50 protein-coding genes and 3 tRNA genes (2 of these 53 only partly in view) are annotated in these 56,708 nt (G+C 70.9%); 26 read left to right on the forward strand and 27 right to left on the reverse strand.

The features are described from left to right. On the reverse strand, positions 1–32 hold the beginning of the coding sequence (locus tag AB0L89_RS17775) for an SDR family oxidoreductase (RefSeq protein WP_365141642.1). Its footprint begins 1,750 nt before the window's first position; only the first 32 of its 1,782 coding nucleotides appear in the window; it begins with the start codon at positions 30–32; its stop codon lies beyond the left edge, outside the window. Further along, the gene (locus AB0L89_RS17780; RefSeq protein ID WP_365141646.1) at positions 29–880 is read right to left on the reverse strand and encodes a M24 family metallopeptidase; all 852 of its coding nucleotides are present in this window, start codon (positions 878–880) and stop codon (positions 29–31) included. The genes AB0L89_RS17775 and AB0L89_RS17780 overlap by 4 nt, the downstream gene beginning before the upstream one ends. A 260-nt stretch (positions 881–1,140) precedes the next feature. Between AB0L89_RS17780 and AB0L89_RS17785 the strand changes: the two genes are divergently transcribed. The 6 genes from AB0L89_RS17785 to AB0L89_RS17810 all read left to right on the forward strand — a co-directional run bounded on the left by AB0L89_RS17785 (position 1,141) and on the right by AB0L89_RS17810 (position 5,321). After that, positions 1,141–2,121, forward strand: coding sequence for an ABC transporter ATP-binding protein (locus tag AB0L89_RS17785; RefSeq protein WP_365142020.1), 981 nt, complete (start codon positions 1,141–1,143; stop codon positions 2,119–2,121). Then, positions 2,118–2,999 carry an ABC transporter permease gene (locus tag AB0L89_RS17790; RefSeq protein ID WP_365141649.1) on the forward strand — a complete coding sequence of 294 codons (882 nt, stop codon included), beginning with the start codon at positions 2,118–2,120 and terminating at the stop codon, positions 2,997–2,999. Before AB0L89_RS17785 ends, AB0L89_RS17790 begins: the two co-directional genes overlap by 4 nt. After that, complete coding sequence (locus AB0L89_RS17795) at positions 2,996–3,907, forward strand: ABC transporter ATP-binding protein (protein ID WP_365141652.1); 912 nt, start codon at positions 2,996–2,998, stop codon at positions 3,905–3,907. Before AB0L89_RS17790 ends, AB0L89_RS17795 begins: the two co-directional genes overlap by 4 nt. Positions 3,908–3,918: 11 nt before the next feature. Next, positions 3,919–4,638 (forward strand): ABC transporter permease subunit, encoded by a 720-nt coding sequence (locus AB0L89_RS17800; RefSeq protein WP_365141655.1) that lies wholly within the window; start codon positions 3,919–3,921, stop codon positions 4,636–4,638. 101 nt (positions 4,639–4,739) lie between these two features. Next, positions 4,740–4,949: a hypothetical protein gene (locus tag AB0L89_RS17805; protein WP_365141658.1), complete on the forward strand. Its 210-nt coding sequence runs from the start codon at positions 4,740–4,742 to the stop codon at positions 4,947–4,949. A gap of 285 nt (positions 4,950–5,234) precedes the next feature. After that, positions 5,235–5,321: transfer RNA gene (locus tag AB0L89_RS17810), tRNA-Ser, on the forward strand. 104 nt (positions 5,322–5,425) lie between these two features. On the opposite strand, the gene AB0L89_RS17815 is transcribed toward AB0L89_RS17810, so the two are convergent. The 9 genes from AB0L89_RS17815 to AB0L89_RS17855 form a co-directional block, all read right to left on the reverse strand. Further along, a complete protein-coding gene (locus AB0L89_RS17815; protein ID WP_365141660.1) occupies positions 5,426–6,256 on the reverse strand; it encodes an HAD family hydrolase in 831 nt (276 codons plus the stop codon). After that, positions 6,253–7,530 carry a serine--tRNA ligase gene (gene serS, locus AB0L89_RS17820; RefSeq protein WP_365141663.1) on the reverse strand — a complete coding sequence of 426 codons (1,278 nt, stop codon included), beginning with the start codon at positions 7,528–7,530 and terminating at the stop codon, positions 6,253–6,255. Before serS ends, AB0L89_RS17815 begins: the two co-directional genes overlap by 4 nt. Positions 7,531–8,158: 628 nt before the next feature. Then, positions 8,159–9,094, reverse strand: a complete 936-nt coding sequence (gene pheA / locus AB0L89_RS17825; RefSeq protein ID WP_365141666.1) for a prephenate dehydratase — start codon at positions 9,092–9,094, stop codon at positions 8,159–8,161. A 128-nt stretch (positions 9,095–9,222) separates the two neighbouring features. Then, positions 9,223–10,461, reverse strand: coding sequence for an iron uptake transporter deferrochelatase/peroxidase subunit (gene efeB, locus AB0L89_RS17830; protein ID WP_365141669.1), 1,239 nt, complete (start codon positions 10,459–10,461; stop codon positions 9,223–9,225). A gap of 11 nt (positions 10,462–10,472) precedes the next feature. Further along, a complete protein-coding gene (locus AB0L89_RS17835; protein ID WP_365141672.1) occupies positions 10,473–12,530 on the reverse strand; it encodes a copper resistance protein CopC in 2,058 nt (685 codons plus the stop codon). A 14-nt stretch (positions 12,531–12,544) separates the two neighbouring features. Next, positions 12,545–13,057, reverse strand: a complete 513-nt coding sequence (locus tag AB0L89_RS17840; protein WP_365141675.1) for a copper chaperone PCu(A)C — start codon at positions 13,055–13,057, stop codon at positions 12,545–12,547. Continuing rightward, positions 13,054–13,716 (reverse strand): SCO family protein, encoded by a 663-nt coding sequence (locus tag AB0L89_RS17845; RefSeq protein ID WP_365141678.1) that lies wholly within the window; start codon positions 13,714–13,716, stop codon positions 13,054–13,056. The genes AB0L89_RS17840 and AB0L89_RS17845 overlap by 4 nt, the downstream gene beginning before the upstream one ends. A gap of 92 nt (positions 13,717–13,808) precedes the next feature. After that, entirely contained in the window at positions 13,809–14,540 is a 732-nt protein-coding gene (locus tag AB0L89_RS17850) for a YcnI family protein (RefSeq protein WP_365141682.1), read from the reverse strand. Positions 14,541–14,657: 117 nt separating this feature from the next. After that, positions 14,658–15,557, reverse strand: a complete 900-nt coding sequence (locus tag AB0L89_RS17855; protein ID WP_365141685.1) for a hypothetical protein — start codon at positions 15,555–15,557, stop codon at positions 14,658–14,660. Between the two features lie 239 nt (positions 15,558–15,796). Here AB0L89_RS17855 and AB0L89_RS17860 point away from each other — a divergent pair, with 239 nt between their 5' ends. After that, a complete protein-coding gene (locus AB0L89_RS17860) occupies positions 15,797–16,255 on the forward strand; it encodes an ATP-binding protein (protein ID WP_365141688.1) in 459 nt (152 codons plus the stop codon). 56 nt (positions 16,256–16,311) lie between these two features. Here the strand turns inward: AB0L89_RS17860 and AB0L89_RS17865 are convergent, their stop codons facing one another. The 3 genes from AB0L89_RS17865 to AB0L89_RS17875 all read right to left on the reverse strand — a co-directional run bounded on the left by AB0L89_RS17865 (position 16,312) and on the right by AB0L89_RS17875 (position 19,351). Further along, positions 16,312–16,812 (reverse strand): nitroreductase family deazaflavin-dependent oxidoreductase, encoded by a 501-nt coding sequence (locus AB0L89_RS17865; protein ID WP_365141690.1) that lies wholly within the window; start codon positions 16,810–16,812, stop codon positions 16,312–16,314. Continuing rightward, complete coding sequence (locus tag AB0L89_RS17870; RefSeq protein WP_365141692.1) at positions 16,809–17,771, reverse strand: aldo/keto reductase; 963 nt, start codon at positions 17,769–17,771, stop codon at positions 16,809–16,811. Before AB0L89_RS17870 ends, AB0L89_RS17865 begins: the two co-directional genes overlap by 4 nt. A gap of 107 nt (positions 17,772–17,878) precedes the next feature. Then, entirely contained in the window at positions 17,879–19,351 is a 1,473-nt protein-coding gene (locus AB0L89_RS17875) for a PLP-dependent aminotransferase family protein (RefSeq protein ID WP_365141695.1), read from the reverse strand. A gap of 47 nt (positions 19,352–19,398) precedes the next feature. Between AB0L89_RS17875 and AB0L89_RS17880 the strand changes: the two genes are divergently transcribed. Continuing rightward, positions 19,399–19,953, forward strand: a complete 555-nt coding sequence (locus AB0L89_RS17880) for a carboxymuconolactone decarboxylase family protein (protein WP_365141697.1) — start codon at positions 19,399–19,401, stop codon at positions 19,951–19,953. Between the two features lie 68 nt (positions 19,954–20,021). On the opposite strand, the gene AB0L89_RS17885 is transcribed toward AB0L89_RS17880, so the two are convergent. Further along, complete coding sequence (locus tag AB0L89_RS17885) at positions 20,022–21,485, reverse strand: aminopeptidase P family protein (RefSeq protein WP_365141700.1); 1,464 nt, start codon at positions 21,483–21,485, stop codon at positions 20,022–20,024. A gap of 267 nt (positions 21,486–21,752) precedes the next feature. Continuing rightward, positions 21,753–23,288, reverse strand: coding sequence for a PP2C family protein-serine/threonine phosphatase (locus tag AB0L89_RS17890; protein WP_365141703.1), 1,536 nt, complete (start codon positions 23,286–23,288; stop codon positions 21,753–21,755). Between the two features lie 453 nt (positions 23,289–23,741). On the opposite strand from AB0L89_RS17890, the gene AB0L89_RS17895 reads away from it, so the two are divergent. Next, complete coding sequence (locus AB0L89_RS17895; RefSeq protein ID WP_365141706.1) at positions 23,742–24,419, forward strand: bifunctional DNA primase/polymerase; 678 nt, start codon at positions 23,742–23,744, stop codon at positions 24,417–24,419. Positions 24,420–24,474: 55 nt separating this feature from the next. Continuing rightward, positions 24,475–25,053, forward strand: a complete 579-nt coding sequence (locus AB0L89_RS17900; RefSeq protein WP_365141708.1) for a hypothetical protein — start codon at positions 24,475–24,477, stop codon at positions 25,051–25,053. 251 nt (positions 25,054–25,304) lie between these two features. Here the strand turns inward: AB0L89_RS17900 and AB0L89_RS17905 are convergent, their stop codons facing one another. The 3 genes from AB0L89_RS17905 to AB0L89_RS17915 all read right to left on the reverse strand — a co-directional run bounded on the left by AB0L89_RS17905 (position 25,305) and on the right by AB0L89_RS17915 (position 27,853). Further along, the gene (locus AB0L89_RS17905; protein ID WP_365141710.1) at positions 25,305–26,270 is read right to left on the reverse strand and encodes a DUF5926 family protein; all 966 of its coding nucleotides are present in this window, start codon (positions 26,268–26,270) and stop codon (positions 25,305–25,307) included. Positions 26,271–26,339: 69 nt separating this feature from the next. Next, entirely contained in the window at positions 26,340–26,957 is a 618-nt protein-coding gene (locus AB0L89_RS17910) for an ATP-binding protein (RefSeq protein ID WP_365141713.1), read from the reverse strand. A gap of 53 nt (positions 26,958–27,010) precedes the next feature. Then, a complete protein-coding gene (locus AB0L89_RS17915; protein ID WP_365141715.1) occupies positions 27,011–27,853 on the reverse strand; it encodes a glycerophosphodiester phosphodiesterase in 843 nt (280 codons plus the stop codon). Positions 27,854–28,086: 233 nt separating this feature from the next. Here AB0L89_RS17915 and AB0L89_RS17920 point away from each other — a divergent pair, with 233 nt between their 5' ends. Beyond that, the gene (locus AB0L89_RS17920) at positions 28,087–29,628 is read left to right on the forward strand and encodes a trypsin-like peptidase domain-containing protein (protein ID WP_365141718.1); all 1,542 of its coding nucleotides are present in this window, start codon (positions 28,087–28,089) and stop codon (positions 29,626–29,628) included. Between the two features lie 69 nt (positions 29,629–29,697). Further along, a tRNA-Ser gene (locus AB0L89_RS17925) sits at positions 29,698–29,782 on the forward strand. 263 nt (positions 29,783–30,045) lie between these two features. Here AB0L89_RS17925 and AB0L89_RS17930 read toward each other — a convergent pair. The 3 genes from AB0L89_RS17930 to AB0L89_RS17940 form a co-directional block, all read right to left on the reverse strand. Next, a complete protein-coding gene (locus AB0L89_RS17930; protein ID WP_365141721.1) occupies positions 30,046–31,170 on the reverse strand; it encodes a hypothetical protein in 1,125 nt (374 codons plus the stop codon). A gap of 127 nt (positions 31,171–31,297) precedes the next feature. Then, positions 31,298–32,704 (reverse strand): site-specific integrase, encoded by a 1,407-nt coding sequence (locus tag AB0L89_RS17935; RefSeq protein WP_365141724.1) that lies wholly within the window; start codon positions 32,702–32,704, stop codon positions 31,298–31,300. Between the two features lie 65 nt (positions 32,705–32,769). Next, positions 32,770–32,958, reverse strand: a complete 189-nt coding sequence (locus AB0L89_RS17940; RefSeq protein WP_365141727.1) for a helix-turn-helix domain-containing protein — start codon at positions 32,956–32,958, stop codon at positions 32,770–32,772. Between the two features lie 226 nt (positions 32,959–33,184). On the opposite strand from AB0L89_RS17940, the gene AB0L89_RS17945 reads away from it, so the two are divergent. Both AB0L89_RS17945 and AB0L89_RS17950 read left to right on the forward strand, forming a co-directional pair. Then, a complete protein-coding gene (locus AB0L89_RS17945) occupies positions 33,185–33,445 on the forward strand; it encodes a hypothetical protein (RefSeq protein ID WP_365141730.1) in 261 nt (86 codons plus the stop codon). Continuing rightward, on the forward strand, positions 33,423–34,154 hold the full coding sequence (locus tag AB0L89_RS17950) for a hypothetical protein (RefSeq protein WP_365141733.1): 732 nt from the start codon (positions 33,423–33,425) through the stop codon (positions 34,152–34,154). The genes AB0L89_RS17945 and AB0L89_RS17950 overlap by 23 nt, the downstream gene beginning before the upstream one ends. A 1,353-nt stretch (positions 34,155–35,507) precedes the next feature. Here the strand turns inward: AB0L89_RS17950 and AB0L89_RS17955 are convergent. Then, positions 35,508–35,774: a hypothetical protein gene (locus AB0L89_RS17955; RefSeq protein WP_365141736.1), complete on the reverse strand. Its 267-nt coding sequence runs from the start codon at positions 35,772–35,774 to the stop codon at positions 35,508–35,510. A gap of 1,125 nt (positions 35,775–36,899) precedes the next feature. Here AB0L89_RS17955 and AB0L89_RS17960 point away from each other — a divergent pair. Continuing rightward, positions 36,900–36,982 (forward strand) — tRNA-Ser (locus tag AB0L89_RS17960). Between the two features lie 134 nt (positions 36,983–37,116). Here AB0L89_RS17960 and AB0L89_RS17965 read toward each other — a convergent pair. Next, entirely contained in the window at positions 37,117–38,553 is a 1,437-nt protein-coding gene (locus tag AB0L89_RS17965) for a helix-turn-helix domain-containing protein (protein WP_365141738.1), read from the reverse strand. Positions 38,554–38,786: 233 nt separating this feature from the next. Here AB0L89_RS17965 and AB0L89_RS17970 point away from each other — a divergent pair, with 233 nt between their 5' ends. Then, positions 38,787–39,410 carry a hypothetical protein gene (locus tag AB0L89_RS17970; protein ID WP_365141741.1) on the forward strand — a complete coding sequence of 208 codons (624 nt, stop codon included), beginning with the start codon at positions 38,787–38,789 and terminating at the stop codon, positions 39,408–39,410. Positions 39,411–39,882: 472 nt separating this feature from the next. Here AB0L89_RS17970 and AB0L89_RS17975 read toward each other — a convergent pair whose 3' ends face one another. Then, on the reverse strand, positions 39,883–40,788 hold the full coding sequence (locus AB0L89_RS17975) for a bifunctional DNA primase/polymerase (protein WP_365141744.1): 906 nt from the start codon (positions 40,786–40,788) through the stop codon (positions 39,883–39,885). Between the two features lie 415 nt (positions 40,789–41,203). Between AB0L89_RS17975 and AB0L89_RS17980 the strand changes: the two genes are divergently transcribed. The 9 genes from AB0L89_RS17980 to AB0L89_RS18020 all read left to right on the forward strand — a co-directional run bounded on the left by AB0L89_RS17980 (position 41,204) and on the right by AB0L89_RS18020 (position 50,115). After that, positions 41,204–41,515: a hypothetical protein gene (locus AB0L89_RS17980; RefSeq protein WP_069886797.1), complete on the forward strand. Its 312-nt coding sequence runs from the start codon at positions 41,204–41,206 to the stop codon at positions 41,513–41,515. A 257-nt stretch (positions 41,516–41,772) separates the two neighbouring features. Then, positions 41,773–42,936 (forward strand): acyl-CoA dehydrogenase family protein, encoded by a 1,164-nt coding sequence (locus AB0L89_RS17985; RefSeq protein ID WP_365142022.1) that lies wholly within the window; start codon positions 41,773–41,775, stop codon positions 42,934–42,936. Continuing rightward, positions 42,933–43,877 carry a bifunctional MaoC family dehydratase N-terminal/OB-fold nucleic acid binding domain-containing protein gene (locus tag AB0L89_RS17990; RefSeq protein ID WP_365141747.1) on the forward strand — a complete coding sequence of 315 codons (945 nt, stop codon included), beginning with the start codon at positions 42,933–42,935 and terminating at the stop codon, positions 43,875–43,877. Before AB0L89_RS17985 ends, AB0L89_RS17990 begins: the two co-directional genes overlap by 4 nt. Before the next feature lies 1 nt (position 43,878). Then, on the forward strand, positions 43,879–45,033 hold the full coding sequence (locus AB0L89_RS17995; RefSeq protein WP_365141749.1) for an acyl-CoA dehydrogenase family protein: 1,155 nt from the start codon (positions 43,879–43,881) through the stop codon (positions 45,031–45,033). Positions 45,034–45,053: 20 nt separating this feature from the next. Continuing rightward, a complete protein-coding gene (locus AB0L89_RS18000) occupies positions 45,054–45,461 on the forward strand; it encodes a MaoC family dehydratase (protein ID WP_365142024.1) in 408 nt (135 codons plus the stop codon). Beyond that, positions 45,458–46,624, forward strand: a complete 1,167-nt coding sequence (locus AB0L89_RS18005; protein ID WP_365141752.1) for a lipid-transfer protein — start codon at positions 45,458–45,460, stop codon at positions 46,622–46,624. The genes AB0L89_RS18000 and AB0L89_RS18005 overlap by 4 nt, the downstream gene beginning before the upstream one ends. A gap of 67 nt (positions 46,625–46,691) precedes the next feature. Then, complete coding sequence (locus tag AB0L89_RS18010; protein ID WP_365141755.1) at positions 46,692–47,543, forward strand: DUF1906 domain-containing protein; 852 nt, start codon at positions 46,692–46,694, stop codon at positions 47,541–47,543. A gap of 179 nt (positions 47,544–47,722) precedes the next feature. Further along, positions 47,723–48,304, forward strand: a complete 582-nt coding sequence (locus tag AB0L89_RS18015; protein WP_365141758.1) for a SigE family RNA polymerase sigma factor — start codon at positions 47,723–47,725, stop codon at positions 48,302–48,304. A gap of 161 nt (positions 48,305–48,465) precedes the next feature. Then, entirely contained in the window at positions 48,466–50,115 is a 1,650-nt protein-coding gene (locus AB0L89_RS18020; protein WP_365141761.1) for a long-chain fatty acid--CoA ligase, read from the forward strand. A gap of 35 nt (positions 50,116–50,150) precedes the next feature. Here the strand turns inward: AB0L89_RS18020 and AB0L89_RS18025 are convergent, their stop codons facing one another. Continuing rightward, on the reverse strand, positions 50,151–51,428 hold the full coding sequence (locus AB0L89_RS18025) for an MFS transporter (protein WP_365141764.1): 1,278 nt from the start codon (positions 51,426–51,428) through the stop codon (positions 50,151–50,153). Positions 51,429–51,627: 199 nt separating this feature from the next. Here AB0L89_RS18025 and AB0L89_RS18030 point away from each other — a divergent pair, with 199 nt between their 5' ends. Continuing rightward, complete coding sequence (locus tag AB0L89_RS18030) at positions 51,628–52,203, forward strand: TetR family transcriptional regulator (RefSeq protein ID WP_365141767.1); 576 nt, start codon at positions 51,628–51,630, stop codon at positions 52,201–52,203. 58 nt (positions 52,204–52,261) lie between these two features. Here the strand turns inward: AB0L89_RS18030 and AB0L89_RS18035 are convergent, their stop codons facing one another. After that, a protein-coding gene (locus AB0L89_RS18035; protein ID WP_365141770.1) for a PAS domain-containing protein crosses the window boundary here: on the reverse strand, positions 52,262–56,708 show its 3' portion. Its footprint extends 242 nt past the window's final position; only the last 4,447 of its 4,689 coding nucleotides appear in the window; its start codon lies off the right edge, out of view; its stop codon occupies positions 52,262–52,264.

The following is a 56,708-nucleotide window of genomic DNA, read 5'->3' on the forward strand; positions in this document are numbered from 1 at the left end:
TTCATCTTCTCGGCGACTGCACCGGTCGTCATGCGGCGGCCCTCTCCTCAGCCCAGCGCCGCACATGCGGCAGATCGTCGTCCAGCCAGAACGCGCTCTGTTCGGGGTCCTTGGAGTCGGTGACGACCAGGATCTCCTCGAACTTCGCGCCCGTACCCCGGAATCCGAGGTGCGGCTCGACCGCCCAGAGCCCCGGCCGGGGCGGGTGGTCGGAGAACTTGTAGGGGGACCACAGCGGGGACCAGCCGTCCCGGTGGCCGTGGATCGCGTCGCTCGCCAGGCCCTTCAGCGACTGGGTGCCGAACCCGAAGAGGTGCGGCGTCAGTCGGCGCTCCTTGACCCGGTCGACCTTGTGCGCGATGACGCCGAACGGATAGGCGCGGTGGCGGTTGGCATAGCCCTGGCGGACCATGAGCCGGTCCACGTCCTCGTATATCTCGCGCAGCGGGCGGCGCTCGCGGACCTCGCGCAGGATCAGCTCGCGGTGCGCCTCCAGGTCAGCGAGGAGCTTGTCGTGCACGGGGTTGAGGCCGAGGCAGCCGGAGTACCCGATGTCGGCCGTGAAGCCCTTGTACACCGGCGCCATGTCGAGGATGAACGGCATCCCCGGCTCCAGCCTGCGGTTGGTCGGGAAGAACTGCAGGGGTATCCGGAAGTTCACGAACGCCGTGCGGTCCCCGAACCAGGCGAAGGGCAGGTGGAACCAGTCCCGCACGCCCCGCTCGCGCAGCCACTCGCGCTGCATCCGCGCGGCCTCGCGCTCCGTCACACCCGGCTTGAGCTGAGCCGCGACCGCCTCCGCGCATGCGTACGCGAGGGTCTGCACTTCTCTGAACCCCCGCAGCTCCGCGGAGAGTTCGCCTGCACCTGCTGCGGTCATGCCACCGTCCGTCCCGAGTCCGGTCCTCGCCGTGTCCGGCTCATCGCCGTACGCGTCCGTAACTTGACACTGATGAATGTGACAATGCTCGGCGGCTGCGTCAAGGGTTCTGCGCAACACCGCGGGACAGGTCAGGAAGAACCCCCAGGGGTCGACTTCGGAACGACCCCTACGGGCCCGTAATACTCCAGAGTGAGGGCAGGGCAAGCCCGTGGTCTGACGACCGGTGTGGCCTGCGCCACTACCGTCGAATCGTGACTGTGATCGCGACCGAAAGCCTGAGCAAGCGGTTCCCGAGGGTGACCGCGCTTGACCGGCTCTCCATGGATATCGGGCCCGGTGTGACCGGACTCGTCGGGGCCAATGGAGCCGGCAAGTCCACACTGATCAAGATCCTGCTGGGTCTGTCCCCCGCCACGGAGGGCCGCGCCGCCGTGCTCGGCCTCGACGTCGCCACCAGCGGCGGCCAGATCCGCGAGCGCGTCGGGTACATGCCCGAGCACGACTGTCTGCCGCCCGACGTCTCGGCCACCGAGTTCGTCGTCCACATGGCGCGCATGTCCGGCCTGCCGCCCACCGCGGCCCGCGAGCGCACCGCGGACACCCTGCGCCACGTCGGGCTCTACGAGGAGCGGTACCGCCCCATCGGCGGCTACTCGACCGGCATGAAGCAGCGGGTCAAGCTCGCGCAGGCCCTCGTCCACGACCCCCAGCTGGTCTTCCTGGACGAGCCGACGAACGGCCTCGACCCGGTCGGGCGCGACGAGATGCTCGGCCTGATCCGCCGCGTCCACACCGACTTCGGCATCTCGGTCCTGGTCACCTCGCACCTCCTGGGCGAGCTGGAGCGCACCTGCGACCACGTCGTCGTCATCGACGGCGGCAAGCTCCTGCGGTCCAGCTCCACCACCGACTTCACCCAGACCACCACGACGCTGGCCGTCGAGGTCACCGACACCGACGAACACCCCGACGGCACCCGCGCGCTGCGGGACGCCCTGCGGCTCCGCGGCATCGGCACCGAGACCGGCGGCGAACTGCCCGGCGCCGGACACACCATCCTGCTCACCGCCGACGGCGAGGAGACGTACGACCTCGTGCGCGACCTCGTCGCCGACCTCGGCCTCGGCCTGGTCCGGATGGAACAGCGCAGGCACCACATCGCCGAGGTCTTCAAGGACCAGGACGCGGCACGCCAGGAGCCCGTCCCCGCCGCACAGAAGGGAGGCGGGACGCGATGAGCACCGAATCCACCCGGATCCACAACATCGGGTACCGCGACTACGACGGCCCCCGCCTCGGCCGTGCCTACGCCCGCCGCTCGCTCTTCTCCCAGAGCCTGCGCGGCGCCTACGGCCTCGGACGCTCGGCCAAGTCCAAGGTCCTGCCCATGATCCTCTTCGCGGTGATGTGCGTGCCCGCGGCGATCATGGTGGCGGTCGCCGTGGCCACCAAGGCCAACGACCTCCCTCTCGACTACACGCGCTACGCCATCGTGCTGCAGGCCGTCATCAGCCTCTTCCTGGCCTCCCAGGCACCGCAGACCGTCTCGCGCGACCTGCGCTTCAAGACCGTGCCGCTCTACTTCTCGCGCCCCATCGAGCGCGGTGACTACGTCCTGGCCAAGTTCGCCGCCCTGACCTCGGCCCTCTTCGTGCTGACCGCCGCGCCGCTCCTCGTCCTCTACGTGGGGGCGCTGCTCGCCAAGCTCGACTTCGCCGACCAGACCAAGGGACTGGGACAGGGCCTGGTCTCCGTGGCGCTCCTCTCGCTCCTCTTCTCCGGCATCGCGCTCGTCATCTCGGCGATCACACCCCGGCGCGGCTTCGGCATCGCCGCCGTCATCGCCGTCCTGACCATCACCTACGGAGCGGTGTCCACGGTCCAGGCGATCGCCTACGAACAGGGCAGCACCGGCGCCATCGCCTGGCTCGGACTCTTCTCGCCGATCACGCTCATCGACGGCGTGCAGACCGCCTTCCTCGGCGCGACCTCCGCCTTCCCCGGAGGGGAAGGCCCCTCGGCCGGCGTCGGCGTCGTCTACGTACTCGTCGTCCTCGGCCTCATCGCCGGCTGCTACGGAGCCATGATGCGCCGCTACCGGAAGGTCGGGCTGTGACCACCATCAACATCGACCACACCTCCCGCTGGTTCGGGAACGTGGTGGCCGTCAACGACATCACCATGAACATCGCCCCGGGAGTCACCGGACTCCTCGGTCCGAACGGCGCGGGCAAGTCCACGCTCATCAACATGATGGGCGGCTTCCTCGCCCCCTCCACGGGCAGCGTCACGCTCGACGGCAGGCCGATCTGGCGCAACGAGAAGATCTACAAGGACATCGGCATCGTCCCCGAGCGCGAGGCGATGTACGACTTCCTCACCGGCCGCGAATTCGTCGTCGCCAACGCCGAGTTGCACGGCCTGGACAAACGCGCCGCCCAGCAGGCGCTCGCCACGGTCGAGATGGAGTACGCGCAGGACCGCAAGATCTCCACGTACTCCAAGGGCATGCGCCAGCGCGTGAAGATGGCCTCCGCCCTGGTCCACGACCCCTCGGTGCTGCTGCTCGACGAGCCGTTCAACGGCATGGACCCGCGCCAGCGCATGCAGCTGATGGACCTCCTGCGGAGCATGGGCGACCAGGGCCGCACGGTCCTGTTCTCCTCGCACATCCTCGAAGAGGTCGAGCAACTGGCCTCGCACATCGAGGTGATCGTCGCCGGACGGCACGCGGCCAGCGGCGACTTCCGCAAGATCCGCCGGCTGATGACCGACCGGCCCCACCGCTATCTGATCCGCTCCAGCGACGACCGCGCCCTGGCCGCCGCGCTCATCGCCGACCCGTCCACCGCCGGCATCGAGGTCGACCTCAAGGAGGGCGCGCTGCGCATCCAGGCCGTCGACTTCGGCCGGTTCACCGCGCTGCTGCCCAGGGTCGCCCGTGACCACGGCATCCGGCTGCTGACGGTCTCGCCCTCGGACGAGTCCCTCGAGTCGGTCTTCTCCTACCTCGTCGCGGCCTGAAGGGAGCCACCGTGTACGACCCCACTGTCGCCCGGCTCACCTACCGGGCCCTGCTCGGCCGCCGCCGGGCACTGATCCTCTTCGCCCTGCCCGTCCTGCTGATCGTCATCGCCGCGGCGGTCCGCGCGTTCAGCGGCGCCGACGACCAGGTCGCCGTCGACGTCCTGGGCGGCTTCGCCCTCGCCACCATGGTGCCGATCATCGGCGTCATCGCGGGCACCGGCGCCATCGGCCCGGAGATCGACGACGGCTCCGTCGTCTACCTCCTGTCCAAGCCGGTCAAGCGGCCCACGATCATCATCACCAAGCTGACCGTCGCCATCGCCGTGACCATGGCGTTCTCCGCGATCCCCACCTTCATCGCGGGGATGATCCTGAACGGCAACGGCCAGCAGATCGCCATCGCCTACACCATCGCGGCACTGGTCGCCTCCATCACCTACGCCGCGATCTTCCTGCTCCTGGGCACGGTCACCCGGCACGCCGTGGTCTTCGGCCTCGTCTACGCCCTGGTCTGGGAGGCCCTCTTCGGCTCCCTGGTCGCCGGGGCGCGCACGCTCAGCGTGCAGCAGTGGTCCCTCGCCGTGGCCCAGAAGGTCGGCGACGGCGACCTGATCACCTCGGACGTGGGCCTGCCGTTCGCGACGGTCCTGCTGGTCGCCGTCACGGTGCTCGCCACCTGGTACGCGGGACAGAAGCTGCGGTCGCTGACGCTGGCCGGGGAGGAGTAGCCGATGACCCCGCGTCCGTCTTGACGGTGTCTTGACCCTCCCATCAGCACACTGGTGGGAGGGTGCGCCAGTGGGCGCGCTGATTCCGAGGAGGTGCCGCGATGGCATCAAAGGAGGACTGGGACGACGTCGTCCTGGACGAGGACTTCGTACGGTCCGCGCAGACGGAGGAGCCGTCCGCGCGGGCGCGCATGCTGACCGAGCGGTGGCGGCGGAGCGGAGCGCCGGAGCCGCAGCCCTGGCGCTCGGACGATCCGCCGGCGGGATGGTTCTTCAGCCGCTCGCGTCGTCGCAGGTGGCGGCGTAAGTAGGGCCGCGGAACGCACCGGCGCCCCGCGCCGCGGATTAATTCGGTGGCGGTGAACTGCCGCGCCGGGCAGAGTGGTTGATGTCAGCGCGACGGCCGAATCAGCGGCCGCGCCCACCTACCGGGAGAGGAGCCGGCGTGTCCATCAGTAGTCCGTCGAGCTCCCGGCGGGGCAGCCCGCGGCAGGCTCCGGAGTAGTTACTCACTCCGTCGAGCCCCGCCGCGGGGGAGTTGCCCGGGGCGGCCGCTTCGAGCGCGCAGAACCCACATCTGCGCGGGCCGCCCACCCGGAGGATTGGCCGAGTGGTAAGGCAGCGGCTTGCTAAGCCGTCGTCAGGGTTGACGCCCTGCGCGCGTTCGATCCGCGCATCCTCCGCGAGACGTTGCACGGGGCCGGAGCGGTTTCCCGGCGCCCGGCACCTGGTGCACCGTCGATCACCGGCTTCGCCGAGTCCGTCCTCGGCCGCCGGACGGGCTCCGTCAGCCCGCGCCCAGCAACCGCTCCAGCACCACCGCGATGCCGTCGTCCTCGTTGGACGTCGTCACCTCGTTCGCCACCGCCTTCAGTTCCTCGTGGGCGTTGGCCATGGCGACGCCGTGGGCCGACCAGCCGAACATCGGGATGTCGTTGGGCATGTCGCCGAACGCGATCGTGTCCGCGGCCTTCGCACCGAGGCGGCGGGCCGCCAGGGAGAGGCCCGTGGCCTTGGAGAGGCCCAGCGGCAGCAGCTCGACGATGCCCTCGCCGGCCATGGTCACGCCGACCAGATCGCCGGCCACCCGCCGCGCCACGTCCGCCAGGGCGTCGTCGCCGAGGCCGGGGTGCTGGACGTAGACCTTGTTCAGCGGGGCCGCCCACAGGTCGGAGATGTCGGTGAACGGGATGACCGGGAGGGGGCCCTCCTGGACCGCGTACCCGGGGCCGACCAGGACCTCGCCGTCGATGCCGTCACGGCTCGCGGCCAGCGCCAGCGGGCCGATCTCGGCCTCTATCTTCGCGAGCGCCAGGCCCGCCAGCTGACGGTCGAGCGTCACCGACGTCAGCAGCCGGTGCTCCCCCGCGTGGTAGACCTGCGCGCCCTGCCCGCACACCGCGATGCCCTCGTAGCCGAGGTCGTCGAGGATGTGGCGGGTCCAGGGCACCGCACGGCCGGTGACGATGATGTGCGCCGCGCCCGCCGCGGTGGCCGCGGTGAGCGCTTCGCGCGTGCGTTCCGAAACCGTGTCGTCGGGGCGCAGCAGCGTCCCGTCGAGGTCGGTCGCGACCAGCTTGTACGGGAAGGAGGGCGTGACCGGAGCAGGGTGGCTCACTTGGCGATGGGCTCCAAAATCTCTCGTCCCCCGAGGTACGGACGCAGCACCTCGGGCACCACCACGGAGCCGTCGGCCTGCTGGTGATTCTCCAGGATGGCCACGATCGTGCGCGGGACGGCGCACAGCGTGCCGTTCAGCGTCGCGAGCGGCTGCACCTTCTTGCCCTCGCGCATGCGCACGGAGAGGCGGCGGGCCTGGAAACCGTCGCAGTTCGAGGCCGAGGTGAGCTCGCGGTACTTGCCCTGGGTGGGGATCCACGCCTCGCAGTCGTACTTGCGCGAGGCCGAGGAGCCGAGGTCACCGGTGGCGACGTCGATCACCTGGAAGGGCAGTCCGAGGCCGGTCAGCCACTGCTTCTCCCACTCCAGGAGGCGCTTGTGCTCGTTCTCCGCGTCGACCGGGTCGACGTACGAGAACATCTCGACCTTGTCGAACTGGTGGACGCGGAAGATGCCGCGGGTGTCCTTGCCGTACGTGCCCGCCTCGCGGCGGTAGCAGGGCGAGAAGCCGGCGTACCGCAGGGGCAGCTTGTCGGCGTCGATGATCTCGTCCATGTGGTACGCGGCGAGGGGGACCTCGGAGGTGCCGACGAGGTAGTAGTCGTCCTTCTCCAGGTGGTACACGTTCTCCGCGGCCTGGCCGAGGAAGCCCGTGCCCTCCATGGCGCGCGGGCGGACCAGCGACGGCGTGAGCATCGGGATGAACCCGGCCTCCGTCGCCTGCGCGATCGCCGCGTTCACCAGGGCCAGCTCCAGGAGGGCGCCGACGCCGGTGAGGTAGTAGAAGCGCGAGCCGGAGACCTTCGCGCCGCGCTCGACGTCGATGGCGCCGAGCGCCTCGCCGAGCTCCAGGTGGTCCTTCGGCTCGAAGCCCTCGGCCGCGAAGTCGCGCGGGGTGCCGACGCGGTCGAGGACGACGAAGTCCTCCTCGCCGCCGACCGGGACGTCCTCGTGGACGATGTTGCCCAGCTGGAGCAGGAGACGCTTGGTCTCCTCGTCGGCCTCGTCCTGCGCGGCGTCGGCGGCCTTGACCGCGGCGGAGAGCTCGCCCGCCTTCTTCAGGAGCTCCTGCTTCTCCTCCGGCGAGGCCTTGGGGATCAGCTTGCCGAGCGCCTTCTGCTCGGAGCGCAGCTCGTCGAAGCGGAGGCCGGACGACCTGCGCCGCTCGTCGGCGGAGAGCAGGGCGTCGACGAGCGCGACGTCCTCTCCACGGGCGCGCTGGGAGGCGCGAACACGGTCGGGGTCCTCACGGAGCAGGCGAAGGTCAATCACCCCTCAAGGCTACCGTCGTGCGGTTCCGGCCCACGACTCGATATTCCATTGTGTACGTTATGCCCGGTTTGCCGGAATGGGAATTCCCGGATTCGATCACGCCGAATCAAGATCGACGCGGCCGGAAAACTCCTGCCGCACCGACTCCGGCGTCGGGTCAATAAAGCGGACACCATTCCCCGAAATGGGGCAGAGTGTGCCCGGCCTCTTGACCCGAACTCCTTGTGGGGGACGGGACTTGAGACAGTTGTCCACTGCGGTTGTCCACAGGAATGGAAGCCTCCGGTGAGTTATCCACAGGGTGTGCGAAAGATCTGTGGACTTCGGAAGGAGGTGTTCCGAAAGCCGCATGCGTGACGAAGCTTTCCCTTCCCAAACCATCCCCACCCCCACTTTCGAGTGGAAATGGTTCGCTCCAACGAGTTGATCAATGGAAAAGAGTGGACGAGGGGTGACGTGCGAGGCTGTGGACGGACTTGGGCTCTGTAGGCCGATTTGTCGACCATGTAGCGCTTCGTTGTCGACTTGTCCCCAGGTCGAGATCCACCCCTGTGGATAACTTCTGTGGACAACGTAAATCTGCAGGTAGGACAGGAAGCGTCCGGTGGGGCGGTGCGGGACGTGCTGGCTAGAAACGGCCGTCCTGGCAGCGCGTCAGCCAGTCCGACGCGGCCATGAACTCCTCGTCCGTCGTGCCCGGCCGGAGCGGACCGACGTCCTCCGGCGTCATCCCGGCCCGCGGGTACGACCCGAGGAAGCGCACCTGCGGGCAGATCCGCTTGAGCCCCATCAGGGCCTCGCCGACCCGGCGGTCGGTGATGTGGCCCTCGGCGTCCACCGAGAAGCAGTAATTGCCGATGCCCTTGCCCGTCGGGCGCGACTCGATCCGCATGAGGTTGACGCCGCGCGCGGCGAACTCCTGGAGCAGTTCGAGCAGGGCACCGGGGTGGTCGTCGCCCAGCCAGATGACGACGGACGTCTTGTCCGCGCCCGTCGGCGCGGCGGGCCGGGCCGGGCGGCCGACCAGCACGAAGCGGGTCTCGGCGTTCGCCGCGTCGTGGATGTCGCGGACCAGCGACTCCAGGCCGTACGTCGCCGCGGCGAACTCGCCCGCGAAGGCCGCGTCGAACCGGCCCTCCTGGACCAGGCGGGCGCCGTCCGCGTTCGAGGCCGCCGACTCCCACACGGCGTCCGGCAGATGCTCGGCCAGCCAGTTGCGGACCTGCGGCTGGGCCACGGGGTGGCCCGTCACCGTCTTGACGTCCTTGAGCTTCGTGCCGGGGCGCACGAGCAGCGCGAAGGTGATCGGCAGGACGACCTCGCGGTAGATCATCAGCGGGTCGCCCTTGGCCAGCTCGTCGACCGTGGTGGTGACACCGCCCTCGACCGAGTTCTCGATCGGCACGAGCGCGGCCGCCGCCTCGCCGCTGCGGACCGCGTCCAGCGCGGCCGGTACGGAGACCATGGGCACGAGCTCCCGCGTGGCCGCCTCGGGCAGCGTGCGGAGAGCGGCCTCGGTGAAGGTGCCTACGGGGCCCAGGTACGTATAGCGCGTCGCCGACATACCGTCACCCTAATGGGCCGGACGTGGCACGGCTCACGTGTCTCAACAAGCGACCCCCGCCCCACGGGCCCGCCCCGCACGGGGCCAGGCCCGCCCCACGTCGGACCGGGCCCGCCCTCCCGGAAGGCCTACGCCTCCAGCAGCCGCTGCCCCACGTACTCGCCCTTCGCCGTGCCGCCCGGCACCGCGAACAGGCCGCTCGCCTCGTGCCGGATGAACTCCGAGAGGGCGTCGCCCCGGTCGAGCTTGCGCTGCACGGGGACGAAGCCGCGCAGCGGATCGGCCTGCCAGCAGACGAAGAGCAGCCCCGCGTCGGGCTCGCCGTGCCCGTCGAAGCCGTCGTGGTACGAGAACGGCCGGCGCAGCATCGCGGCGCCGCCGTTCTGGTCGGGCCGGGTGATGCGGGCGTGTGCGTTGAGGGCGATGACGACCTTGCCGTCCGGGCCCGTCTTGTCGAGCTTCGGCTCGGTCGTCTCCGTGCCGCCGGTCAGCGGTGAGCCGTCCGACTTGTGCCGCCCGATCACCGCCTCCTGCGCCTTCAGACCGAGCTTCTCCCAGTCGTCCAGGAGCATCCGGATGCGGCGCACGACGGCGTAGGAACCGCCCGCCATCCAGGCCGGATCGCCGTCGGCGGGCACGAAGATCCGCTTCTGGAAGTCCTTCTCCGACGGCTTCGGGTTGTTCGTGCCGTCGACCTGGCCCATGAGGTTGCGGGTCGTCATCGGCCGCTCGGTGGCGCCCGGCGACCGGTTGAAGCCGTTCATCTGCCAGCGGACCTTCGCCGTGCCCGCCGCCTCCTTCTGGATCGCGCGCAGCGCGTGGAAGGCGACGAGTGCGTCGTTCGCGCCGATCTGCACCCACAGATCGCCGTTGCTGCGTGCCTTGTCGAGGTGGTCCGAGGAGAAGTCCGGCAGCGGTTCGAGGGCGGCGGGGCGCTGCTTCTCCAGACCCGTGCGGGAGAAGAAGGAGGCGCCGAAGCCGAAGGTGACCGACAGGGAGGACGGGCCCGCGTCCCGCGCGACCGCGGTGTCGTCGCCGTCCACCGGCTCGCCCGCCATCAGCCGCTCGGCCGCCGCCGACCAGCGGCGCAGCAGGGCGGTGGCCTCCTTGCGGCCCGCGCCCCCGGCCAGGTCGAAGGCGATCAGATGGCCGTGGGCCTGGCCGGGCGTGGTGATGCCGGACTGATGTTTCCCGTGAAACATCACCGCGTCCGCGCCGATGGTCGTCAGGACCGTCGCGTCGCCGGCCGAGCCGCCCGACGAGGGAGCCGCGGCGTACCCGACCGCGCCGCCGGCCGCGCCGAGCGCGAGGCCGGTCGCGCCGGCGGTGCCGAGCAGCCGCCGCCTGGAAATGCCGTTGTCCGCCATGGTGGTTCCGTTCAGCCGATCTGCGCGTTCTTGTTCACGGTGACCTGGTCGATGTCCGAGGTGCGCACGGTCACCGCGATCTTCCAGTTGCCCGCCATCGGGATCTGGACGCCGCTCGCGCTCCAGTGTCCGGTGGAGATGTGGTCGGGGGCGACGGGCAGCGGGCCGACGTCCTTCGACTTGAGGGTGAACGACACCTTCACCTCGGGGACGTCGAAGGCGCTGCCGTTGGGCCGCTTCACATAGAGGTGCAGGTCGTTGCTGCCGGTGCGGCCCGGGTCGAGGTCCAGCTGCACGGTGCCCTTGCCGTCCTGGGCGCCCGTGTCGAAGGGCACCTTGAGGGTGAGCGGGCCCGAGCGCTGCGCGGCCGCGGCGGCGGAGGTGGCCTTGGCGGCCTCCTCCTCGGTGCGGCCCGGCTCGGTGGTGGTCAGGACCGTCGTGACGGCGAGGAGGACGACGGCGACGCCGGCCTCGGTGAGCACCGAGCGGCGCAGGCCCGAGCGGTGCGGGTCGGCGTCACGGATGCGCTTCTCGCGGGCGGTGGCCATGGCGGCCTGCTGGCGGGCGAGCTGGGCGGAGCGCTTGGGGTCGTCGTCCGCGTCCCCGGTGCCGGTCGGGACCGTGACCGTCTTCTTCTGCGCCTTCTTGGCGGCCTGCACGGACGACGGCTTCGCGGTCTGAACGGATGACTGTTCGGCGGCCTGCACGGACGACTGCTTCGCGGACTGTTTGGCGGAGACGCCCGACGCCCGCTTCTCCGCGCGCTGTTCGACGACCTGGGCGGCCGCCGCCTCCGGCGCGAGACCGCCCGCCTCGGCGGTGATCCGTCCGGTCCAGCGGCGCGAGACGGAGGCGACGCCCACCATGACGACGACCAGGCCGATCTTGACGAGGAGCAGCTGCCCGTACGACGTGCCGGTGAGCGCCGACCACGAACCGACCTGTCGCCACGACTGGTAGATCCCGGTCGCGACGAGCACGACGACGCTGATGAACGCGGTGCGCGAGAAGCGCCGCACGGCCGTCGCGTCCACCGACGGCGTGCGGAACAGCGCGACGAGCAGCGCCGCGAGCCCGCCGAGCCAGGCGGCGACGGCCAGCAGGTGCAGCACGTCGACGGGCATGGCGATGCCCGCCTGGAGGCCGGCCGACGCGTGCTCGGCCATGGCCCAGGTCGCCGCGATGCCGGTGGCGACGACGGTGCCGCCGATGGCGAGCCCGAAGGTGAGGTCCTTCTTCTCCTTGGGGTCCTCGCGCTTCTCGTACGCGCCGAAGAGCACCGCGATGAACAGCGCGGCGGCGGCGAGCAGCAGCAGCCGGGAGACCAGCGCCGCGCCCGTCTTGGTGTTGAGCACATCGCCGAGCGCGCCCATGTCGAAGACGTCGGCGAGCTTTCCGGAGCCGGTGTAGGGGGCGCGCAGGAGCAGCAGGGCGAGCGTGGCGGCGGTGAGCGTGACCCAGCCGTAGCTGACGAGCCGCTGCACGGGCCGGGCGCCCGCGCCGCGCGGCCAGCAGCCGAGCACGAACGCGGCGCCACCGACGACGACGACGAATCCGGCGTAGGACAGATAGCGCGCGATGTCGTAGAGCACGCCGACCAGACCGCCGCCGGCCTCCTGGTCGGGCAGTGCGACCTTGGTGTCCGAGGGCGCGCCGATGGAGAAGGTGAAGGCGCCGGCGACCGGATGGCTGTCGGCGGAGACGACCTGGTAGGCGACGGTGAAGGTGCCGTCGGGCAGGCCGGGGCGGAGTTTCACGCCGTACGTGTTGGCGCCCAGGTCGGTGGTCTTGTTGCTGTCGGCGCGCTTGCCGGACGGGTCGAGCACCCGCACGGAGCCGTCCGCCATGGCGACCTTCTCCGAGAAGGTGAGCTTCACCTGGGCGGGGGCCTTGCCGACCACCGCTCCCTGCTTCGGGTCGCTGCCGGTCAGCGCGGCGTGCGCGGACGTCGGCGCGGCACCGGCGAGGAAGGCACCGGTCGCGGCGAGGAGCACCAGGAGCAGCCGCCAGACGCGGGGAGCGACGCCGGTCCGGGGAACGGCTCTGGAGCGGGAAGCGGTGGTCTGCATCAACGGTCCGTCCCTCAGTGCGAGTTGTGTGACGTGTCGTGCTGCGCGGGCTTGTACGTCGCTTCCTTCACCGGAACCTCGACCGTGATCGGGTCCGACTTCTGGAAGCGGAGCGTCAGGGAGACCTTCTCGCCCTGCTTCGGCTTGCGCTTGAGCTTCTCCAGCATCAGGTGGTTGCCGCCGCTGGCGAAGTCGAGGTGGCCGTTCGCGGGCACGTCGAAGGACTTCTCCTCCTTCATCACGCCGCCCTTGGTGCTGTGCAGCGTGACGGAGCCCGCTATGTCGCTGGTGGCGGAGGTCAGCTTGTCGGCGGCGCCCTTGTTCGTGAGCGTGAAGAAGCCGGCCGCCATGTCGTCCATGGTGGGTTCGGGGACGTAGGCCCCGCTGACCTTCAGCTCGGGCTTGGCGTCCTTGTCGCCGGAGCCGGAGCCGGAATCGTCGCCGCAGCCCGCGAGGGTGAGCGCGGCGGTCAGGGCCAGGGCGCCGCCGGTGAGAGCCCGGCGGCGGGTGGTGGTGCGGTGGTTCACGGAGTCTGTCCCTTGAGGAGCTTGGGGAGGTCCTTGGTGTAGTCGTCGGCGGTGGCGCTCTCGCCGTACAGGACGTATCCCGCGTCGTTCTTCGGTGAAAAGGCGATGACCTGCGTGCCGTGCATCGAGACGATCTTGCCGTTCTTGTCCTTCTTGGACGGCTCGATGCTGATGCCGAGCTGGCGGGCGCCGGCCTGGATCGTGGAGAAGTCGCCGGTGAGACCGGTGAAGTCCGCGTCCACGCCCTTGAGCCACTTGCCGAGCTCGGCCGAGGTGTCGCGCTTGGGGTCGGTCGTCACGAAGACGACCTTGAGCTTGTCCTGGTCCGCCTTGGGCAGGGCCTTCTTGGCGACCGCGATGTTGTTCATCGTCAGCGGGCAGACGTCCGGGCAGTGCGTGTAGCCGAAGTAGATCAGCGTCGGCTTGCCCTTGGTCTCCTCGCGCAGGTCGTACTTCTTGCCGTGCGTGTCGGTCAGGACGAGGTTCGGCTTCTCGAACGGCTTGTCCAGGACCGTGGCGGCCTTGCCCGAGTCGGCCTCGGTGGAGACGTCGGCGACGGGCTTCTTGTTGTCGTCACCGCTTCCGCAGGCGGTCAGGGTGAGGGCGGCCGCGGCCAGCAGAGCGGCGGCGGCGAGCTTCTTGGTGGTCTTCGTGCGCATACGAAAATGTCCCAGATGTGAGGGTGCCGGGGTGCACCGGGGGCGTGCGTACGCCGTGTCGGCGCACCCCGTGAACGGCCTGCGCCGACGGTTCAGCCGGCGGTGCGACGGCGGCCCGCGAGCACGCCGAACGCGACGCCCGCGGCACCGACGACGATGCCGACGATCCCGAGGACGCGAGCTGTGGTGTCACTGCTGTCCGAGTCGGCGGACGCGCTCTCGGACGAGGAGCCCTTGGCGTCCGCCTTCGCGGCGTCGGCCGAGCCACCGCCGTGGTGGTCGTCGGACGCGGCGCTCAGCTCAAGGGCGGGCGCGGGGTGCTCCGGCTCCTCCTGGCCCTTCTGCTGCGGCTCGATCCAGCGGACGACTTCCTTGTTGTCGTACGTCTGGACGGCCTTGAAGACCAGCTGGTCGGCGTCCTCGGGCAGCTGGCCCATGGAGACCGGGAACTTCTGGAAGGTGCCGGGCTCGATGCCCTTGCCGTCGGCGGTCCAGGTGACCTTGGAGACCGCCTCGTCGATCTTCTTGCCGTGCATGTCCAGCGGCTTGTCGAGCTTGGTCTTGGTGACCTTCGCCTTCCAGCCGGGGACGGGCTCCGTCATCACGGAGGCGAGGGGGTGGTCGGTCGGGAAGGAGACCTCGAGCTTGGTGGTCGAGGCGTCGTCCATCTCGTTCGGCACCTTGAAGTTGACGACCGCGTACCCGCCCTTGGCGGCCTCGCCCTCCGGCGAGACGCTGACGTGCGCGAAGGCGGGCGCGGACAGGACGAGGACGGCGGAGGCGGCGACGGTGCCGACGGCGGCGACGCGGGTCTTGGCGTTCATGGAGGCACTCCACTTTCAGTGGTGGTGATCAGTACGAAGAGGGTGTGCGCGGCCGAGCGGGCACGCGCGCGTGCGTGCCGACGCCACCCCTCCGTGCTGAGTGCGGAGTGCGGTGCGTCAGGCAGCGAGTTCTACGTCGTGGGCGGCGGCCGGCGGGCCGCGCCTGATCACCGAGTCCTCCAGCGCGACGGTGCGCGGCTTCGGAGGGTCGAGCGGAGTGGTGCGCGGGCCGCGCGGTCCGGCGGTCTCGGGCGCGCCGGGCAGGCCCGCCCGCAGGGCGCGTACGAGGGTCAGGGCCGAGCGCAGGGAACGGACGAGCGCGCCTTCGGCCACGCCGTGCGCCCCCTGGGCGAGCCGGACGAGCCGCAGCAGCGCGAGGTCGCCGCGGCGCAGCAGCCAGCCGGCCGCGAGGGCCGCGAGGACGTGCGCGATCAGCATGGGCAGCGAGGGCACCAGCGACATGACGCCCGTGCCGCCCATGGACCCCATCGACCCCATCGAGCCCATGGATCCCGAGGCCATCGAGTCCACCGCGGTGTCCGCGGCAGCGGCGGCGGACTGGCCGTGGTGGTGCGCGGCGGCCTGGCCCGCGCCGCCCGTGCCGTCCGGGGAGAGCCCCGCGGTGCTGAGGATGCGCCGGGCCTGCGCCGGGCTGATCGTGGCGGTGCCCGCCCCGCAGACCAGGCGCGCGGCCCGCTCGACGAGGGAGGGCTGACCGCTCGGCACGGCGGCCGCCCCGCCGTGCTGGCCGAGGCTGAACAGGGCGTGCAGACCGAGCTGGCCCGCGGCGAGCAGGCCGGCGATGCCGGGCAGCGAACGCACCCGTCCGGCGAGCGGCACCGCGACCGCGAGGACGGCCAGGAAGCCCACGCCGAGCGTCCACAGCGGGACGGCGACGCAGGAGGCGAGCACATGGCCCCCGGCGGACAGCACGACACAGACCGCGGCGAACATCGCGGCCCTGAACAGCCGGAGATCGACTCCGACGCGCGTCGAGTGCTGGTGGGGGGCAGTCATGGCGGGGCCATCATCGCACTGGACTTACCCGGCGCATACGGCAGGTCCGGAAGGTCCTGTTCCGGCCGATGGGTGCCGCTGTGGGCCGTCGCGGGCGGTCCGTGCGCGCCCGCGTTCTACACCGGGTGGCGGGTGCCGCGCTTCCGCCGTATGGGCGGCATCACGTCAACCACGCGATTGTGGACGGCCGCTCGCGGCAATACGTATCGGTATGTCGAGCCGCAGCCAGGAGGCTGAGCATGAGCATCTGGTGGTCTCTCCATTTGCGGCGCGAGGCTGCGAGTGTGCCGCTCGCCCGCCGCTTGCTGATCGGCACGATGGAGACCGCGGGCGTTGACCCGGACGTCTCCTACGACCTGTCGGTCGCCCTCAGCGAGGCCTGCGCCAACGCCGTGGAGCACGGCGGGCGCGCCCACGGCGGCGCGCCGGGCGGGTACCGGGTCACGGCGTATCTGGACGGCGAGAAGTGCCGCATCGAGGTGGCCGACTCCGGCCCCGGTTTCCCCGTGGCATCGCGCGAATGTACGACGCCCCGGCCGCCCGCCGCCGAGACGGACGAGCACGGCCGGGGCCTGTGGCTGATCAGGGAACTCGCCGACCACGTCCACCTCGGCGACAAGCCGGACCGGGGCGGCGCGGTGATCAGTTTCGACAAGATCCTCAAGTGGCGTGAGGACGCTCCGCTGATGACGGCGTGAGGCCCCGCGGGGCCTCCGCGCCCTGCTCGGCCCCGGTCAGTCCTGCTCAGTCCTGATCAACCCTGGTCCGCGCGGGTCAGCGCGATCACCGGGATCGTGCGCGGTGCCTTGGCGCGGAACTCCGCGAAGTTCGGGTCCCGTTCGATCTGGCGGCGCCACAGCTCGTCGTGCTCGGCCGGGTCGACGGGCGCGGCGTGGGCCGCGTACCGCTCCGCGCCGACCTCGACGACGACCGAGGGATCCCGGGCGAGGTTGTGGTACCAGCCGGGAGCCTTCGGCGAGCCGCCGTTCGAGGCGAACACGATCAGGCGGTCCCCGTCGGGCCGGGGGTCCGGCAGATAGACCGCGGGAGTCGTCCGCGGCAGTCCGCTCCTGGCGCCGCGCGTGGTCAGCAGGAGCAGGGTCACGCCCTCGAAGGGCCCGCCGACCCGCCCGCCGTTCGAACGGAACTCCTCGATGACACGGCGGTTGAAGGGGTTGGCGTTGTTGATCCCGTCGCCGGTGGTCCTGCCGTCGGTCATCCGGTCGTCGATGGTCCCGCCGTCGGCGGAGGTCATGACGCCCCGCCCGCGGTGTCCGCGCCGATCGCCGAAAGGCGGGCGAACTGCTCGTCCGAGAGGGCCACCGCGCGCGCCCCCACGTTCTCCTCCAGGTGCGCGACCGACGACGTGCCCGGGATGGGCAGCACCGTCGGCGAGCGGCGCAGGAGCCAGGCGAGGGCCGTCTGGGCCGGGGTCGCGCCGACCTCGGCGGCCACCTCGGCGACCGCCCCGCCCGGAGCGGCGTGCGCCCCCATCGCCACCGGGAAGAACGGCAGGAAGGCGATGCCCTGCTCGGCGGCGAAGTCGACGACGGCCTCGTGCTGCCGGTCGGCGAGGTTGTAGAGGTTCTGCACGCTCGCGATCGGCACGATCTCCCGGGCCGCGCGCAGCTGCTCCACCGACACCTCCGACAGACCGATGTGCCGCACCTTGCCCTCGTCGCGCAGCTGCTTGAGCGCGCCGATCTGGTCGGCGAGCGGGAAGTCCGGGTCGATGCGGTGCAGTTGCAGCAGATCGATCCGCTCCACGCGCAGCCGGCGCAGGCTCAGCTCGGCCTGCTGGCGCAGATAGGCGGGGTGCCCCAGCGGCACCCACTCCAGCGGCGAGGGCCGCGCGACGCCCACCTTCGTGGCGACGACGACCTGGTCGGCGTACGGATGGAGGGCCTCGGCGAGCAGCTCCTCGCCGCCGCCCAGCGCGTACGAGTCCGCGGTGCCGATCAGGTCGACGCCGAGTTCGACGGCGCGGCGCAGCAGGGTGACGGCCGCGGCGCGGTCGGTCGGCGGTCTCCAGATGTGCCCCGGGCCCGGATCGATGCCCGGCTCGGGTGGCGCGGCCAGCCGCATGGCGCCGTAGCCGATCCTGCCGACCGGCAGGTCACCGCCGAGCGCGAAGGTCTCCGTGACTCGCGACTCCGTGGCCCGAGACTCCGTGCCCTGCGTCCGCGTGCGGTCCTGTGTGCTGGTGCTGCTCATGGTCGGGCCCTCCCCGTGCTGACTGGTACCCGCCCCCAACGATCACTTGGTCGGCCTTATTTCCCCTGTCCACGGCATTTCCCCTGCTCACGGCAGGTTCTGCCCCTTCAAGAAGTGGAATCGGTCCTTCCCCGGGGAAGGTCGGGGCCGGGCGGCAGCGCCCGCAGCAGCGCCTCGACCGCCGCTCCGTACGCGTGTTCCGCCGGCGTCGAATACCCGACGACCAGGCCGTCCGTCGCCGGCATCGTCGCCCGCGGGTGGCGGAACCCGGCGAGGCCGTCGAGCGCGATCCCCTGCCAGGCCGCGGCCTTGACCGCGGACGCCTCCGTGCCCGGCGGCAGCCGCAGCACCGCGTGCAGCCCGGCCGCGATGCCGGTGGCCGTGATGTGCGGGGCGCGTTCGGCGAGGGCGGCGACGAGCTGGTCGCGGCGGTGGCGGTAGCGCTGCCGCATCCGGCGGATGTGCCGGTCGTACTGCCCGGAGGCGATGAACTCGGCGAGCGTGAGCTGGTCCAGGACGCTCGCCCACGCCTCGCGCTCCCCCTTGGCGGCGAGCACGCCGTCGACGAGCTGTTCGGGCAGCACCATCCAGCCGAGCCGCACCGCGGGGGACAGGCTCTTGCTGACCGAGCCGAGGTAGACGACCCGCTCGGGATCCAGGCCCTGCACCGCGCCGACGGGCTCGCGGTCGTAGCGGAACTCGCCGTCGTAGTCGTCCTCCAGGACCAGGCCGTCGTGCGAGCGGGCCCAGTCGACGACGGCCGCGCGCCGGGCCGGGTGCAGCGGGCCGCCGGTGGGGAACTGGTGTGCGGGCGTGAGCAGCACTCCGCGCACCCGCTGACTCTCGGTCAACTCCTCGACGTGCGCCCCCTGTTCGTCCAGGCCCAGCGGCACGGTCCGCACCCCCGCGCTCTCCAGGATCCGGTGGTGGAAGCCGAGCCCGTACGACTCCACGGCGAACCGGCCGCGCAGCACCGCGCCGCCCGCCCCGTCCGAGCCCCCGAACAGCAGCCGCAGCCCGTGCGCGAAGCCGGAGCACACCACGATCCGCTCGGGGTCCACGCGCACCCCGCGGGCCCGCGTCAGATAGTCGGTGAGCGCCCGGCGCAGTTCGACGCGCCCGCGCGGATCGCCCGGTCCGAAGGCCTCGTTGGGCGCGGCGGCCAGCGCGCGCCGGGCGGCGGCGAGCCAGGCGGTACGGGGGAAGGAGGCGGCCTCCGGGGCACCCTGGCGCAGGTCGTACGCGGGGGCGGCGGGGCGGCCCGGCGCGGGCTTGGGCCTGCGGGGGCGCTTGGGCGGCGCGGCCCGCTCGGCGACCCGCGTCCCCGAGCCCTGGCGTGCGGTGAGCCAGCCCTCGGCGACCAGTTCGGCGTAGGCGTCGGCGACCGTGTTGCGGGCCAGGCCCAGGTCGGCGGCGAGCGAGCGGTAGGGCGGCAGCCTGGTGCCCGGCGCGAGCCGTCCCTCGCGTACGGCGTCCCGCAGCGCGCGGATCAGGACGGCGCGGCGGCTGCCGGGACCGGAGAGGTCCACATGCAGGTCACTGCCGATCCGCTCCGCCAAATTGACCCATGATTCCGGCATGGAAATGCACCCTACCCGAGGTCTTTCCGCGCCCTAGATTCATGGTCATGACGAACAACGCGACCACCACGCAGACCGCCACCGCCGCCGCCACTACGGCTCCCACCGCCTCCGTCACGGCTGCCACCGCCACCACGGCCGCCCCCCTCGCCCGGGTGAACTTCGCCAAGGCCGCCCCCAAGGCCTTCAAGGCCCTCATCGGCTTCGACGCCGCCGCCCGCGACGGCCTCGACCCGGCGCTGGTCGAGCTGGTCCAGATCCGCGCCTCGCTCCTCAACGGCTGTGCCTACTGCCTCCACATGCACACCTCCGACGCCCGCAAGGCCGGCGAGGACGAGGCCCGGCTGCACATGGTCGGCGTGTGGCGCGAGGCCCGGAACTTCTTCACCGAGAAGGAGCAGGCGGCCCTCGCCCTGACCGAGGCGGTCACCCTCGTCTCCCGGGGTGGCGTCCCCGACGACGTCTACGCCGAGGCGGCCCGCCACTTCGACGAGTCCGAACTCGCCCGTGTCCTGGCCCTGATCTTCGCCATCAACACCTGGAACCGCATCGCCCTGAGCACCGCCAAGGTCGCGGGCGAGGACGAGCGGGTGGCCCACTGAGGCGTCGGGCGACGCCGAAGGGCCGGTCCCCCAGGGGAGCCGGCCCTTCGGCGTGAGCGATACGCGGCTCAGCCCTTGAGCTCCGCCATCCACGCCTCGACGTCCTCGGACGTACGCGGCAGCGCGGCCGACAGGTTCTTGTTGCCGTCCTCGGTCACGAGGATGTCGTCCTCGATCCGGACGCCGATGCCGCGGTACTCCTCCGGCACGGTCAGGTCGTCCGCCTGGAAGTACAGGCCGGGCTCGACGGTCAGGCACATGCCGGGCTCCAGCGTGCCGTTCACGTACGAGTCGGTGCGCGCGGCGGCGCAGTCGTGGACGTCCATGCCGAGCATGTGACCGGTGCCGTGCAGCGTCCAGCGGCGCTGGAGACCCAGCTCCAGGACCTTGTCCACGTCGAGGTCGCCGAGCAGGCCCCACTCGACGAGCCGCGTGGCGAGCACGCGCTGCGCGGCGTCGTGGAAGTCGCGGAACTGACCGCCCGGCTTCACCGCGGCGATGCCGGCCTCCTGGGCCTCGTACACCGCGTCGTAGATCTTCTTCTGGAGCGGGCTGAAGCGGCCGTTGATCGGCAGCGTGCGCGTGATGTCCGCCGTGTAGTACGTGTGCGTCTCCACGCCGGCGTCGAGCAGGAGCAGCTCGCCGGAGCGGACCGCGCCGTCGTTGCGCACCCAGTGCAGGGTGGTGGCGTGGGGGCCCGCGGCGCAGATCGAGCCGTAGCCGATGTCGTTGCCCTCGACGCGGGCGCGCAGGAAGAACGTGCCCTCGATGTAGCGCTCGCTGGTGGCCTCGGCCTTGTCGAGGACCTTCACGACGTCCTCGAAGCCGCGCGCCGTGGAGTCCACGGCCTTCTGCAGCTCGCCGATCTCGAAGGCGTCCTTGACCAGGCGGGCCTCGGACAGGAAGACGCGCAGCTCCTCGTCGCGCTCGGCGGTGACCTTGTCGGTCAGAGCCGCCTCGACGCCGGCGTCGTAGCCGCGCACGACACGGACGGGGCCGGTGGCCTCGCGCAGGGCGCCGGTCAGCTCGCGCACGTCGGAGGCGGGGATGCCGTACAGCTTCTCGGCCTCGGTGAGGGAGTTGCGGCGGCCGACCCAGAGCTCGCCCTGGCCGTCCAGCCAGAACTCGCCGTTCTCCCGGTCGGAGCGCGGCAGCAGGTAGATCGTCGCGTCGTGGCCGCCGTCCTTCGGCTCCAGGACCAGGACGCCGTCCTCGGTCTGGTTGCCGGTGAGGTACGCGTACTCGACGGAGGAGCGGAAGGCGTACTCGGTGTCGTTCGAGCGGGTCTTCAGGTTGCCCGCGGGGATCACGAGGCGCTCGCCCGGGAAGCGGGCGGAGAGCGCGGCACGGCGGGCCGCGGTGTGCTCGGCCTGGGCGATCGGCTGCAGGTCGTGCAGTTCGGTGTCGGCCCAACCGGACTTCATGTTCTCGGCGAGCTCGTCGGAAACGCCCGGGTACAGCCCGTTCTTGCGCTGCTTGATCGGCTCTTCTTCCGTCTCTTCCGGGGTCTCCGGGTTGAGAGCGTCCGACACGATCTGCCTCCTATGTACGACACTGGGCCACCCTCCATCGTACGGGCGTGCGGAAGGGGTCCCAGGGCCGGAAGACCACTTACAGCGCGTGCCCGGAACCTCACGCGAAGGCAGCTCTCGCGGCACGTGGAGGCAGCCCTCCCGGCGCGCGGAGGCAGTCCTGACGGCGCGCGGAGGCAGTCCTCGAAGCACGCGCAGGCAGCCCTCGGGCGCCCGTGAAGCACCTGAGAAGGCCCCCGTGAAGGCCCCCGTGAAGGCACCCGCGCCTCACTCGAAGCGGGCCGCCAGCAGCACCACGTCCTCCTCGCTGTCCACCGCGTCGAGCCCGTCGGGCAGGACCGTGCGCAGCACGTGGTCGGCGATCGCGCCGGGGTCGTCGCGGATGCCCTTGGGCACGCTCGCCGCCGCCGCGTGCAGCCGCGCGAAGGCCCGGTCCATCGGGTCGCCGGTGCGGTGCAGCAGCCCGTCGGTGTAGAGAAGCACCGTTTCTCCGGGCTCCGGGGAGATCTCCACGCTCGGCGCCTCCCAGCAGGCGAGCATCCCGAGCGGCGCCGACAGGGTCGTCTCGACGAACTCCGTGCGCCGCTCCCCGACGATCAGCGGCGGGCTGTGCCCGGCCCCGGCCAGCACGATCTTGCGCAGGGCGGGCTCGCAGTACGCGAACAGCGCCGTCGCCGACCGCGCGGGCTCGGTCAGCCGCAGCAGCAGCTCCAGATCGGAGAGGACGGCGACGGGGTCCTCGCCCTCCATCACCGCGTACGCCCGCAGGGAGGCCCGCAGGCGGCCCATCGCCGCGACCGCGCTCGGCCCGGAACCGGTCACCGAGCCGACCGCGAGGCCCAGCGCCGCGTCCGGCAGCGGCAGCGCGTCGTGCCAGTCGCCGCCGCCGCGCGGCCCGGTGCGGTGCCGGGCGGCGAGCTGCACCCCGGCGACCCGGGGCAGCCGCGAGGGCATGAGCTCCTCGCGGAGGGTCGCGTCGGCGGTGCGGGTGCGGTCCAGTTCGATCAGGCGTGCGAGGTGCTCGGTGGCGTAGCGCGCGTAGAGCCCGACGAGGTGGCGTTGGCGCTCGACCGGCTCGGCGGGCTCGTCGTAGAGCCAGACCGCCGCGCCGATCCGGCCCGCCGCCTCGGTGGCCAGCGGCAGGGCATAGCTCGCCGCGTAGCCCAGCCGGGCGGCGACCTCGCGGTGGCGGGGGTCCAGGGCGTCGTCGGCGAGCAGGTCGGGCTGGACGATCTCGCTCTCGGGCCCGGGGGGCGAGGCCGTCGCGGAGTCCAGGATCCTGCCGTACGAGGTGGCGCCGCGCGGCACCGTCTCGATGTGCCCCAGATCGGCGCGGGCCAGGCCGAGGCCGACCGTGGTGTCGGGGCCGCGGCCGTCGGCGGGCTCGACGACGACGAGGCCGCGCCGGGCGCCCACCAGGGCGGCACCGGCGCGCAGGAGCTCGCGCAGGGCCTCGTCGAGGGTGGCCGTGCGGGCGAGCCGCTCGGTGAGTTCGTGCAGGGTGGTGAGGTCGGAGACCCAGCGCGCGAGGCGGTCCTGGATCACGGCGCCGGGCGCGCTCGGTACGGGAGTGTCCTCCGGGGCCGCTGGGGCGGGAGGGGTCTGCGCGGTGGGCGCGACAGTGTGTGCCGGTGGCGGAACAGTGGAGTCGATTCCGGCCACTTTCGGAAGGTGCGGGGCGTTCATGGCTGACGGCTTTCCGGCCGGTGCGTAATGCTCGATAGCATCGCAAACCCCCATGTTGTTCTGCGCCGCTAGCAATGTCTCCAGATGTACACGCACTGATGAGGGGATGTCCAGCATTGTCCTGCTGGGATTCCTGGTGTCCGAGGGAATTCGGGGAGCGCTGAGAGATCTTGGGAACTTGGCTGAAAACAGCGCCAGGTTAGGGCATATTAGGGTCGACTGAGGTTGTTCGGTAGAGCGTTGCGACGGTCGCGCTGGGTACCTACTCAGTGATGGCCAGGGGCAGTTGGGATCCGTCCGGAACCTGGCGAAGGACCCGGGCGTCCTAACTCACGACGACCGTGCCCCATCCTCCCGTGGGGGAGGCGGCAAGAAGTACCGCGGGACGGCAAACGCCAGGCGCCGCCACCCCACGCCACGTCAACGCTCGGTTCAGAGTGGTTCCCCATGCCCCAGGCTGGGGTCAGATGTGCCAGCTCATACGTACAGCGAAGAGATCCACACATGGTGTGATGTGGCCCGCAGTCTCCCCGGCGCAAGCCGGCGTGCAACGGAAAGGAACGAGCGCTCATGCGCGAGATCCTCGGAAGGCGACGCAGGCTCCTGTCCTGGCGAACGGGAAGGAAGCCCGGCCGGAGCGCCGGACAGCTCGGCGCGGCACTGACCTTCGCGACCGCATGGCGGTGGCCCGTCCTGCCGGGCGTCGGTCTCGACCGGCGCGACGGCACCCGGTGCGCCTGCCCCGACCCCGACTGCGCGGTGCCGGGCGCGCATCCCCTCGACCCCGGCCTCCTCGCCGCGACCACCGATGAACGGATGGTCCGCTGGTGGTGGACCAACCGGCCGGGCGCCCCCGTCGTGCTCGCCACCGGAGGCCGCGCGCCGTGCGCCGTGAGCCTGCCCGCGGAAGCGGGCGCGCGCGCCCTCGCCGCGCTCGACGAGACGGGTGTCCGGCTCGGCCCGGTGGTCGCCACGCCGAGCCGCCTCTATCTCCTCGTCGCGCCCTACTCCATGGCCCAGTTGGGCGAACTGCTCTACGCCAAGGACTGGGTGCCCGGCTCCCTGCGCTTCCACGGCGAGGGCGGCTACATCGCGCTGCCTCCCTCCGTGACGGGCCAGGGCGAGGTCGGCTGGGAGCGCGCGCCGCTGCCCGGCTCCGCCGCGCCCTGGGTGCCGGACGTCGAGGCGGTGGTGGACGCCGTCGTGGACGCCCTCACTCGTACGGGTGTGAGCGCGCCCGAGTTGTAGGGGAAATGGGCGCGCGGCGGACGGGCCGCGCGCCGACTGTCGTTATCTTCGGGCCATGCAACCCCGCCTGATCGTGCTCCTGGGCGTCGTGGCCGTCACGGTTCTCCTGCCGCTCGCCGGCGCGTTCGCGGGGCCCGTGGGCGACGGTGACGCGAAGTCGACCCTCCCCTCCCCCTCGAACGCCCCTTCGGACCCGGCGGACGCCCCCGCGAAGCCGGGCGACGCCCCCGCGCCGGCGGACCGGCACCCGGACCGCTCGCTGCTCGCGGACGGCGCCCTCGGCGGGCCGGCCACCGCCGCCCACTGCGGCCCCGAACTCTCCTCGCCCGACGGCATCGAGGCCCAGACCTGCGTCCTCACCCAGGGCCGCGACACCTGGGCGCGCACCTACTACCGCAACGCCACCGGCGAGGAGCTGACCGCCGTCCTGAGCGTGCTGGGACCGGGGGCGCGCACCGTACAGATGCACTGCGCCGTGGGCGCGGAGGACGAGCCGGGGGCGTGCGAGACCCCGCGCGAGCGGTCGACGGGCGCGGCCGGGGCGTACACGGCGGTGGCGGAGTTCGCGGCGGGGGAGTCCGGCGGGCTGCTGCTGCGGTCGGGCAGCAACTCGGCGCACCCGCAGGGAAGTTGAGAGCCGCCCCGACGGGACGGCGGGAACCGGGACCGGTCCCGGACATGGAAGGGCCCGGTTGCTGGCGACGGGGGATGCACCAGCAACCGGGCTACCTGAACGGTAACAAGAGATCGGCTCCTGGCAAATTCGATCTCAGTTATCCGGACAGGGATTTACCTGCGGTCACGGGGAGTTGTGACAGGAGTCACGCGCTCCGGTCCGCCGCGCGGCAGCACGGACGGGGCCGTCGTGCCGCGCGGCCCCACCGGTCAGCTCAGGGTGACCTGGCGGTTGGTGAGACCGCCGCGCGCCCGGCGCTCCTCCGCGGTCAGCGGGGCGTCCGAGGCGAGCGCCGCGGCGAGCCGCTCGGCGAACTCCGCCGCAGGCTTCTCCACGTCCGCCGCGCCGACCCCGCTCGGCAGGTCCCACACCGGCACGGTCAGGCCGTGCGCGCGGAAGGAGCCGACCAGGCGCGTGCCCTCGCCGAGCGAGGACGTGCCGGCCGCGTGCAGCCGGGCCAGCGCGTCGAGCAGGCGCTCCTCGGGGTGCGGCATGACCCAGCGCAGGTGGTTCTTCTCCGGGGTCTCGCACCAGTACGCGGCGTCCACGCCGGCGAGCTTCACGGTCGGGATGGCGGCGGCGTTCGCCCGCTCCAGGGAGGCGGCGACCTCCGGCGAGGAGTTCTCCGAGTCCGGCACCCAGAACTCGAAGCCCTCGTGCACGACCGGCTCGAAGGGGCCGGCCGGGTCGAGCAGGTCCTGCAGCCGGGGGCCTTCGGTCGGGGCGCGGCGGCCCTGCACCGGCGTACCCGGCTCGGCCTCCAGGGCGCGCTGCAGGGTGTCGGCCAGGTCGCGGCTGATGTCGCCCGATGAGGTGTCGTTCTGCAGGCCGAGCAGGACCGAGCCGTCGTCGCGGCGCAGCGCGGGCCAGGCCATCGGAAGCACCGTGGCCAGCGACACCGAGGGCACGCCGTCGGGGAGCCCGTCCTTGAGCGTCAGTTCGACGGTGGCGGCGGGGACCAGCTCGCGCAGGGCGACCCAGTCGCACTCGCCGGGCAGGCCGTCGAAGGGGCGCTGCACCAGCTCGGTCACCGCGTGCGCGGCGGCCCGGCCGTGACAGGCCTTGTAGCGGCGGCCCGAACCGCAGGGGCAGGGTTCGCGGGCGCCGACGACAGGGATCTCGCCGTCCCTGAGCTGCGGCTGCTTGCCCTTGGTCTGGGGGCGCTTCTTGGCCATCTTGGGTGTCTCCCGGCTGCGGCTCTCTTGCACTCTTGCGTACGGGCGCGAGCCTAGCCGCTCGGGGATTCAGTCCAAGTCGTCGAAGGGGTCGGAGAACCCCAGGTCGGATATCGCGGCGGCCGACGGGGCCGCGACGCGCGTAGCGAAATCCTCGTGGCGGTGCCCCGCCTGGACGACGACCCACACGGTGACCTCGCCGTGGACGTCGTCGCGCACGCCCCAGGTGTCGGAGAGCGCCGTGATGATGTTGAGCCCGCGGCCGCCGTGCGCCGTGACCGACGGTGTCGAGGGCATGGGGCGGGTCGGACCGCCGCCGTCCGTCACTTCGACCGTCAGCCGGCCCGTCTTGTCGACGTGCCATGCCGCGCGCACATCACCGTCGCCGACCATGCCGCGACCCAGTGGCCTGCCGTGCCGGCAGGCATTGCTGAGCAGTTCCGACAGGATCAGTACGGCGTCGTCGACGACCGACTCGGACACCCCGCTCCTGCGCAGCTGATCGCGCATCCGGTGTCTTGCTTCCCCCACGCCCGCAGGGCCATGGGGTACGGCCATGCTCGACGACGTGGGCACCTCCCGTGCCACCACCAACGCCACCCCCGAGACCTCCTTCGTCCCACGCCACGGTGTGGATGCCCCAATGGACTGGACCGGAAACCGGCCAATCCCCGTCCGGTGACGCACTCGTAACGATCGAATACGTAAAGAACGCGCCGGTGCACACCCTGTAACCGGAGTTAACGGAGTCCCAGACGGTCCAGCTGGGTCAGGACCTGCTTGGGGCGGTTGGTGATGATCGCGTCGACGCCCAGTTCGGCGCAGAGTTCGACGTCCTCGGGCTCGTTCACCGTCCAGACGTGCACCTGATGGCCCGCGCGCTTCAGCTTGGCCACGTAGCCGGGGTGGTTGCGCACGATCCGCAGGGCGGGACCGGCGATGCGGACGCCCTCGGGCAGGCGCCCGTCGCGGTGGCGCGGCGAGACGAACTGCATCAGGTAGACGGTCGGCAGCGTCGGCGACGCGGCCCGCACGCGGTGCAGCGAGCGCGCCGAGAAACTCATGATCCGTACCGGAGAGGGGCCCTCGGCGGGCGGCGCGTCCAGGCCGAACCGCTTCAGGAGCAGGAGCAGGCGCTCCTCCACCTGACCCGCCCAGCGGGTGGGGTGCTTGGTCTCGATGGCCAGCCGGACCGGACGGCCCGACGCGTTGTTCTCGGCCACCAGCTCCAGGAGGCGCTCCAGCGTCAGGACGGAGGTGTCCTCGCCCGAGGACCCCTCCCAGTCCGGGCTCTCGCCCTCCTCGGCCTCGTCGTGGTCCTTCTTCCAGGAGCCGAAGTCCAGGGCGGCGAGGTCGGCCAGTTCGAGCGCGGAGACGGCGCCGCGGCCGTTCGACGTACGGTTGACGCGGCGGTCGTGGACACAGACGAGATGGCCGTCCGCGGTGAGCCGCACATCGCACTCAAGGGCGTCGGCGCCGTCCTCGACGGCCTTCTTGTACGCCGCCAGCGTGTGCTCGGGGGCGTCCTCGGAGGCTCCGCGGTGGGCAACGACCTGGATCTGGTGCTGTCGTGCGAGGGTCACCGCGTCATCGTGCCATCACGGGGTACCCGACGGCTCGCCGGACGGGGGTCCGTCGGGGCGCCGGACACACAGGATCGGCTTATGGTGCCCTGACAGCCCATGGGAAAAGCTGACTGCAGACAGATGCACAGTTGGCACAGCCAGGCCGTGACCGAGAACACAAGCGACGACAGCCGTCAGCCGTGGGTACACGCCACGACAGCCACGACAGCATGGACCGAGGAGAAGTAGCTGTGAGCACCGAGAACGAGGGCAACGAGGTACCCAAGGCCCCGTCCGTGCCCCCCGCGCCGGTGGACGCTCCCGCTGTTCCCGCCGACTCGGCTGCGGCTCCTTCCGGCGCGGCTCCTTCCGTCCCGCCGACGGCTCCCCCGGCTGCCGCTCCCTCTGCTCCTCCGGCTGCCGCTCCCGCCGTTCCTCCGGCCGGGCCCGAAGGTGGCGTTCCGGTAGGACCGGAGGGTTCCACTCCGCCCGGACCCGAGGGGCAGGGACACCCCGCTCCGGCGCACGCCCCCGTGGGTGCCCCGCAGGCCGCCTCCGGTGCCGGCGGCTGGCCGCCCCCGGCGCCGCCCGCCGTTCCGTCGTACGCCACGGGCGGTGGCTCCGGCTCGGGCTGGGGCGCCTCGTACCACCCGCAGGAACCGAAGCCCGGCGGCCGGCGCGGCGGGCTCGTCGCCGCGGTGCTCGCGGCCGCCCTGATCGCCGGCGGTGTCGGCGGCGGCATCGGCTACTGGGCCGCGGAGCGCGAGAGCGACACCAACTCGACCACGGTCTCCGCCCCGGACACCCCCGCCGACCTGAAGCGGGAGCCCGGCTCGGTCGCCAAGATCGCGAACGACGCGCTGCCGAGCGTCGTCACCATCGAGGCCCAGAGCGGCAGCGGCGAGGGCGGCACGGGCACCGGCTTCGTCTACGACAAGCAGGGCCACATCCTCACCAACAACCACGTGGTGGCGTCGGCCGCCGAGGGCGGCAAGCTCCAGGCGACGTTCTCGAACGGCAAGAAGTACGCCGCCGAGGTCATCGGCCGCGCCGAGGGCTACGACGTGGCGGTCATCAAGCTCAAGAACGCCCCGGACAACCTGAAGCCGCTCCAGCTCGGCAACTCCGACCGCGTGGCCGTCGGCGACTCGACGATCGCGATCGGCGCCCCCTTCGGCCTCTCCAACACGGTCACCACCGGCATCATCAGCGCCAAGAACCGCCCGGTGACCTCCAGCGACGGCGGGCAGAGCGGCAAGAGCTCGTACATGAGCGCCCTGCAGACCGACGCGTCGATCAACCCCGGCAACTCCGGCGGCCCGCTCCTGGACGGACGCGGCGCGGTCATCGGCATCAACTCCGCCATCAAGCCCGCCGACAGCGGCGGCCTCGGCGGCTCGGGCCAGTCCGGCTCCATCGGCCTGGGCTTCGCGATCCCGGTCAACCAGGCGCAGAACGTGGCCAAGCAGCTGATCAGGACCGGCCAGCCGGTCTACCCGGTGATCGGTGCCTCCGTCTCGCTCCAGCAGGAGGGCGCGAACGGCGCGACGATCTCCGAGGAGGGCGCGGGCGGTTCGCAGGCGGTCACCCCGAACGGCCCGGCGGACAAGGCGGGTCTCAAGCCCGGCGACGTCATCACGAAGCTGGACGACTCGGTGATCGACAGCGGCCCGACCCTGATCGGCCAGATCTGGACCCACAAGCCGGGCGACACGGTCAAGATCACATACGAGCGGGGCGGCAAGGAGCGCACGGTCGACGTGACCCTGGGCTCGCGCAAGGGCGACAGCTGACCCGCTCCCCGGCCCGCCGACCCGCTACTCTTGTCCCCGCGCCGCCCGGTTGTCCGGTGCGTGGCGCGGGGTGGGTTGCCCGAGCGGCCTAAGGGAACGGTCTTGAAAACCGTCGTGGTGCGAGCCACCGTGGGTTCAAATCCCACACCCACCGCAGCGGGTCAGCGTTAGCGCTGGTCAGAGGGCGTGAACCCGGTTCGGGGGCACGCCCTCTTCGCTTGGCCTGTCTCACCCTGATTCGGGGATGTACCGCCTCTGACCAGTGCGTGTGGGCCATACATGGGCCAGGATCAGGCGTCGTCGGACCCTCCCGGAGCAGGCTTACTGAAGGGTGAGAGGCCGACCGGGCCGCAGCAGGACCCGTAAAGCCCGCGCACCGAGGTAAGGGTTCGTCGATACGGTGCTATTTTTCAGTACCTAATTTTCCGAGTGTCTTCCCCGGAGTAATGCGCGCCCTGCTGCCAGCATAGTGTGAATAGCAGGGCCGGTAATGGGAATTGATGCCTCGCCCCGCCTCCTAACTACCGAGATGAAGGCGCCTTCCACCTTCCCGTCAACGATGGCCCCGTGCACTAGGAACGGCTTGTTCTCTTCGGATTGAGGCGGAACCAAGACCGTCAATATCCATCCGTCCCCTTGTTGCGATGCCATAACCCTGAGTCCGTCAACAGGTGGAAATACGCGCGCGTCGATAACTGACCGATAGCGGCTTGCTCCTGCCAATTCTTCTCTGGTGGGAGTGAATTTGGAAATTAGCTCGCCATGTTGGTTCTTCTTGGTGCGATACCCCACGACGAGGATCCCGCCCTCCTCGCTATTGGCGAATCGCGCAACGTCTTGAGCAAGTTCAATGCGATCGCTGAGTTTGTCAAGGAAGTAACCCTGGGATTTGACCTCTAGCCAATCTGATTCCTCCATACCGACGAGGTAATCCGGCGCGCCGCCGTGGCAGAGGTCGAAGACGGTCCCAGGGTTCATGGGGGTAGAGCGTCGCTGGACAGCTTCGGCAATCACTCCTGCCAGTTGGCGAACTGCTGACATCTTTAGCCTTCGGGGTGGAATCAGGATGTCGAATTCCCAACCCGGAGGGATCTTGGGTCCTGGATCATCCAGATAGGCATATCCAAGTAGATGAGTTTCCCTGAACTTCATGTGTGGCGAGATCGCGTCGATCATTGAATTAACATCGGCCATGTCAGAGGTGACAAAGAATGAGGCAATCATGTCACCCTCGCCACTGACGTCTATAGCGATGAAATCTGGCGTGGTGTCGCCGCGTACGCAAAAAACGACGTTATTTGTCACGGACTCTAACAAGGCGGATTCTCTGCGACTTGACATGTCGACAGGCCCATCTCGCCTTGGGGTGGACCTCAGTGGAGGAATTTGCTTGCCCTCAAGGTTCGCAATGGCGCGACGAAGTTCAGGCAAGCTAATTTCTGTACATTCGTCATACTCGTACATGGTGCCAAGGCCGCAGGGGGATATTTGCGTACCATCGACGATTAGCGCGTGGTCCTCTTTGCTGAATCGGATCGCCATTCTGCAACTATGGCAGGGGCGATGCGGCACTGCATGATGTTTTGCAAGCCACCAGGTCGAGGCGCGTGCTGCTGAGGGGGCTAGTTGGGCAGGCTGCCAGCCAGCCTGCCCAACGGCGTACACCGCCCTAGGCGCTCTCGGCCTCCTCCAATCCCCTCTGGATGAGGGAGTTGGCATGGGCGGAGCTTCCCTTAAGGAGCTTGGCGTAGAAGCGGTAGAGCACCGCGACGCTGTGACCGGCGCGGTAGGCGACCTCCACCGGATCTACGCCCTGTTTGATCCACAGGGATACGGCGGCATGGCGCAGGCAGTAAGGCACGTCGGCCATCTCGGACTTCAGCTCGGAGCGAGTGAGCACGGCTTCGCGCGCCGCATCCCAGACGGCGCAGTACTCGTTTGACGTGACCCGTCCGCCGCGCGCGGCCCAGAACAGCCGACCGTCCGAGGCCACGCCGCGGGCGATGTGCGCCCGGACCATACGGACGTATACCGGCGGAATCGGAACGGCGCGAACAGCGTTGCGGGCCCGGTGCTTCAGCCCGCGCTCGTCGTGGGACTTCCCGCCGTCCGTCCAGCCGGCCCCTACTTCCGGGTGGCTTTGCGAGACCAGTACTTCTCCCCATGCGTCCGGCTCGCTCTCGGGTGGGAGCGTGAAGTCGTCCTTTCGGAGCGAGACAGCCTCGCCGGGACGGGTGGCCACGTAGTAGATCGCGCCGAAGAACGTCTCCAAGTGCTCGCCACGCGGGCCCTGCTCCGCCACGGCGCCGAGCAGCCGACGCACGAGGCGGGGGCCGGGGACGAACCTGAAGTCGACTTCGTCGGACGTGGAAGGGGCCGTCCAGTCAACGGCGAGGAACGGATGCCGGTTGAGGAGCGCTCGCTCCTCGACCGCGTACCGAAAGGCGTTGCTGAGCACCATCCGCTTGCGGTTGGCAGTGTTCTCGGCGGCCGGGGTGCCGTTGAGCTTCTTCGACAGGGCGGCGAACGCGGAACGGATGTGCTCCGGCTTGGCGGCCTCACTGACCTTCAGAGAGTTGGCCGCGACCCAGTCGAGAGCCTTCCTCATGTCCTCCGGCAGATCCTCGATCTCACAGCGCGGCATCCAGTCGCCGCCTTCAGGCTTTACGGCTCTGAACACCCATTGGTAGAGGGCCGCGCGCAGAGTCCGGGGATCCGGCTGCCCGGCGGTGGTACGCACGAAGACGGGTGTTACGACAGCCAGCGACTCGGCGATGCTCGCCCGGTGCTTTCCTGCCGCCGCTGGCCACTTCATCAGGGCGTACACCTTGGCGTGCTCGTACCAGGTCGGCATTGCCAGTGCGGCCAACTCCCCTTCGGGCAGACCCGTTTCCTCGTCGAACTGCTGGCCCCTGCGCAGAGCCTCCATGAGCTGTGAGCGGCGGCCATCTGCCTGCGGCTTGAGCGCGAAACTCTTCGAATGCCCCTCCTCACCTACGCGCCATCGAAGCTCCCAGGGCTTCGGGCGGCCGGTGCGGCGGCGGATGGACCACACGACAACGTCGTACGTGAGCATGTCTCTCCAGAGCGGGACAGAGCCCGCCCCTGAGGATCCAGGGGCGGGCTCGGGGCGACGGCAGGTCAGGCGGCGTTCTGCTCGCAGGTCTCCCACCAGGCATCCAGATCGGCGCGGCTGACGCGAAGCTGGCCGTTGGGGAGCTTGCGGAGGCGAGGGGCTTCGCCGCGGGCCCGCATGCGGTAGAAGGCGGCGCGACTCATATCGATCTCTTCGAGGACCGCGGCGAGCTTGAGCATCTGGGGGCGGGCCATTTCGCTCCTCAGGAAAGGTGGGGTCTGGCGCGGAAAAGTTCGGTGCACATTGCTCTGAGTCGCGACTCGGGCAAATGTGGGGCGAATGCCTCTCCATGCTGAAGCCATCCCCGACTGCACTGAACTGAAGGCTCACCGCGCGGCCTACAAGAGAGCCAAGGACGAAGACGTGATCTTTGTGTGCGTTGCGCGTCGCGGGCGTCGTTGGTCAGTGGAGCTAGACGCCATGGCCAGCAGTAAGCCCTACGTCCCTGAGCAAGCGATGAAGATCCTGGAAGCCGCAGCCGAAACCCTGGTCCTGGACGGCACGGTGGAGCAAGCAAACATCGGAGCTGATTACATCTCCATGTGGCCGATCAAAACCGAGAGCAGGGCTCGTGAGATCGGAGCAGCATTCCATGCCGCTATGTACGGGCCTCAGCAGTTGCATATGACTGTTCCGGTCCAGACCGGCAAATTGGGGAATGCAGATGGATGGCCGAGGTGATAAAAAGACTGAAGGCGAGGCAGCTAGAGCGTCGGCGGTGGCGTGGGATGTAAAAATTACCCTGCGCTCTTATCTGTCGACGAATCACCTCTATGCCGCCTATTGCTTCACTGAGGATGCGAAACGTAGCGAGGTCGATCTGGCGTCAGTCGGCACGGTAATAGGCATGCGTCACCGCGCCTACATTCTTGGTGCAATCACAGAGGCAGTGGCATTAATCGAATCTGCCATTAATGAGATTTATCAAGACGTGGCAGAAGGGGTGGGCTCGTATAGTGAGAGTGTGGCGCCAGAATTTCGCGAGGCGATGAAGCTGGTCTGGGAGAGTGTGGGCAATCGAGCACCCATTCTAGATAAGTACAACATGGCGCTGGCGATCACGGGAAATGAGATTCTCGCCAAGGGTGCTGCTCCTTATCAGGCGGCCAAAAAGCTGATTGATTTGCGAAATTATGGAGTCCACTACAAACCCCATGATCGCACTTCGGACAACCCGCATCGTCACGAGAAAGCACTGAGGGGTGAGTTCTCGGATAATCCGCTCATGGCAGGTTCCGGAAATCCCTGGTTTCCTGACCACGCCTTGGGTTCTGCCTGTGCGGAGTGGGCGTGGAGGTCTGCGCGCGCCTTGGCTGATGAGTTTGCTCTGCGGACAGGTGTCACTCTGAGCTATACGTACGCAGGGAAAGAGCATCCACTGCCGTGCTGAAGTAGGCAGGATCCGCTGGTCGTTATACATCTATGCTTCGAATCGGATATCCAGGCGGTTCGAGGAAGCGTCCTTCGTCGATGCGGTATGCATTGCGCATCCTTCGATAGTCGAAGTCTTCTCCCTGAGGGACACGAGTCACAGTCAGAAATCCGTTGGCTTCGAGTTCTTTTCTGCCGCGAGTCCAGGTGTTGTGAGAGAGTCCGTAGGACTCCCGCCGCTCCCGTGAGATGTAACGTGCTTGTGCGTATCCTCCCTGGCTCTCCATGAGCGCGAAGAGTAGAGCGATTCCAGTCGCACTCAAATGGAGTATCCACCCAAGACGCCAGAAGTTTATATGAATCCCTACGTAGCGGCCTTGTGTGCTGGCGCGCAAGTATGGAGTTCCGGGCGCCTCGACGGAGAGCAGCTTAATGAGCGGCGGCTTTCCGGGGCGTGGCGTTAATTCAATGAATCCAGCCTTTTCTAGCCATCTGAGATTGCTGGTTATACGGCGCGGTCCGGTGTCCAGCGGCAGGTTCAGCATGCGGGCCCACGTGTGAGGGGCGGGTGGCTGGCGAATGTCGAAAGGCTCAGCTGTGGCCATCATCGTTATGCACAGATAGAGCTTGAGTCGGACCTCCCCGCCTTGCCCGCCGTGAATGAGTCTGGCGAGAGGAGGTGTGACGCCATCGATCTGCGATCGAACGAAGGCCGGATGGAAGGGGACGTTGCCGCGGCGCGAGGCTCGGCTGGTCGCCTTCCCGAGGTGTCTGACTGGCTCGGGGTAGAGGGGGTTCAACAAACTCGTCGACCTTCTTGGAGGAGAGACTGGGAGTACATGGGGTTCATGGAGTACTGGGTGTTCATTGGTGGTACCTCCTTTTACCGGCCTTCGGGCACGCTGGGGATCAACTTCACCAAACTGAGAGGCTGACTCCGAAACCGTGCTATGAGCCCTTCAGCGTGGCCTGTGAACTCCTCTACCAGAGTCGTAGAGTGCTTTTGACCTGCAACTTTGTGTCTGCGACCTTGAGTGCACCGCCCATCGACGAGGCGGTGACGGACACCGTGGCTGAGTCCGTCCAGAGCATGAGGGGGATTAGATGAACGAGAGTCCGTCGTCGCAGCGAGCCGTGTGGCTGGCGATCATCTTCACCGCCAGCCTGAGCGTTTCACTGGGCGCTGGCCTTCTCTTCTTCGTTGCCGGAGCTGAGCCGACAACGATCCTCGGAGTCACGGGGACAGTCTTCGCAGGCTCGACCGGCTTGGGGCTCGCCGCACACAGCTTCATAGCGGGCTAGGCGCGGCATCACTGAGCGTGGTGGGGAAGCGAGTTGCTGTGGGCGCTTGTCTTCAAGTGAGGCCACGGTCCTACGGGCCGTGGTCTCCTGGACCAGACTGCCCACCTGGCAGCGCCTGCGCGAGGAGACGTGCTTCCTTGCGAGCGGCTTTTCGGGCGATCCGGGCTACGTGCAGATGCTCTTCGCGCATCGTCGCGCCCTCTTGCCTCACCCAGTCGCCGAGATCCTCCTCGTTGCGAGGGCACAGACTTGCCAGGCCATCAATCAACTGATCGAACTTGAAGATCGTGGGCAGCGTTTTGCCGTCCAGGTAGGCGGCGATCGTGCGCGGACTCAACCGGGCCTCGTCGCCCCACTCGTTGCGAGACGGGCTCCCGGCTGTCTCCCATAGTGCGAGGAGCGCTCGCAAGAAGTGCTGTTCCTCCGGTGTGATTCGGACTGTGACCTCGCCCCTCAACCTTGACTCCTCAGCGAGGGCAGCTTCAGTCTGGCGTCGTAGTTCTCGCCAGCGGCGAGGTGGTCCGCCCCACGCGGCGGTGATCGCTGTCAGAGTTTCGTCACTTGGCAGCCGCTTGCCGGCTAGCGCAGCGTAGACAGCTGTGCGGGACGCGCCGAATGCCTCCGCGTGGGCAACCGACCCTCCCGAGCGCGTCTGTAACTCTCTGAGGGCCTGAGCAAAGTCGATGAGGGGGCCTTCGCCGGCCAGGGGCTGCATTCGACGTGGCACAGGGCCTCCTTCATGAGCAGTAAGACTGTTGCGTGCGTCACATTGCGCACCCAAAAAAATGTGAGCTGGGGCACACCGGGGGGTGGGGTTGGGTGTCGCGAAACAGGCCCCCACCTGCAGTGCCGGCGGCGCAACTGCCTCGTCGCGGTAGTCCCGCGAAGTTTTCTGCGCAGCCTGCGTTTCCGGGGTGCGTGCCAGAGTTTCCCACGACGGCTGCGAGCCAACGCCCCAACGGGCGACGGCTCCCTGCGGGAACAGGAAGCCGTCTGCGCGAAAGTGACCAACCAGTAGGAAGGAAGGCACTCTCATGTCTGAGAGTACGGGGAACTCCCTCGCGAGGGAAAGTGATACAGCCCGCAGTGGGCAGGCTTCACGCCGCTTGGCGCTGCCGATCGCGGTCGGCGGGGGATTGAGTGCAGCACCGGTCGTCAGCTTGGTGCGTCAGGACTACACCGCTGGGATTGTCGCCGGTGCACCAACGTTCGCGGCCAGCTTGTTGATCTTTTTTCTAGTCATCTGTCCTGCTGTGTGGTCGCGCAGTCCCGCCCGGCAGTCCGCGGCGCTAGCGGTACTTGACCGATTGTTGGGTCGCCCCGGCGACCAACCCAAGCCTCGGAGGCGTCGAACTGCCGAGTCTTGAGGTGGCGTGCTAACCGCTTAGACGGTGATGCTGTGGGCCATACGTGGGCCGGAGGAAGCCAAAACAGCCTCGTGCAGCGAGTCACGGCAGGCCAAGGCGGGTCTTAGGGAGTCGGGTACACCGGTCTTGAAAACCGTCGTGGTGCGAGCCACCGTGGGTTCAAATCCCACACCCACCGCAGCAGATCGGTATCTGTGCTGATCAGAAGGGGCACCCCCGCCCAGGGGTGCCCCTTCTTTTTGATCGCTGTCCGGGGCGTGCGCCTCAGGCGTGTGACTCAGGCGTGTGCCTCAAGAGGTCCCGTCCTCAGCCTCAGGTCCCCCACCGGCGTTCCTGGGTGTTGTACATGTACCGGGGCAGGCCCTTGATGGCGCTGGTGCGGAACGGGCGGCCGTCGTCGTCGATGCGCACGGTGCCCCTGCGGCCCTGGGAGGACCAGTCCAGCTCCAGGTACCAGCGGCAGTCGCACGAGCTGGTCTCCGCCGTGACCAGCAGCACCTCGGGGTCCTTCGCCGAGACGCGGTAGGGCATGCGCACCGCAGGGATCGGTGTGCCGGAGTCGCTCCCGGCGACCGCGCGGGCGATGGGACGGTCCTTGTCCAGGTCCACGGCGAAGGACCGGGGGGTGACCGCGCCGCCGCAACCCCGGTCCATGGCGTACACGTTGCCCTCGACCGGCGCCGTACGGCCGACCACGCGCACGCGCAGCGCCTCCAGTACGACGGCCGTGTCGCTGCGGCCCTGCACCGACAGTTGGACGAGCGTCTCGCCGCCGTGCACCGCGCCCTGCGTCGTCGCCCAGGGCGCCGCGTCCTGCGGGACAGGGGGAGGGGGGACCTGGCTCGGCGGCTTGGTGACGACGTAGTCGTGATCGCAGCCGAGCATCCAGGCCTGGGAGTTGACGGTCCAGGTGAGCGGCCGTCCGGCAGGCTGTTCGCCGCGGGGCGGGGCGGATGTCGCGCCGGGCGGGCGGGAGGTGTCCGGCTCTTTCTTCTTCTTCGGGGTGGCGGAGTCGGAAGGCCGCTCGGAGGTGGGGGTGCCGCTCGGGACGGGTGAGGCGCCCCGTCGTTCCGGCGCCCTGGTCTCCGCCGTACCGACGACCCGGTCAGAACCGTCGGCGGACGCCCGCCGCCCGTCCGGCAGCACGGAGAAGGCGCCGAGCGTCGCGAGCACGGCACAGGCGGAGGCCAGCCCGAGCACGAGACGTCTGCGGCGGTACCAGGGGCGGTGCGGGGGCGGGAGCAGGGGTGGGGGCGGGAGTGCGTCGCCGTCTGCCTTCGACGCCGTGTCCGGTTCGGTGACGGCTTCCACCTCGGTGTCCGCGTCGCCCGCCGTGTCGTCTTTGGCTTCCGTGTCGTCCGTGGCTTCCGTGACGTCTGCGGCTTCCTTGCCGCCCGCGGCTTCCGCCGTGGCGTCGTTCGCGGCTTCCGCCGCCGTGGCGCCGGGCGCGCTCTCCGTCGCCCCCGCCGCACGAGGCCGACGGCGGGCCGCCACCGCCAAGAGCCAACGGCGGTGGAGTTCCAGGCGTTGCTCCGGGGTCGCCCCGCAGAGGGCCGCGAAGCGTTCCACGGGGGCGAAGTCGAGCGGCACCGCGTCGCCCGCGCAGTAGCGGTGCAGCGTCGAGGTGTTCATGCCCAGCCGGCGGGCCAGCGAGCCATAGCTCCGGTCCGTGCGCTCCTTCAGGGCCCGCAGCAGCGCCGCGAACTCCGCCACCTCGTCGATGCCGTCGCCGTCGTCCTGTGCCGACACGGGTCCCCCGTCCTCGTACGACCCCACCCGGCCTGGGACGGTATCCCAGGCACCCCATATACCTGCACGTCAGACGGGCTGGGATGGTTCCACCGCGTCCGATCGGCCGTAGGTTGTTGCGCCGGGCCGCCGTGACCGCTGATGCTCTTGGTGCCGCACCGACCAGGACCGGGCCGATCAGCCGACCTCGCCGCGGCGTCCACGTCCACGTACTCATCCACGGGGGAACACCCATGTCCATGCGCATCCGAACGAGCGCTTGCGCCGCACTCGCCGTCGCCGCCCTCGCGGCGGGCACGGTCCTCACCGCACCGGCCGCCGGCGCCGCTCCGAGGGCCGCCGCACCCAAGCACCTGTCCGCGTCCCAGCTGCCGCCGCACCCGACGTCGTCCTGGACCGCCGGTCCGGTCACCGAGGGGTTCCCGGAGGCACTCGGCTTCTGCGTGAGCACGGAGGGCGTACTCGACTTCGACTACCGGCACCGGGAGTTCCGGACCGATCTGGACACCAACGCCGTGCAGCTGACCGTCGTCACGGGCACGGCCGCCCGGGCCAAGGCCCTGGCGAAGCACTACGACGACCTGATCCGCACCTGCGCCGACCGCATCGAGAAGGCCTCGCCCGACGTCGAGGCCGAGGGCCGGGACTACGGCAAGCTCCCGGTCGAGGAGGGCGCCCGCGTCCGCGGCCTGCACACCGAGTCGTCCGGGGGCGCTTCCGACATCGCTCTGCTGTCGGTCGGGCGGGACGGCAGGACCGTCACCGTCGTGCAGTGGGCACAGCTGGGCGACTTCGGGGACGCGCCCGTGGCCGCCTTCAAGAAGACCACGACCACGGCCGTCAACAAGCTGTACTGACCGGGCGGCCACCGGAAAGGACGGGGACCGTCCTTCCGCCATGGGGACCGTCCTTCCGCCACGGGGGTCGGAAGGACGGTCCCGCATCGGTCACGCCTCGGGGCGATCTGTTCGGGGGTGCCCCTTCACGCGTGAGCGGGTGCGGCCGTGGTCGTCGGCGGCATGAGGGCTTCCGCTTCGGGCAGCCGGACCTCATGGCAAGGGAAGGTCCGCGAAGTCTGCTGTGGCAACAGCTGGACGGCAGTTGTGAGTACGCCCGCGAGCTGGTGCGGACGGCGCGTCTGTTGGCCGACGAACAGCTGAGGCTCCTTGAGGAGAACCATCGGCTCAGGCATCAACACCAGGTCATTCGTGGGCGCGTGCGCGTCGTCCGCCTGCCGCGGCGGCTGTGAAGGTCGCTGTCCGGGTGCGGGTGCGGGTGCGGGTGCGGGTGCGGGTGCGGGGGCGCGGGGGCGGCGGTGCCTGCCTCCGCTCACCCCGGATCGGCAGGTCCCGTCAGCCGCGCCGCCGACGCGATCGTCGAGCGCGCCTCGCGGTCGGTGAGGCCGACGCGGACCGCCGCTTCGACGAGCTGCGGCGCGAGGATCTCGCCGATGCCGTTCTCGTAGGCGCGGCAAGCGGCCCAGAACAGTCGGGTATTGCGCTGGCCCTCGTGCGCGGCGAGCACGAACTGCACCAGCCCCTGCCCGCGTTGGGCCTCCGTGTCCGGGTGTCCCGCAGGCGTGGAGGCGGAGGGCGGGGGCGCGTGGTGGTGCGCGCGCGGTGGGGGCGTGAGCAGGCGCAGCAGCGCGGGCGGGCAGGGCGCGGGCGGCAGTTGGGCCGTGCCCGGCACGGTGCCGTAGACGCCCTGGTCGGTCCGGGAGCCGGGTCCGACCAGGTAGCCGCCCGCGCCGCGGATGTCGATGCCGGGGGCGAGCCGGCCCGCAGAGTTGGGGATCACGGTGTCCGCCGGACCGGCCAGCCAGATGTGGCGGCCGCCGCTCGGCGTGGTCACGACGACGGTGTCGGGGATCGTGAAGAGGTGGCGCAGCGCCAGTGCGCGCAGGGCCGCCGAGGCGTCCGTACCGGACTTCACGTCCAGGTCGATGCCGATCAGATGGTGCGGCGGCAGCCCGCAGGCGATCCCGTAGCCGGTGGCCCAGGGGGCGGCGGCGAAGAGTTCGCGGATGCGCCGCGGGTCGGTCGTCGCGTCGTACACCCCGTGCCCGAGGCGGCCGCACGCGCCGTGGCAGGGGCCGGGGTGGGGGTCTTCGTGGTGGGGGGAGCGCAGGGCGGGGAGCTTGGTGCGGGACAGGGGGATCACCGCGAGGCCGCGCTCGGCGGCGGACAGCGCGTGGGCGAGCGCCAGGGTGGTGGCATGGCGGTCGATGGTGGCCATGACTTCATTTTCGTACGTACGTTCGAAGAAGGGAAGAGGGAGCGAGCGGCGAGTGGTGCTGTGAGGCGGGAGGCGGCGCCGACGGGCGGGGAAATGTCGTCCTTGTGGCGCCGCTCGGTCCGTACAGAAGGAACGCTTCGCCTCTTGCGGGGGCCGGGGTGTGCCGCGGGGCGGGCGAGGCGCGTGGCGCTGAGCAGGGGATTTGAGGGGGCGGCGTGGGTTTATCTACTTGTCCTCACGCTTGCGGGGGAATTGGGCCGTCCTGGGTAGTTCGCCGGGGATTCGGTGGGCAACTCTGATTCCGCGACGTCGTGCAGAACTCCGAGGCGGTCGGCCAACTGCCTTGGGAAAAGCCGTACTTCTGGTACTTCCGGCCCTGTGTCGGTGCGTACCTCCCCATTCTGGAGGAATAGACATGGCAAGCATCCGTACCGCCCGCGTTATCGCCGCTGCCGCCGCCCTGCCCCTCGCGGCCGCGCTCTTCTCGGGCGTCGCGATGGCCGACAACGGCGCCTTCGCGAACAACGGATCGAACGCGGGAGTCGCCACCGTCAACGGCAGCGGTGTCGGCGGCAACAACCACGGCAACTCGTCCACGACGCAGCAGCAGGCCGTCGGCAGCGGTGCCTCGAACCAGAGCAACACCGCCCAGGTGAACGGCTCGGCGTTCACGGCGATCGACCAGTCGAACGAGAACATCGCGGTCAACTTCACCGAACTCTGGTGAGCCGACGGCCTCTGGAGTTGCTCGGGACGACTCCAAGGGGCACGCACTGTGGGGTGTGACGGTCCTGTGCGGCGGTGCTTCGGCACCGCCGCACAGGCGTTTTCGGGGCCGATCAGCGCTTTTCCGGCGGGATTGCTTGGGGTCGATCGCAGCTCCTCCGGCGGGAGCCCCGGGGTGGGTCGACTCTCTTGACACCGGTACGGGATCTGACGGACAGTCAGAAACCCTTGTCGGTACGAGACGGAGAGGCCGCCACCGTGCACCTCGCCCCCACCGAACGCCAGCGGCGGCTGCGCGCCGAACTGCGCGCCTACTTCCGGGACGTGATGCCCGACGGGCCGCCCGGCGGCGCGGACGTGACGGGGCAGCGCGGCCTGTTGCGCCGCATCGGCGCCGACGGGATGCTCGGGCTCGGCTGGCCCGTCGAGTACGGCGGTCAAGGGCGCGGCGCCGACGAGCAGTTCGTCTTCTTCGACGAGGCCTACCGCGCGGGCGCGCCCGTGTCGATGGTCACCCTGAACACCGTCGGGCCGACCCTCATGAAGTACGGCACCGAGGAACAGAAGGCCTTCTTCCTGCCCCGCATCCTCAGCGGCGACCTCGTCTTCGCGATCGGCTACAGCGAGCCGTCCGCCGGCACGGATCTGGCCTCGCTGCGGACCCGGGCCGTGCGCGACGGCGACGGCTGGCTGATCGACGGCCAGAAGATCTTCACCTCGAACGCGCAGAACGCCGACTGGATCTGGCTGGCCTGCCGCACCGACCCCGAGGCCCCCAAGCACCAGGGCATCTCCCTCATCCTCGTGCCGACGGACGCGCCGGGCTTCTCCTGGACGCCGATCGAGACCGTGGGCGGCCTGACCACGACGGCGACCTACTACGACGGGATCCGGGTGCCCGCCGCGAACCTCGTGGGCGAGGAGAACGGCGGCTGGGGCCTCATCACCAACCAGCTCAACCACGAGCGGGTCGCGCTCGCCGCGATCGGCATGCAGGCCGAGGACTTCTACGCCGCCGCGCTGGACTGCGCGCGTACACCCGATCCGGTGACGGGTGAGCGCCGGATTGACGCGCCGTGGGTGCGTTCCAGGCTGGCCGAGGTGCATGCCCGACTGGCGGCGACACGCCTGCTCAACTGGCGTTTGGTGGGCGACGTGGGGGCGGGCCGACTGGCGCCGGGCGACGCGAGCGGCGTGAAGTTCATGGGAACCGAATCGGCCGTGGAGGTGTACCGAATGTGTCAGGAGATCACGGGCGAGGCCGGGCTGGTGCGGGCCGGTTCGTCGGGTGATGTCGGGGGCGGCGAGCTGGAGCGGATGAACAGGGCGGCGCAGATCAACACGTTCGGGGGCGGGGTGAGCGAGGTGCAGCGGGAGATCGTCGCGACGATGCGGCTCGGCATGCGGAGGGGGCGCCGGTGACGACGGGACAGCAGGAGACAGTGGCGGCCGGTCCGCGCGAGCTCGCGTACGAGGAGCTGAAGGCGTTCGAGGGCAGGCCCGCGGCACAGGCGGGGTTCGGCAAGGACCCGGTCAACGAGCCGATGATCAGGCACTGGTGCGAGGCGATGGGCGACACCAACCCGGCGTACGGCGGGGCGGATCCGGTGGCCCCGCCGACGATGCTTCAGGCCTGGACGATGGGCGGACTGTCCGGGCACGAGGGCAGGACACCGGCGTACGACGACTTGCTCGCGCTGCTGGACGGCGCCGGGTACACCTCGGTCGTCGCCACCGACTGCGAGCAGGAGTATCTGCGGGCGCTGCGGCCCGGCGACGAGATCACCTTCGACGCGGTGATCGAGTCGGTGTCGGAGCGCAAGACGACCAAGCTCGGCACGGGCCACTTCGTCACGACGCGGATGGACGTCCACGCGGGCGGCGAACTCGCCGGGACGCACCGCTTCCGCATCCTCAAGTACGCGCCGGCGCGGCGGAAGCCGAAGGGCAGACGCCCCCGCCCGGTCATCAACCGCGACAACGCGGGCTTCTGGGAGGGCGTCGCCGCGCACCGCCTGCTGATCCAGCGCTGCGGCGGCTGCGGCGAGCTCCGCTTCCCGTGGCTGCCCGGGTGCAACGCCTGCGGCTCGCCCGAGTGGGACACGGTCGAGGCGAGCGGCGAGGGGACGGTCTACTCGTACGTGGTGATGCACCACCCGCCCTTCCCGGCCTTCGACCCTCCCTACGCCGTGGGGCTCGTCGAACTGGCGGAGGGCGTGCGGATCGTCAGCAACGTGGTCGGTGTGCCGTGCGACAAGGTCCGGATCGGGATGCCGGTGCGGCTCGCATTCCAGCGGGTGGACGCGGAGTTGGAGCTTCCGGTGTTCCGGGCCCTGGAGGAGACGTCCGGGGGCGTGGTCTGACATGGACTTCACGCCCACGGAGGAGCAGGCGGCCGCGCGGGATCTCGCCGGGGAGATCTTCGGCGATCTGGCGACACCGGAGCGGCTCGCGGCGGCGGGGACCGGCTCGGACGCCGAGCTGTGGAAGGCGCTGTGCGCGGCGGGACTGCCGGGCGCGGTGGAGGACGTGGGCCTGCTCGGCCTGGTCCTGCTCCTGGAGGAGCAGGGGCGGACGACGGCCCAGGTGCCGTTCGCGGCGAGCTGTGTGTACGGCCTGCTCGCGGTGGCCGCGCACGGCACGGCCGAGCAGCGGGACCGGCTCCTGCCCGCGCTGCGGCAGGGGGAGGAGATCGCCACGGGAGCGTTTCCGGCCCGGGGCGGGGTGACGGCGGCAAAGAGCGGGGCACTGAGCGGCACGGTGCCGTGGGTGCCGTGGCTGAGGGACGCGACGCTGGTCCTGGTGGCCGCGGCCGACCGGAGCCTGTGGCTGGTGCGGGTCGCCGACGCCGGGGTGGAGCCGGTCGAGCTGACGGCGCCGTGGTCGGCCGGGCGGCTCGTGCTCGACGGGACGCCCGCGGAGCGCCTGGGCGAGGCGTCGGCGTACGGCGGGTCGACGGTGTCCGCCGACGGGACGGTGTCCACCGACGGGACGGTGCCCACTGACGGGGCGGTGTCCGCGGACATGACGGCGTCCGCCGAGGTGACGGTGTCCGCCGACGGGACGCCGTACGACGACGTGCTGGCCTGCGCGCGCACGGCCTTCGCGGGACTTCAGGCGGGTGTCTGCGCGGGCTCGCTGGCCCGCGCCGTGGCCCATACGAATGAAAGGGAGCAGTTCGGGCGGCCCCTGGCGGCCAAGCAGGGCGTCCAGCTGCGGGCCGCCGACGCCCATATGGACACCGAGGCGATCCGCGTCACGGCCTATGAGGCGGCCTGGCGCCGCGACGCGGGCCTGTCGTTCGGCACGCACGCGCTGACCGCGGCCTGGTGGGCGTCGGGGGCCGGCAGGCGCGTGGTGCACGCGGGCCAGCATCTGCACGGCGGCATGGGGGCCGACCTCGACCATCCCGTGCACCGGCACTTCCTGTGGGGGCGGCAGGTGGACGCGTATCTGGGCTGCGGGAGCGAAGTACTGGACGAGCTGGGCGAGTTGATCGCGAAGGGGGAGCCGGCATGAAGGCACAGGGAGCGGCCCTGATGAGAGAGGGCGAGGAGCTGCCGCCGCTGGAGATCCCGATCACCCGGACGCTGATCGTCGCCGGCGCCGTCGCCTCCCGCGACTACCAGGACGTGCACCACGACGCGGAGCTCGCGAAGGCCAAGGGCTCCCCCGACATCTTCATGAACATCCTGACGACCAACGGCCTGGTCGGGCGCTACATCACCGACCACTTCGGCCCCGCCGCCGTCCTGCGCAAGGTGGCGATCAGGCTGGGGGCGCCCAACTACCCGGGGGACACGATGGTGCTGACCGGCTCCGTGGACCGTGTCGAGACGACACAGGAGGGCGACACGGCCACGGTCGCGGTCGTCGGGGCCAACGGCATCGGCAGGCACGTCACCGGCACGGTCACGGTGACCCTCCCCTCGGGAGGCGCCGCATGAGCGTCCTGACGCGTGACACCCTCGGCGGGAAGGCCGCGATCGCCGGGATCGGGGCCACGGAGTTCTCCAAGGACTCCGGGCGCAGCGAGCTCAAGCTGGCGGTGGAGGCCGTGCGGGCCGCGCTCGACGACGCCGGTCTCGCCCCCGCCGACGTCGACGGCATGGTCACCTTCACGATGGACACCAGCCCGGAGATCACCGTCGCCCAGGCGGCCGGCATCGGGGAGCTGTCCTTCTTCTCCCGTATCCACTACGGCGGCGGCGCGGCCTGCGCCACGGTCCAGCAGGCGGCGCTCGCGGTGGCGGCGGGAGTGGCCGAAGTCGTCGTCTGTTACCGCGCGTTCAACGAACGCTCGGGGCGCAGATTCGGCTCAGGAGTGCAGCAGCGCGAGCCGTCCGCCGAGGGCGCCGCACTCGGCTGGTCCCTGCCGTTCGGTCTGCTCACCCCCGCGTCCTGGGTGGCGATGGCGGCCCAGCGCTATCTCCACACGTACGGCCTGACGCCGGAGGTCTTCGGGCACGTCGCCGTCACCGACCGGAAGTACGCGGCGACCAACCCCGCCGCGTACTTCCACGGGAAGCCGATCACGCTCGCCGACCACGCCGCGTCCCGCTGGATCGTCGAGCCCCTGCGGCTCCTGGACTGCTGCCAGGAGACGGACGGCGGCCAGGCGATCGTGGTCACGAGCGTGGAGCGGGCCCGCGACCTGCCGCACCCGCCGGCCGTGATCGTGGCGTCGGCCCAGGGCGCGGGGCGGGCGCAGGAGCAGATGACCAGCTTCTACCGCGACGACCTGAGCGGCCTGCCCGAGATGAGCGTGGTGGCACGGCAGTTGTGGCGCACCTCGGGGCTCACCCCGAAGGACATCGACGTGGGGATCCTCTACGACCACTTCACACCGTTCGTGCTGATGCAGCTGGAGGAGTTCGGGTTCTGCGCGCCCGGTGAGGCGGCGGGCTTCGTCGCCGAGGAGCGGCTCCCGCTGAACACGCACGGCGGGCAGCTCGGCGAGGCCTACCTGCACGGGATGAACGGCATAGCGGAGGCCGTCCGGCAGACGCGGGGCACGTCCGTGAACCAGATACCGGGCGCCGCGCGCACCCTGGTCACGGCGGGCACGGGCGTCCCCACATCGGGGCTGATTCTGGGGTCGGACGGCTGAACGCGGCGCGTGTCCCGGGGCCGCGCCGGGGCCGGGCCCGTTCACTCGCCCTATGCGCCTCCGAAAGATGATCATTGGATTTGTCCTCGTCCTGACGGCCCTGACCCTGGACCTGACCGCGTCCCCACCGGGCGTGGCGTCCTCGGGGAACACCGAGCCCGCCCGCACGGCGCCCACGCGCACCGCGCCTGCCGCCACCAAGGTGGCGACCTTCCGCGGCTGGGCGTTCGACACCTGCCTCACCCAGTCCGTCGACACGATGCGGCGCTGGCGGTCGTCCAGCTACCGCGCGGTGGGCGTCTACTACGCGGGCCGAGGCCGGGCCTGCAAGCGTCAGCCGCACCTCGACCACGCCTGGATGCGCGCGGTGCAGCGCATGGGCTGGCGGGTCCTTCCGGTGTACGTGGGGTCGCAGTCGCCCTGCGTGGTGGCGAAGAACAAGAAGGGAGTACGCATCGGACGGCACCCCTGGACCCAGGGGAAGCGGGAGGGACGCGACGCGGTCCGCAGGGCGAAGGCACTCGGCATGCGGCGGCCCAGCCCGCTCTACCTGGACATGGAGGCGTATGCGCACCAGAAGAAGAGCTGCGCGCACACCACGCTCTCCTTCGTCCGCGCCTGGGACCGCGAGGTGCGCAGGCACGGCTACGTCCCCGGTTTCTACAGCAGCGCCGACTCCGGCGTGCGGCACATGGAGGCGGCACGGCGGGCGGGGGTGCGGGATCTGCCCGCGGTGATGTGGTTCGCGCGCTGGCACACCAAGCCGCACCTGTACCGCGAGCCCGAGCTGAAGCGTCACGCCTGGCGCCCGGCACGCCGCATCCATCAGTACGCGGGGAACGTGAAGGAGCGGCACGGCGGCCGCACCCTGTTGATCGACCGCAATCTGGTGCATGCACCCGTGGCGCGCGTGCGCTAGGCGGCGCGCCGAGCGATGGATGCGCCGGGGTGATGCTGGGGGATGAACCCTCAGGGGTGTGCTCCGCCTCCTCCACCTGTAGGAGGTGGGGCCAGCACCATTCGTACAACCTGAGGCGGACACCGCTTCGGGACCTGCGGCCGATCCGCTGCGGTAGGGGGCGCTTCTAGCGTGGAGCCATGACCGCATCCATGGTGTCCGTGTGCACCGGCGCATCGAAGGCCGCGACGCGGGGCACGGGTCCGGCCCGGCCCGCCGGCCCCTCGGCGTACCCGTCGTTCGCGTCCTACGTACGGGCGCGCCAGCCCGTACTGCTGCGCACCGCCCGCTCGCTGACCGCGAATCCGAGCGATGCAGAAGACCTGCTGCAGACCGCGCTGACCAAGACCTATGTCGCGTGGGAGCGGATCCAGGACCACCGCGCGCTGGACGGCTATGTGCGCCGCGCGCTGCTGAACACGCGTACGTCGCAGTGGCGCAAGCGCAAGGTCGACGAGTTCGCGTGCGACGAGCTGCCGGAGCCCGATGTGACGCCGGTGGGGGACCCGGCCGAGCAGCAGGTGCTCCGTGACGCGATGTGGCGCGCGATCATGAAGCTGCCCGCGCGGCAGCGGGCGATGGTCGTCCTCAGGTATTACGAGGACCTCAGCGAGGCCCAGACCGCTGAGGTGCTCGGTGTCTCCATCGGCACGGTGAAGAGCGCGGTGTCGCGTGCGCTCGGCAAGCTCCGTGACGATCCGGAACTGACGCCGGTCCGCTGAGCGCCGCCGTGCGGACCCGGTGGACCCGGCGGACGCGGCGGACCTGGCGGACGCGGCCAATGATCGATCATCTTCTGGAGTAGTGACATACCACGCGGTATGCGCGCAGAATCAGCGCAGCCCTTACTGCCGCGTAGGCCCTGTCGCCCCAGGAGGACGCCGTGCTGAGCACGATGCAGGACGTACCGCTGACCGTCACCCGCATCCTGCGGCACGGAATGACCGTGCACGGGACATCGCAGGTCATCACCTGGACCGGCGAGGGCGCCCCGCAGCGCCGCAGCTACCGCGAACTCGGTGAGCGCACCGCGCAGCTCGCCCACGCGCTGCGCGAGGACCTCGGCGTCACGGACGACGAGCGCGTCGCGACGTTCATGTGGAACAACGCCGAGCACGTCGAGGCCTACTTCGCGGTGCCCTGTATGGGCGCGGTCCTGCACACCCTCAACCTGCGCCTCCCCGCGGACCAGCTGACGTGGATCGTCAACCACGCCGCCGACCGCGTCATCATCGTCAACGGCTCCCTGCTCGGCCTCCTCGCGCCGCTCCTGCCGCAGCTGACGAGCGTCGAGCACCTGGTGGTCTCGGGCCCCGGTGACCGCTCCCTGCTGGCGGGCGCCCGCGCCCAGGTGCACGAGTACGAGGAGCTGCTCGCCGGGAAGCCCACCGACTACGCCTGGCCCGAGCTGGACGAGCGCACCGCGGCCGCCATGTGCTACACCTCCGGCACCACCGGCGACCCCAAGGGCGTCGTCTACTCCCACCGCTCCATCTATCTGCACTCCATGCAGGTCAACATGACCCAGTCGATGGGGCTCACGGACGCGGACACCTCCCTGGTCGTCGTCCCCCAGTTCCACGTCAACGCCTGGGGTCTGCCGCACGCCACCCTGATGACCGGCGTGAACATGCTGATGCCGGACCGCTTCCTGCAGCCCGCCCCGCTCGCCGAGATGATCGAGTCGGAGCGGCCCACGCACGCGGCCGCCGTCCCCACCATCTGGCAGGGCCTGCTCGCCGAACTCACCGCCAAGCCGCGCGACGTCAGCTCGCTCGGCCAGGTCACCATCGGCGGCTCGGCCTGCCCGCCGTCGCTGATGGAGGCGTTCGACCGGCTCGGCATGCGGGTCTGCCACGCCTGGGGCATGACGGAGACGTCGCCGCTCGGCACGGTCGCCCGCCCGCCGGCCCACGCCATCGGCACCGACGAGGAGTTCGGCTACCGGCTCACGCAGGGCCGCTTCCCTGCCTCGGTCGAGGGCCGCCTGGTCGGCCCCGGCGGCGAGATCCTGCCCTGGGACGGCGAGTCGGCCGGTGAGCTGGAGGTGCGGGGCCCCTGGATCGCGGGCGCCTACTTCGGCGGCGCGGGCGGCGAGGTCCTGCGCCCCGAGGACAAGTTCAGCGAGGACGGCTGGCTGAAGACCGGTGACGTCGGCGTGATCACCCCGGACGGCTTCCTGACCCTCACCGACCGGGCGAAGGACGTCATCAAGTCGGGCGGCGAGTGGATCTCGTCGGTCGAGCTGGAGAACGCCCTGATGTCCCACCCGGACGTCGCCGAGGCCGCGGTCGTGGCCGTGCCGGACGAGAAGTGGGGCGAACGTCCCCTCGCCACGGTCGTGCTGAAGGAGAACGCGACCGCCGACTACGCCGCGCTGCGGGACTTCCTCGCGGACAGCGTCGCCAAGTGGCAGCTGCCCGAGCGCTGGGCCGTCATCCCCGCCGTGCCGAAGACCAGCGTCGGCAAGTTCGACAAGAAGGTCCTGCGCAGGCAGTACGCGGCCGGCGAGCTGGACGTCACGCAGCTCTGAGGCCACCCGGCTCCGGGGGGCACCCGGCTCTGAGGTCACGCAGCCGCGGGCTTTCGGGTGCGTATCGCGGTCGTCGTCCAGCTGAGCGTCAGCCAGAGGGCGGCGATCGCGCACACGCCGGTCCATCCCCAGTGGGTGAACGCGGTGCCCGCCAGGGCGGAGGCCAGCGCGCCACCCGCGAATCCGGCCACCACATAGGCGGTGTTGGCGACGGCCGGGGTGGAGGTCGTCGTCAGTGCGAGCGTCTGGTTGGCGATGTGGCCGGCCACCAGCGCCATGTGGATCGTGACCGCCGCCGCGCACAGGGCCCACAGCGCCCCGCCGCCCAGCCAGAACAGCGGCACCGACACCGCCGCCAGGACATACGCGGCCGAGACGACCTTCGCCGCGCCGAACCGGTCGACGAGGCCGCCCGCGAGCGGCGCCACGACGGACGCCGCGAGACCGAACAGGCCGAAGAGGCCGGCGGTGGCGGTCGTCATGCCGTACCCGTCGCCGTCGCCGGTCAGCAGCAGGGCCAGCGAGGTCCACAGCGCGCTCCACGCGCCGTACATCCCGCCTTGGCGTATGCAGGCGCGGCGCAGCTCGGCGGAGCCCCGCACCACGCCCGGCAGTCGGGCGAGCCCGGCGAAGAGCGGTCCCGGCCGGCGTCGGCGCTCGGCGGGCAGCACGGCGGCCGAGGCCAGGCCGAGCAGGGCCGTGAGGACGGCGGCGCCCACGAAGACGTACCGCCAACCGAAGGCCTGGCCGACGAGACCGCCGAGGACGCGGGCCGCGACGACACCGGTGAACAGGCCCGCTATCAGCGCCGCGACATGGCTCGCCCGCCGGTGCGCGGGCGCCCGCTCGGCGACCAGCGGCACGAGCAGCTGCGGCACGACGGTCGCGGCGGACGCCACCAGGACGGCGGCGGCGAGCGCGGTCGTGCCCGAGGCGGCGGCGCCCAGGGCGAGCGCCCCGGCCGTGACGAGGGAGAGCCCCGCGACGAGCCTGCGGCGGTTCACGCTGTCGCCGAGCGGGGCGAAGAACAGCAGCCCCGCGGCGTACCCGAACTGGGCGACCGAGGCGATCCACGCGACGGCCGACGGCGTGGAGCCGAAGTCGCGCGCTATCAGGGGGAGCAGCGGCGCGGCGACGTAGATATTGGCGGCCGTCACCGCCGTGCAGACCGCGATGAGGAGAAGGAAGAGGCCGGGCGGGACGGCGCGAGGGGTGGACGCGGGGGTGGGTGTGGGCGCGGGGGACGACCCGGATGCCGACGGGGCGGGTGCCCGTACCGGAGCTTGTGTCGGTGGTTGTGCTGTTGAGGACATGAGTGAGCGGGACTCCTTCGCATGACTCCGCGACGCGACGCGCTGATGGCGATGGACCCGGTCACCGGCGCAGACGTCGGTGACCAGCGGAAACACTGTCAACCAACTGGTTGGTTGGAAAAAGTCTGCGCCCGTCCGCGTCGCCGTGTCAAGCAACCAACCAGTTGGTTGCCCGAAAGGGTTCGCCTACCCTGGGCCCATGGCAGTGAGAGACCCCGAGGCCACCAAGGCGCGGATCTTCGAGGCGGCGGTCGCCGAGTTCGCCCGGTACGGCATCGCGGGCGCCCGCATCGACCGCATCGCGAGCGAGGCGAAGGCCAACAAGCAGCTCATCTACGCCTATTTCGGCAACAAGGCGGAGCTGTTCACCCAGGTTCTCGAGAAGCGCATGCTGGACATGGCGATCGCCAACCCCGTCGACGCGGACGACCTGGACGGCTGGATGGACCGGCTGATGGACTACCACGCCGCCCACCCCGAACTGCTGCGCCTCCTCTTCTGGGAGGGCATCGAGTACGGCACGGACGAACTCCCCGACGAACGGGAGCGCCGCGACCACTACGACCGCAAGGTCTCCGTGCTCGCCGACGCGCAGGCCCGGGGCGTCATCAGCGACGAGATCCCCGCGGCCCACCTGCTCTTCATGGTCGTCGCCCTGGCGGGCTGGTCCACGGCCGTGCCGCAGATGCGGCGGATCCTCGTCGGCGACGAGGATGCCGACAGACAGCGGCTGCGCGCCTCGATCAAGGCGGCGGTGCGGCGCATCACGGTCTGAGGCCGGAGGACCCCAACGGCCTGAGGCCGGAGGACCCCACCGGCCGCCGGTCCGTCCGTCAGTTCGTGCCGATCTTCGCCAGCAGGTCCACGATCCGGCCCTGCACCTCGGCGCTGGTGGAGCGCTCCGCCAGGAACAGCACCGTCTCGCCGGCCGCGAGCCGCGGCAGCTCCGTCTCGTCGACGGCCGCGGTGTAGACGACCAGCGGGGTGCGGTTCAACTGCCCGTTCGCCCGCAGCCAGTCGACGATCCCGGCCCGGCGGCGGCGCACCTGGAGCAGGTCCATCACCACGAGGTTCGGCCGCATCTGCGCCGCGAGCGTCACGGCGTCCGCGTCGCTCTCGGCCCGCGCGACCTGCATGCCGCGCCGCTCCAGCGTGGCGGTCAGGGCGAGCGCGATCTCCTCGTGCTCCTCGATGAGCAGGACGCGCGGCGGGTGCTGCTCGCTGTCGCGCGGCGCGAGGGCCTTCAGGAGTACGGCGGGGTCGGCGCCGTACGCCGCCTCGCGCGTCGCCTGGCCGAGGCCGGCCGTCACGAGAACGGGCACCTCCGCGGCCACGGCGGCCTGCCGCAGCGACTGCAGCGCCGTACGCGTGATCGGCCCGGTCAACGGGTCCACGAACAGGGCGGCGGGGAACGCCGCGATCTGCGCGTCGACCTCCTCGCGCGAGTGCACGATCACGGGGCGGTAGCCGCGGTCGCTGAGCGCCTGCTGCGTGGTGACGTCGGGCGCGGGCCACACCAGGAGGCGGCGCGGGTTGTCCAGCGGCTCGGGCGGCAGCTCGTCGTCCATCGGCCGGGGCTGGGGACGGTTCGAGACCTCGATCGCGCCGCCGGGGCCGTCCAGCGGCTCGGGGCCCTCGTCGGCGTCCTCGTCCGGCGCGCCGATCGCGTACGAACGTCCCGTGCCCTCGGTCGCGGACCCGATACGGGACTGCGGGTGCGCCGGAGCCGGGGACCCGGGCTGCTGGGGCTGCGGGGACTGGGGATGCGGGCGGGCCGAGGCCTCGGCCCGTTCGTCGGCCGCGGGCGCGGGCGGCGTGGCCAGCCTGCGCCGGCGCCCGGAACCGCTGACCGAACCGCCGAGCGAGCCGCCTGGCGTGGACGGCTGCTGGACGGCGGGACCCGCCGCGCCCTGCCCCTGAGCCTGGCCCTGACCCTGAGCCTGGCCCTGGTGCGGGGGCTGCGGCTCGGTGCCGGATTCCTGCGGCGCCTGGGACGAGGGCTGCGGCATCGGACCCGCCGCCTGCCCCTGCTGACCGGCTTGCTGACCGGCCTGCTGGGCGGCCTGCGGACCGGTCTGGGGACCCGCCTGCGGCGGCAGCGGAGGCTGTGGTGCCTGCGGGATACGAGGGTTGCGCGGCGACTGCTGACGCCCCTGCGCGGGAGCGGCGGCACCGCCCTGCTGGTCGGCGATCTGCTGCCCGAACGGGACGCCCTGCCCGAGCGTACGCACGCTGATGGCGCGCCCCTGCGTCGAGTTGGGGTCGCCGGGCGCGGCCTCGGCGGGCAGCGGCTGGGCCGCACGGGACTGCGGTCCGTGCTCCGGCGGGAGCGCGGAGCCTCCGGGGGGCGTCGGCACGCCGTGCGCCGGGGTGCCCGCGGAGTGCGGGGTGCCCTGCGCGGGCACGCCGTCGGCCGGAGTGGTGCCGTCGGGCCACGGCTGCGGGGCGGGCAGCGGGCCGGGCTCGGCGGCCTGCTCGCGCTGCTCCTGCGCCTCGTGCGGCTGCCGGCCCTGCGACGGCTCGCCCTGCGAGGGCTGTACGGCACGCGGGTCCACCGGCGCCTCGGGAGCCCCAGGAGCCCCGGGAGCCGCCGGATTCACGGGACTGATGGGACCCGAGGGACCCGCGGGACCTCCGGCCACCGGTCGCCGGGAGCGGCGGCGGCCCGTCGGGGCCTCCGTCGGGTGCGGCTGCGGCGGCGTGTGGTCGTCGGCCGTGTCCTGCGGTACGCCGGGGCGCGGGGCCGTGGTGTGCTGCCCGGTGTCGTCCTGCGCGGCCGCGGGTGCCTGTCCCGCGTACGCCTGGCCCGTCCGCCCCGGTGCGTCCTGACCGGCCGCCTCCTCGCCCGGCGTGCGGTCGGCCGCGGCGGGCGGCAGCGCGAAGACGCGCCCGCTGTTCGCCTCCTCCGCGGCGGCCCGCTCCTTGGCGGCGGCCAGCGCGCGTCGTGCCCGCCGTCCCGTGGGACGCGCGGCGTCGCCGCCCGCTTCCAGGGCGGCGAGTTCGGTACCCGGGGCGTTGCCCTGGGCGGCGCCCGCGTGGGTGCCGGAAGTCTCCGAAGGTCCCGAGGCCAGCGCGGGCAGCGCGCGCTGCTCACCGTCCCGCCGTGCGCGCCGGCCCGTCGGCTCCGCGGGTACGGGCACGCCCTGCGGCGGCACCGTCTCGCCCAACGCGGCCGATCCGGCCGCGTGCTCGGCCGCCGTCATCACGGACCCTTCGGCGGCACTCGGCCGACCACGCCGACGCCCCGTGCCGCCGGACGTCCCGCCGGAAGCCCCACCGGACGTCTCCGAAGACGGTGCCCCCGCTTCCGGGGACCCCGCCGGATCCATCGCCACCGCGCCACCGAGGGACTCGGGGCTCTCGGGAGCCGCTCCCGCCGCGCGCCTGCGCCGTCCCGTGCCGGTCGCCGGGACGGACGGGACGCCGGCCCCGCCCTCCGTACCGCCGGACGTGTCCGCGGCTCCCGGAAGGCCGCTCTCCAAGAAGGAGTCCACGGAGGAACGCCGGGCCCGCCGACGCCCGCCGCCCGTGGCGGCCGACGCCTGCTCGGGCACCACGACCGAACTGCCCAGACCGGCACCGGCTCCCGCGGAGCCCGCCTCCGTAGAGGCCGCCCCAGAACCAGCAGTCTCCGGAGAAGCCACCCCGGAACCAGCCGTCTCCGAAGAGGAAGGCGAAGAGGAAGGCAAAGAGGAAGCAGGAAGGGAAGCCGGAGCAGAAGCGGGAGAAGCCCCCGCAGAACCCGCCGGCCCCGCGGCCCCCGCTTCAAGGGCCCCCGCAGCCCGCGCCTCAAGGGCCCCCGTCGCCCCCGCCGCCACGATCGGCACCTCAAGCACATACGCGCTGCCGCCCATGCCCGGCACCTCGTGCGTCTGCAGCACGCCTCCGTGCGCCCGCACGATGCCCCGCACGATCGGCTCGTGCACCGGGTCTCCCCCGGCGTAGGGCCCCCGCACCTCGATGCGGACGACCTCGCCGCGCTGGGCGGCGGCCACGACGATCGTCGAGTCGACGTAGCCGCCCGCGGCACCGGCGCCCGCGCCGACGTCCGCGCGGGTGTTGCCCGTCGCGTCGATCCCCGCCACGTCGGCGACGAGGTGCGCCACCGCGGTGGCCAGCCGTTCCGCGTCGACCACGAGCTCTATGGGCGGCGCGTGCACCGCGAACTGCGCGCGTCCGGGGCCGATCAGCTCGACCGCGCCCTCCACGCCGGTGGCGATGACGGCGTCGAGCAGGACCGGCGTGAGCGTGAGCTGTTCGTCGCCGGCGTCGAGCCGCTGGAAGCCGAGGACGTTGTCGACGAGGGTGGTCATCCGGGCGTACCCGGCCGACAGATGGTGCAGGACCTGGTTGGCCTCGGGCCACAGCTGGCCCGCGTCGTCCGCGGCGAGCGCGGCCAGTTCGCGGCGCAGCTCGTCGAGGGGTCCGCGCAGGGACGAACCGAGGACGGCGAGCAGCTGGTCGTGGCGCGCGGCCAGCGTCTCGTACCGCGTGGACTCGCGGTCGGCCAGCTCTTCGAAGCGGTCCTTCTCGCGCTCGGCGAGTGCCGCGTAGCGCTCCTGCTCGGCGGCGAGTTCCTCGGCGCGCTGCTCCTCGGCGGCCTTGATCTCCTCGGCCCTGCGCTCCTCGGCGGCCTTGATCTCCGCGTCGTGCCGCTCGGTGGCGGCGCGGAGCTCCTCCGCGTGCCGCGCGACGGCGGCCTCGTGCTTCTCGGCCAGCTCGTCGTAGGGCCTGCGGTCGGTGAACGTCATCACCGCGCCGACCAGTTGGTCCCCGTCGCGCACCGGCGACGTCGTCAGGTCGACCGGCACCCTCTCGCCGCTCTTGGACCACAGGACCTGCCCGCGCACGCGGTGCTTGCGCCCGGAGCGGAGCGTGTCGGCGAGCGGCGACTCCTCGTACGGGAAGGGCTCGCCGTCGGAGCGGGAGTGCAGGACCAGCGCGTGCAGGTCCTGCCCGCCGAGGTCGCTCGCGCGAAAACCGAGGATCTGGGCGGCGGCCGGATTGACCAGGACGACCCGTCCGTCGGTGTCCGTGCCGACGACGCCCTCGGCGGCGGCCCGCAGGATCATCTCCGTCTGCCGCTGCGAACGCGCGAGTTCGGCCTCGGTGTCCACGGTGCCCGAGAGATCGCGTACGACGAGCATCAGCAGCTCGTCGCCGGTGTACCCGTGGCTGTCGTACGCGTCCCTGCCGTCCTCCAGCGGGGAGCTGGTGACCTCGACGGGGAACTCGCCGCCGTCCGTGCGCCGCGCGACCATCCGCGTGGGCTTGGTGCGC

It is taken from the genome of Streptomyces sp. NPDC052114 (assembly GCF_040680155.1).
Lineage (GTDB): Bacteria > Actinomycetota > Actinomycetes > Streptomycetales > Streptomycetaceae > Streptomyces.

Excerpts from the sequence above, each read along its gene's own strand:
- AB0L89_RS17780 (WP_365141646.1), bottom strand. The coding sequence starts at position 880 with ATGACCGCAGCAGGTGCAGGCGAACTCTCCGCGGAGCTGCGGGGGTTC.
- AB0L89_RS17790 (WP_365141649.1), top strand. The coding sequence starts at position 2,118 with ATGAGCACCGAATCCACCCGGATCCACAACATCGGGTACCGCGACTAC.
- AB0L89_RS17805 (WP_365141658.1), top strand. The coding sequence starts at position 4,740 with ATGGCATCAAAGGAGGACTGGGACGACGTCGTCCTGGACGAGGACTTC.
- pheA (WP_365141666.1), bottom strand. The coding sequence starts at position 9,094 with ATGTCGGCGACGCGCTATACGTACCTGGGCCCCGTAGGCACCTTCACC.
- efeB (WP_365141669.1), bottom strand. The coding sequence starts at position 10,461 with ATGGCGGACAACGGCATTTCCAGGCGGCGGCTGCTCGGCACCGCCGGC.
- AB0L89_RS17835 (WP_365141672.1), bottom strand. The coding sequence starts at position 12,530 with ATGCAGACCACCGCTTCCCGCTCCAGAGCCGTTCCCCGGACCGGCGTC.
- AB0L89_RS17845 (WP_365141678.1), bottom strand. The coding sequence starts at position 13,716 with ATGCGCACGAAGACCACCAAGAAGCTCGCCGCCGCCGCTCTGCTGGCC.
- AB0L89_RS17850 (WP_365141682.1), bottom strand. The coding sequence starts at position 14,540 with ATGAACGCCAAGACCCGCGTCGCCGCCGTCGGCACCGTCGCCGCCTCC.
- AB0L89_RS17855 (WP_365141685.1), bottom strand. The coding sequence starts at position 15,557 with ATGACTGCCCCCCACCAGCACTCGACGCGCGTCGGAGTCGATCTCCGG.
- AB0L89_RS17860 (WP_365141688.1), top strand. The coding sequence starts at position 15,797 with ATGAGCATCTGGTGGTCTCTCCATTTGCGGCGCGAGGCTGCGAGTGTG.
- AB0L89_RS17865 (WP_365141690.1), bottom strand. The coding sequence starts at position 16,812 with ATGACCTCCGCCGACGGCGGGACCATCGACGACCGGATGACCGACGGC.
- AB0L89_RS17870 (WP_365141692.1), bottom strand. The coding sequence starts at position 17,771 with ATGAGCAGCACCAGCACACAGGACCGCACGCGGACGCAGGGCACGGAG.
- AB0L89_RS17875 (WP_365141695.1), bottom strand. The coding sequence starts at position 19,351 with ATGCCGGAATCATGGGTCAATTTGGCGGAGCGGATCGGCAGTGACCTG.
- AB0L89_RS17880 (WP_365141697.1), top strand. The coding sequence starts at position 19,399 with ATGACGAACAACGCGACCACCACGCAGACCGCCACCGCCGCCGCCACT.
- AB0L89_RS17890 (WP_365141703.1), bottom strand. The coding sequence starts at position 23,288 with ATGCTGGACATCCCCTCATCAGTGCGTGTACATCTGGAGACATTGCTA.
- AB0L89_RS17895 (WP_365141706.1), top strand. The coding sequence starts at position 23,742 with ATGCGCGAGATCCTCGGAAGGCGACGCAGGCTCCTGTCCTGGCGAACG.
- AB0L89_RS17900 (WP_365141708.1), top strand. The coding sequence starts at position 24,475 with ATGCAACCCCGCCTGATCGTGCTCCTGGGCGTCGTGGCCGTCACGGTT.
- AB0L89_RS17905 (WP_365141710.1), bottom strand. The coding sequence starts at position 26,270 with ATGGCCAAGAAGCGCCCCCAGACCAAGGGCAAGCAGCCGCAGCTCAGG.
- AB0L89_RS17930 (WP_365141721.1), bottom strand. The coding sequence starts at position 31,170 with ATGGCGATCCGATTCAGCAAAGAGGACCACGCGCTAATCGTCGATGGT.
- AB0L89_RS17935 (WP_365141724.1), bottom strand. The coding sequence starts at position 32,704 with ATGCTCACGTACGACGTTGTCGTGTGGTCCATCCGCCGCCGCACCGGC.
- AB0L89_RS17940 (WP_365141727.1), bottom strand. The coding sequence starts at position 32,958 with ATGGCCCGCCCCCAGATGCTCAAGCTCGCCGCGGTCCTCGAAGAGATC.
- AB0L89_RS17945 (WP_365141730.1), top strand. The coding sequence starts at position 33,185 with ATGGCCAGCAGTAAGCCCTACGTCCCTGAGCAAGCGATGAAGATCCTG.
- AB0L89_RS17950 (WP_365141733.1), top strand. The coding sequence starts at position 33,423 with ATGCAGATGGATGGCCGAGGTGATAAAAAGACTGAAGGCGAGGCAGCT.
- AB0L89_RS17970 (WP_365141741.1), top strand. The coding sequence starts at position 38,787 with ATGTCCATGCGCATCCGAACGAGCGCTTGCGCCGCACTCGCCGTCGCC.
- AB0L89_RS17975 (WP_365141744.1), bottom strand. The coding sequence starts at position 40,788 with ATGGCCACCATCGACCGCCATGCCACCACCCTGGCGCTCGCCCACGCG.
- AB0L89_RS17980 (WP_069886797.1), top strand. The coding sequence starts at position 41,204 with ATGGCAAGCATCCGTACCGCCCGCGTTATCGCCGCTGCCGCCGCCCTG.
- AB0L89_RS17995 (WP_365141749.1), top strand. The coding sequence starts at position 43,879 with ATGGACTTCACGCCCACGGAGGAGCAGGCGGCCGCGCGGGATCTCGCC.
- AB0L89_RS18000 (WP_365142024.1), top strand. The coding sequence starts at position 45,054 with ATGAGAGAGGGCGAGGAGCTGCCGCCGCTGGAGATCCCGATCACCCGG.
- AB0L89_RS18005 (WP_365141752.1), top strand. The coding sequence starts at position 45,458 with ATGAGCGTCCTGACGCGTGACACCCTCGGCGGGAAGGCCGCGATCGCC.
- AB0L89_RS18010 (WP_365141755.1), top strand. The coding sequence starts at position 46,692 with ATGATCATTGGATTTGTCCTCGTCCTGACGGCCCTGACCCTGGACCTG.
- AB0L89_RS18015 (WP_365141758.1), top strand. The coding sequence starts at position 47,723 with ATGACCGCATCCATGGTGTCCGTGTGCACCGGCGCATCGAAGGCCGCG.
- AB0L89_RS18025 (WP_365141764.1), bottom strand. The coding sequence starts at position 51,428 with ATGTCCTCAACAGCACAACCACCGACACAAGCTCCGGTACGGGCACCC.
- AB0L89_RS18030 (WP_365141767.1), top strand. The coding sequence starts at position 51,628 with ATGGCAGTGAGAGACCCCGAGGCCACCAAGGCGCGGATCTTCGAGGCG.